The 55121-nt window shown below is 64.9% G+C and carries 57 protein-coding genes and 1 pseudogene (1 of these 58 running past the window's edge); 28 read left to right on the top strand and 30 right to left on the bottom strand.

The genetic code is table 11. The annotated features are described in order from the left end of the window. Positions 1 to 523: the 5' portion of a prephenate/arogenate dehydrogenase family protein gene (locus K0M74_RS18910; protein WP_293975962.1), read on the bottom strand. 386 nt of this gene lie to the left of the window's left edge; 523 of the gene's 909 nt are visible here — the first part of the coding sequence; it begins with the start codon at positions 521 to 523; its stop codon lies off the left edge, out of view. A gap of 2 nt (positions 524 to 525) precedes the next feature. Continuing rightward, complete coding sequence (gene hisC / locus K0M74_RS18905; protein ID WP_293975960.1) at positions 526 to 1641, bottom strand: histidinol-phosphate transaminase; 1116 nt, start codon at positions 1639 to 1641, stop codon at positions 526 to 528. Between the two features lie 79 nt (positions 1642 to 1720). On the opposite strand from hisC, the gene K0M74_RS18900 reads away from it, so the two are divergent. Then, complete coding sequence (locus K0M74_RS18900; RefSeq protein WP_293975958.1) at positions 1721 to 2842, top strand: homoserine O-acetyltransferase; 1122 nt, start codon at positions 1721 to 1723, stop codon at positions 2840 to 2842. 2 nt (positions 2843 to 2844) lie between these two features. Continuing rightward, positions 2845 to 3429: a methionine biosynthesis protein MetW gene (metW, locus tag K0M74_RS18895; protein ID WP_293975956.1), complete on the top strand. Its 585-nt coding sequence runs from the start codon at positions 2845 to 2847 to the stop codon at positions 3427 to 3429. Positions 3430 to 3560: 131 nt separating this feature from the next. Here the strand turns inward: metW and K0M74_RS18890 are convergent, their stop codons facing one another. Beyond that, positions 3561 to 4196 carry a TetR/AcrR family transcriptional regulator gene (locus K0M74_RS18890; protein ID WP_293975954.1) on the bottom strand — a complete coding sequence of 212 codons (636 nt, stop codon included), beginning with the start codon at positions 4194 to 4196 and terminating at the stop codon, positions 3561 to 3563. A 205-nt stretch (positions 4197 to 4401) separates the two neighbouring features. On the opposite strand from K0M74_RS18890, the gene K0M74_RS18885 reads away from it, so the two are divergent. Then, positions 4402 to 6750 carry a TonB-dependent receptor gene (locus tag K0M74_RS18885; RefSeq protein WP_293975952.1) on the top strand — a complete coding sequence of 783 codons (2349 nt, stop codon included), beginning with the start codon at positions 4402 to 4404 and terminating at the stop codon, positions 6748 to 6750. A gap of 55 nt (positions 6751 to 6805) precedes the next feature. Here the strand turns inward: K0M74_RS18885 and K0M74_RS18880 are convergent. The 5 genes and pseudogenes from K0M74_RS18880 to hemC all read right to left on the bottom strand — a co-directional run bounded on the left by K0M74_RS18880 (position 6806) and on the right by hemC (position 11826). After that, positions 6806 to 8013: pseudogene (locus tag K0M74_RS18880) on the bottom strand (CaiB/BaiF CoA-transferase family protein). Continuing rightward, complete coding sequence (locus K0M74_RS18875) at positions 8003 to 9208, bottom strand: acyl-CoA dehydrogenase (protein ID WP_293975950.1); 1206 nt, start codon at positions 9206 to 9208, stop codon at positions 8003 to 8005. Before K0M74_RS18875 ends, K0M74_RS18880 begins: the two are co-directional and overlap by 11 nt. A gap of 47 nt (positions 9209 to 9255) precedes the next feature. Beyond that, the gene (locus K0M74_RS18870; RefSeq protein ID WP_293975948.1) at positions 9256 to 10173 is read right to left on the bottom strand and encodes a mitofilin family membrane protein; all 918 of its coding nucleotides are present in this window, start codon (positions 10171 to 10173) and stop codon (positions 9256 to 9258) included. Between the two features lie 19 nt (positions 10174 to 10192). Then, positions 10193 to 10882: a uroporphyrinogen-III synthase gene (locus K0M74_RS18865; RefSeq protein ID WP_293975946.1), complete on the bottom strand. Its 690-nt coding sequence runs from the start codon at positions 10880 to 10882 to the stop codon at positions 10193 to 10195. Continuing rightward, entirely contained in the window at positions 10879 to 11826 is a 948-nt protein-coding gene (gene hemC, locus K0M74_RS18860) for a hydroxymethylbilane synthase (protein ID WP_293975944.1), read from the bottom strand. Before hemC ends, K0M74_RS18865 begins: the two co-directional genes overlap by 4 nt. Positions 11827 to 11888: 62 nt before the next feature. Between hemC and tsaD the strand changes: the two genes are divergently transcribed. The 3 genes from tsaD to K0M74_RS18845 all read left to right on the top strand — a co-directional run bounded on the left by tsaD (position 11889) and on the right by K0M74_RS18845 (position 15539). Further along, entirely contained in the window at positions 11889 to 12923 is a 1035-nt protein-coding gene (tsaD, locus tag K0M74_RS18855) for a tRNA (adenosine(37)-N6)-threonylcarbamoyltransferase complex transferase subunit TsaD (protein ID WP_293975942.1), read from the top strand. Continuing rightward, positions 12920 to 13927 (top strand): NAD(P)H-dependent glycerol-3-phosphate dehydrogenase, encoded by a 1008-nt coding sequence (locus K0M74_RS18850; RefSeq protein ID WP_293975940.1) that lies wholly within the window; start codon positions 12920 to 12922, stop codon positions 13925 to 13927. The genes tsaD and K0M74_RS18850 overlap by 4 nt, the downstream gene beginning before the upstream one ends. A gap of 76 nt (positions 13928 to 14003) precedes the next feature. After that, positions 14004 to 15539 carry a lipopolysaccharide biosynthesis protein gene (locus K0M74_RS18845; RefSeq protein ID WP_293975938.1) on the top strand — a complete coding sequence of 512 codons (1536 nt, stop codon included), beginning with the start codon at positions 14004 to 14006 and terminating at the stop codon, positions 15537 to 15539. A 13-nt stretch (positions 15540 to 15552) separates the two neighbouring features. Here K0M74_RS18845 and K0M74_RS18840 read toward each other — a convergent pair whose 3' ends face one another. Both K0M74_RS18840 and K0M74_RS18835 read right to left on the bottom strand, forming a co-directional pair. Further along, on the bottom strand, positions 15553 to 15810 hold the full coding sequence (locus K0M74_RS18840; protein ID WP_293975936.1) for a hypothetical protein: 258 nt from the start codon (positions 15808 to 15810) through the stop codon (positions 15553 to 15555). Positions 15811 to 15863: 53 nt separating this feature from the next. Then, a complete protein-coding gene (locus tag K0M74_RS18835) occupies positions 15864 to 16862 on the bottom strand; it encodes an adenosine kinase (RefSeq protein WP_293975934.1) in 999 nt (332 codons plus the stop codon). A gap of 108 nt (positions 16863 to 16970) precedes the next feature. Between K0M74_RS18835 and K0M74_RS18830 the strand changes: the two genes are divergently transcribed. After that, the gene (locus K0M74_RS18830) at positions 16971 to 17651 is read left to right on the top strand and encodes an EI24 domain-containing protein (protein WP_293975932.1); all 681 of its coding nucleotides are present in this window, start codon (positions 16971 to 16973) and stop codon (positions 17649 to 17651) included. After that, positions 17651 to 18031: a hypothetical protein gene (locus K0M74_RS18825; protein WP_293975930.1), complete on the top strand. Its 381-nt coding sequence runs from the start codon at positions 17651 to 17653 to the stop codon at positions 18029 to 18031. The genes K0M74_RS18830 and K0M74_RS18825 overlap by 1 nt, the downstream gene beginning before the upstream one ends. A 7-nt stretch (positions 18032 to 18038) precedes the next feature. Here the strand turns inward: K0M74_RS18825 and queG are convergent, their stop codons facing one another. After that, positions 18039 to 19091 carry a tRNA epoxyqueuosine(34) reductase QueG gene (queG, locus tag K0M74_RS18820; RefSeq protein WP_293975928.1) on the bottom strand — a complete coding sequence of 351 codons (1053 nt, stop codon included), beginning with the start codon at positions 19089 to 19091 and terminating at the stop codon, positions 18039 to 18041. A gap of 67 nt (positions 19092 to 19158) precedes the next feature. On the opposite strand from queG, the gene K0M74_RS18815 reads away from it, so the two are divergent. The 4 genes from K0M74_RS18815 to msrB all read left to right on the top strand — a co-directional run bounded on the left by K0M74_RS18815 (position 19159) and on the right by msrB (position 23296). After that, positions 19159 to 20112 (top strand): ATP-binding cassette domain-containing protein, encoded by a 954-nt coding sequence (locus K0M74_RS18815; protein WP_293975926.1) that lies wholly within the window; start codon positions 19159 to 19161, stop codon positions 20110 to 20112. Continuing rightward, positions 20109 to 21410: an ABC transporter permease gene (locus K0M74_RS18810; protein WP_293975924.1), complete on the top strand. Its 1302-nt coding sequence runs from the start codon at positions 20109 to 20111 to the stop codon at positions 21408 to 21410. The genes K0M74_RS18815 and K0M74_RS18810 overlap by 4 nt, the downstream gene beginning before the upstream one ends. A 70-nt stretch (positions 21411 to 21480) precedes the next feature. Then, a complete protein-coding gene (locus K0M74_RS18805; protein ID WP_293975922.1) occupies positions 21481 to 22737 on the top strand; it encodes a cytochrome P450 in 1257 nt (418 codons plus the stop codon). A 73-nt stretch (positions 22738 to 22810) separates the two neighbouring features. After that, positions 22811 to 23296: a peptide-methionine (R)-S-oxide reductase MsrB gene (gene msrB, locus K0M74_RS18800; RefSeq protein WP_293975920.1), complete on the top strand. Its 486-nt coding sequence runs from the start codon at positions 22811 to 22813 to the stop codon at positions 23294 to 23296. Positions 23297 to 23321: 25 nt separating this feature from the next. Here msrB and K0M74_RS18795 read toward each other — a convergent pair whose 3' ends face one another. The 3 genes from K0M74_RS18795 to K0M74_RS18785 are packed head-to-tail and all read right to left on the bottom strand — an operon-like array spanning position 23322 to position 27188. Further along, positions 23322 to 25199 carry a hypothetical protein gene (locus K0M74_RS18795; protein WP_293975918.1) on the bottom strand — a complete coding sequence of 626 codons (1878 nt, stop codon included), beginning with the start codon at positions 25197 to 25199 and terminating at the stop codon, positions 23322 to 23324. Then, positions 25196 to 25627 (bottom strand): GtrA family protein, encoded by a 432-nt coding sequence (locus K0M74_RS18790; protein WP_293975915.1) that lies wholly within the window; start codon positions 25625 to 25627, stop codon positions 25196 to 25198. Before K0M74_RS18790 ends, K0M74_RS18795 begins: the two co-directional genes overlap by 4 nt. A 25-nt stretch (positions 25628 to 25652) precedes the next feature. Continuing rightward, positions 25653 to 27188 carry an NAD(P)/FAD-dependent oxidoreductase gene (locus K0M74_RS18785; RefSeq protein WP_293975913.1) on the bottom strand — a complete coding sequence of 512 codons (1536 nt, stop codon included), beginning with the start codon at positions 27186 to 27188 and terminating at the stop codon, positions 25653 to 25655. Positions 27189 to 27406: 218 nt separating this feature from the next. Here K0M74_RS18785 and K0M74_RS18780 point away from each other — a divergent pair, with 218 nt between their 5' ends. After that, a complete protein-coding gene (locus K0M74_RS18780) occupies positions 27407 to 28231 on the top strand; it encodes a hypothetical protein (RefSeq protein WP_293975911.1) in 825 nt (274 codons plus the stop codon). 46 nt (positions 28232 to 28277) lie between these two features. On the opposite strand, the gene K0M74_RS18775 is transcribed toward K0M74_RS18780, so the two are convergent. The 9 genes from K0M74_RS18775 to K0M74_RS18735 form a co-directional block, all read right to left on the bottom strand. Further along, positions 28278 to 31064, bottom strand: coding sequence for a collagen binding domain-containing protein (locus K0M74_RS18775; RefSeq protein ID WP_293975909.1), 2787 nt, complete (start codon positions 31062 to 31064; stop codon positions 28278 to 28280). Positions 31065 to 31094: 30 nt separating this feature from the next. Continuing rightward, complete coding sequence (locus K0M74_RS18770) at positions 31095 to 31925, bottom strand: molecular chaperone (protein ID WP_293975907.1); 831 nt, start codon at positions 31923 to 31925, stop codon at positions 31095 to 31097. Between the two features lie 213 nt (positions 31926 to 32138). Beyond that, positions 32139 to 32636 carry a DUF4402 domain-containing protein gene (locus tag K0M74_RS18765; protein ID WP_293975905.1) on the bottom strand — a complete coding sequence of 166 codons (498 nt, stop codon included), beginning with the start codon at positions 32634 to 32636 and terminating at the stop codon, positions 32139 to 32141. 361 nt (positions 32637 to 32997) lie between these two features. Beyond that, the gene (locus tag K0M74_RS18760) at positions 32998 to 33957 is read right to left on the bottom strand and encodes a ParB/RepB/Spo0J family partition protein (RefSeq protein WP_293975903.1); all 960 of its coding nucleotides are present in this window, start codon (positions 33955 to 33957) and stop codon (positions 32998 to 33000) included. Continuing rightward, positions 33958 to 34740, bottom strand: coding sequence for an AAA family ATPase (locus K0M74_RS18755; RefSeq protein ID WP_293975901.1), 783 nt, complete (start codon positions 34738 to 34740; stop codon positions 33958 to 33960). After that, on the bottom strand, positions 34737 to 35402 hold the full coding sequence (gene rsmG, locus K0M74_RS18750) for a 16S rRNA (guanine(527)-N(7))-methyltransferase RsmG (protein WP_293975899.1): 666 nt from the start codon (positions 35400 to 35402) through the stop codon (positions 34737 to 34739). The genes K0M74_RS18755 and rsmG overlap by 4 nt, the downstream gene beginning before the upstream one ends. A 284-nt stretch (positions 35403 to 35686) precedes the next feature. Further along, positions 35687 to 37549, bottom strand: a complete 1863-nt coding sequence (mnmG, locus tag K0M74_RS18745; protein WP_293975897.1) for a tRNA uridine-5-carboxymethylaminomethyl(34) synthesis enzyme MnmG — start codon at positions 37547 to 37549, stop codon at positions 35687 to 35689. Positions 37550 to 37669: 120 nt separating this feature from the next. Next, the gene (gene mnmE, locus K0M74_RS18740) at positions 37670 to 38953 is read right to left on the bottom strand and encodes a tRNA uridine-5-carboxymethylaminomethyl(34) synthesis GTPase MnmE (protein WP_293975895.1); all 1284 of its coding nucleotides are present in this window, start codon (positions 38951 to 38953) and stop codon (positions 37670 to 37672) included. A gap of 44 nt (positions 38954 to 38997) precedes the next feature. Continuing rightward, complete coding sequence (locus K0M74_RS18735; RefSeq protein ID WP_293975893.1) at positions 38998 to 39291, bottom strand: DUF6489 family protein; 294 nt, start codon at positions 39289 to 39291, stop codon at positions 38998 to 39000. Positions 39292 to 39395: 104 nt separating this feature from the next. Between K0M74_RS18735 and K0M74_RS18730 the strand changes: the two genes are divergently transcribed. Further along, on the top strand, positions 39396 to 40094 hold the full coding sequence (locus K0M74_RS18730) for a dienelactone hydrolase family protein (RefSeq protein ID WP_293975891.1): 699 nt from the start codon (positions 39396 to 39398) through the stop codon (positions 40092 to 40094). Then, positions 40091 to 40498, top strand: a complete 408-nt coding sequence (locus tag K0M74_RS18725; protein WP_293975889.1) for a nuclear transport factor 2 family protein — start codon at positions 40091 to 40093, stop codon at positions 40496 to 40498. The genes K0M74_RS18730 and K0M74_RS18725 overlap by 4 nt, the downstream gene beginning before the upstream one ends. 13 nt (positions 40499 to 40511) lie before the next feature. On the opposite strand, the gene K0M74_RS18720 is transcribed toward K0M74_RS18725, so the two are convergent. From K0M74_RS18720 to hemE, 6 genes are all read right to left on the bottom strand, one after another. After that, on the bottom strand, positions 40512 to 40913 hold the full coding sequence (locus K0M74_RS18720; RefSeq protein ID WP_293975887.1) for a DUF1489 family protein: 402 nt from the start codon (positions 40911 to 40913) through the stop codon (positions 40512 to 40514). Between the two features lie 104 nt (positions 40914 to 41017). After that, positions 41018 to 41743, bottom strand: a complete 726-nt coding sequence (locus K0M74_RS18715) for a TerC family protein (RefSeq protein ID WP_293975885.1) — start codon at positions 41741 to 41743, stop codon at positions 41018 to 41020. Next, positions 41740 to 42030, bottom strand: a complete 291-nt coding sequence (locus K0M74_RS18710) for an antibiotic biosynthesis monooxygenase (RefSeq protein ID WP_293975883.1) — start codon at positions 42028 to 42030, stop codon at positions 41740 to 41742. Before K0M74_RS18710 ends, K0M74_RS18715 begins: the two co-directional genes overlap by 4 nt. A 16-nt stretch (positions 42031 to 42046) precedes the next feature. Continuing rightward, positions 42047 to 43300 (bottom strand): transcription termination factor Rho, encoded by a 1254-nt coding sequence (rho, locus tag K0M74_RS18705; protein ID WP_088439868.1) that lies wholly within the window; start codon positions 43298 to 43300, stop codon positions 42047 to 42049. Positions 43301 to 43496: 196 nt separating this feature from the next. Next, positions 43497 to 43946: a CopD family protein gene (locus K0M74_RS18700; protein WP_293975878.1), complete on the bottom strand. Its 450-nt coding sequence runs from the start codon at positions 43944 to 43946 to the stop codon at positions 43497 to 43499. A gap of 1 nt (position 43947) precedes the next feature. Continuing rightward, entirely contained in the window at positions 43948 to 44976 is a 1029-nt protein-coding gene (hemE, locus tag K0M74_RS18695) for a uroporphyrinogen decarboxylase (protein WP_293975876.1), read from the bottom strand. Between the two features lie 349 nt (positions 44977 to 45325). Between hemE and K0M74_RS18690 the strand changes: the two genes are divergently transcribed. The 12 genes from K0M74_RS18690 (at position 45326) to K0M74_RS18635 (ending at position 53609) form a co-directional block, all read left to right on the top strand. Further along, the gene (locus K0M74_RS18690) at positions 45326 to 46138 is read left to right on the top strand and encodes a pyruvate, water dikinase regulatory protein (protein WP_088439865.1); all 813 of its coding nucleotides are present in this window, start codon (positions 45326 to 45328) and stop codon (positions 46136 to 46138) included. Beyond that, positions 46135 to 46731: a Maf family protein gene (locus tag K0M74_RS18685; RefSeq protein WP_293975874.1), complete on the top strand. Its 597-nt coding sequence runs from the start codon at positions 46135 to 46137 to the stop codon at positions 46729 to 46731. Before K0M74_RS18690 ends, K0M74_RS18685 begins: the two co-directional genes overlap by 4 nt. Then, on the top strand, positions 46728 to 47543 hold the full coding sequence (gene aroE / locus K0M74_RS18680) for a shikimate dehydrogenase (RefSeq protein WP_293975872.1): 816 nt from the start codon (positions 46728 to 46730) through the stop codon (positions 47541 to 47543). The genes K0M74_RS18685 and aroE overlap by 4 nt, the downstream gene beginning before the upstream one ends. Further along, complete coding sequence (coaE, locus tag K0M74_RS18675; RefSeq protein ID WP_293975870.1) at positions 47540 to 48163, top strand: dephospho-CoA kinase; 624 nt, start codon at positions 47540 to 47542, stop codon at positions 48161 to 48163. Before aroE ends, coaE begins: the two co-directional genes overlap by 4 nt. A gap of 19 nt (positions 48164 to 48182) precedes the next feature. Beyond that, positions 48183 to 48884 (top strand): DNA polymerase III subunit epsilon, encoded by a 702-nt coding sequence (gene dnaQ / locus K0M74_RS18670; RefSeq protein ID WP_293975868.1) that lies wholly within the window; start codon positions 48183 to 48185, stop codon positions 48882 to 48884. 47 nt (positions 48885 to 48931) lie between these two features. Further along, positions 48932 to 49504 carry a ribosome-associated translation inhibitor RaiA gene (gene raiA, locus K0M74_RS18665; protein ID WP_293975866.1) on the top strand — a complete coding sequence of 191 codons (573 nt, stop codon included), beginning with the start codon at positions 48932 to 48934 and terminating at the stop codon, positions 49502 to 49504. 150 nt (positions 49505 to 49654) lie between these two features. Next, on the top strand, positions 49655 to 50119 hold the full coding sequence (locus K0M74_RS18660; RefSeq protein WP_293975864.1) for a PTS sugar transporter subunit IIA: 465 nt from the start codon (positions 49655 to 49657) through the stop codon (positions 50117 to 50119). A 21-nt stretch (positions 50120 to 50140) separates the two neighbouring features. Then, entirely contained in the window at positions 50141 to 50479 is a 339-nt protein-coding gene (locus tag K0M74_RS18655; protein ID WP_293975862.1) for a DUF1491 family protein, read from the top strand. 235 nt (positions 50480 to 50714) lie between these two features. Then, on the top strand, positions 50715 to 51341 hold the full coding sequence (locus tag K0M74_RS18650; RefSeq protein WP_293975860.1) for a cell wall hydrolase: 627 nt from the start codon (positions 50715 to 50717) through the stop codon (positions 51339 to 51341). Between the two features lie 71 nt (positions 51342 to 51412). Then, positions 51413 to 52024 carry a DUF4136 domain-containing protein gene (locus K0M74_RS18645; RefSeq protein ID WP_293975858.1) on the top strand — a complete coding sequence of 204 codons (612 nt, stop codon included), beginning with the start codon at positions 51413 to 51415 and terminating at the stop codon, positions 52022 to 52024. After that, positions 52021 to 53130 (top strand): M14-type cytosolic carboxypeptidase, encoded by a 1110-nt coding sequence (locus K0M74_RS18640; protein ID WP_293975856.1) that lies wholly within the window; start codon positions 52021 to 52023, stop codon positions 53128 to 53130. The genes K0M74_RS18645 and K0M74_RS18640 overlap by 4 nt, the downstream gene beginning before the upstream one ends. Further along, positions 53127 to 53609: a GNAT family N-acetyltransferase gene (locus K0M74_RS18635; protein ID WP_293975854.1), complete on the top strand. Its 483-nt coding sequence runs from the start codon at positions 53127 to 53129 to the stop codon at positions 53607 to 53609. Before K0M74_RS18640 ends, K0M74_RS18635 begins: the two co-directional genes overlap by 4 nt. A gap of 73 nt (positions 53610 to 53682) precedes the next feature. On the opposite strand, the gene K0M74_RS18630 is transcribed toward K0M74_RS18635, so the two are convergent. Beyond that, positions 53683 to 54144: an Hsp20 family protein gene (locus K0M74_RS18630; protein WP_293975853.1), complete on the bottom strand. Its 462-nt coding sequence runs from the start codon at positions 54142 to 54144 to the stop codon at positions 53683 to 53685. Positions 54145 to 54332: 188 nt separating this feature from the next. Between K0M74_RS18630 and gpmA the strand changes: the two genes are divergently transcribed. After that, a complete protein-coding gene (gene gpmA / locus K0M74_RS18625) occupies positions 54333 to 55019 on the top strand; it encodes a 2,3-diphosphoglycerate-dependent phosphoglycerate mutase (protein ID WP_088439852.1) in 687 nt (228 codons plus the stop codon). Positions 55020 to 55121: the final 102 nt, after the last annotated feature.

The raw sequence follows: 55121 nt of genomic DNA, 5'->3' as shown, positions 1-55121 counted from the left end.
TGACGTCGACCTTGGCGCCCAGTGCCTCCCAGAACGCCGTCAGCGCAGCGACCGCGTCGGCGGGTGACGCGGCATCGGGGGTAACGATGCACCAGCGCCCGTCGAACAGGCTGGCAAAGCCAGCGGCGGGGCCGCTGTTCTCGGTTCCCGCGACCGGATGCGCGGGGATGACGATATGGCCGGGCAACGCATGTCCCAACGCCTCGGCGACGCTGGCCTTCGACGATCCGACGTCGGAGATGATCGTGTCCTTGCCCAGTCCCGGCGCCATCGCCGACGCCGCCGCGGCCATGCCACCCACCGGCACCGCCAGGATGACCAGATCGGCATCGGCGACCGCGCCCGCAGCATCATCGATCACCGCGTCGCACAACCCCAGCGTTTGCGCGATTTCGCGCACGTCGGCGCTGGCGTCATGGCCGGTGACCATCACAGCTGGCAGCCGTTCCTTAACCGCGCGCGCGATCGACGATCCGATCAGGCCAAGCCCGATGATCGCCAGCCGTTCGACGCGCCGCGACACAATCAGCCGTTCAGCGCCGCGCGGATCGCCGCCGCCAGCCCGCGCGTCTCGTCCTCGGTGCCAATCGTCATCCGCAGCGCGCCGGGCAATCCCTGCCCCGGCAGCCAGCGGACGATATAGCCCGCCTCCATCAGCCGGTTGTAGACCGTCTCGGCACTCACATCGCCCTCGAACAGGACAAGCAGGAAATTGCACGCTGACGGCACCACACGCACGCCATGATTTCCGAGGCTTTCGAGTTCGTCAGCCAGCCAGCTCCGCCACCTGGCATTATGCTCGCGGCTGGAATTGACGAATTCCTCGTCGCCGATAGCCGCGATCGCCGCCGCCTGCCCCGCGCGTGTGACGTTGAAAGGCAGGCGAATACGGTGCAGCGCCGAAATTACGTCGGCAGAGGCATAGCCCCAGCCGATGCGCTCGGCGGCAAGCCCGTGGATCTTCGAAAAGGTGCGGGTGATAAAGACGTTCGGCTGCGTCTTCGCGAGTTCGAGCCCGCCGTCGTCCTCGACGTCGGTCAGATATTCGGAATAGGCCTGATCGATCACGAACAGCACATCCTTCGGCAGCCCGGCATAGAGCCGTGCAACCTCGTCCTTCGACGCCAGCGTCCCGGTCGGGTTGTTCGGATTGGCGAGATAGACGACGCGGGTCCGCTCGGTTACTGCGGCGAGCAACGCATCGACGTCGGTCGCATAGTCGCGGTCATCGGCCTCGACCGGGACCGCGCCAACGCGCCGCGCCGCGATCTCGTACACCGCAAAGCCATAGCGCACATACAAAATCTCGTCGCCGACGCCGGCATAGGTGCCCGCCGCCAAGTGCAGCAGCTCGTCCGACCCGTTGCCGCAGATGATCCGCGCCGGATCGAGCCCGAACTTCGCCGCGATCGCCGCGCGCAGCTCGACCGACCCGGGATCGGGATAGCGCGACAAGGCGTCGGGTGCCGCCTGCGCCGCAGCGAATGCAGCGCGGGCTTTCTCACCCGTCCCCAGCGGATTCTCGTTCGCGCTGAGTTTAATCAGCGGACGCCCGTCGGCCCCCGCCGACTTGCCGGGAACATAGGGAGCGATACCGCAGATCCACGGCTTCGGGGTGAGCATTTGCGTCGTGTCGGTCATGCCGCGCCGTTTAACGGCTAGGACGCCCAAGTCCAGCACGTTGACAGGCTTCGCGCGCCCGCTTAGCCCCGCGCAAACCATGGCCAGCCTGCTCCACCAGATCCAGCATCACAGCGTGACGATCGCATCATCGCTGCCGCTCGACAGCGGGCAAAGCCTGCCGTCGGTGACGATCGCCTATCAAAGCTATGGCGCGCTCAACGCCGACAAGTCGAACGCGGTGCTGATCTGCCATGCGCTGACCGGCGACCAATATGTCGCGAGCGACCATCCCGCGACGGGCAAGCCCGGCTGGTGGGCGCGGATGGTCGGCCCCGGCAAGCCGATCGATACAGATCGCTTTCATGTTATCTGCGCCAATGTGCTGGGCAGTTGCATGGGGTCAAGCGGCCCCGCAACCCCCGACGCCGCCACCGGCGCACCCCTCGGCATGGCGTTTCCGGTGATCACCATCGCCGACATGGTGCGCGCGCAGGCGATGCTGCTCGACCAGCTCGGCATCGAACGACTTCATGCCGTCGTCGGCGGTTCGATGGGCGGGATGCAGGCGCTCGCCTGGGCTGCAGCCTACCCCGAACGGATCGCGTCAGCGGTTGTCATCGCCAGCGCGGCGCGCCATTCGGCGCAGAACATCGCGTTTCATGAGGTTGGACGGCAGGCGATCATGGCCGACCCCGACTGGCAGGACGGCCAATATTATGCCAGCGCGCGCGCGCCGACCAAAGGACTCGCCGTCGCGCGCATGGCGGCGCACATCACCTATTTGTCGGAAGAAGGGCTGACCGAGAAATTCGGCCGCCGCCTGCAGGCGCGCGACATCAAGAGCTTCGGCTTCGACGCCGATTTCCAGGTCGAATCCTATCTCCGCCATCAGGGGCTCGCCTTTACCGACCGCTTCGATGCCAACGCCTATCTCTATATTACCCGCGCGATGGACTATTTCGACCTCGCCGATCCGCACGACGGCCGCCTGTCGGGCGCCTTCAGCGCAGCAAAGGACGTGCGCTTCACGCTTGTGAGCTTCGACACCGACTGGCTCTACCCGACGGCCGAATCGCGCCGCATCGTCCAGGCTCTGCAAAGCGTCGGCGCGTCGGCCAGCTTCGTCGAACTGTCGGCGCCCTTCGGCCATGATTCCTTCCTGCTCGACGTTCCTGCGCTCGACCGCATCGTCGCAGGCGCGCTCGGCGGGGGTTTCTGACGATGGCGCTGCGCCCCGACCTCGCGATCATCGCCGCCGCAGTGCCGACTGGCAGCCGCGTGCTCGATGTCGGCTGCGGCGATGGCGAGTTGATGGCGGCGCTCAGGGATCAGGGCGTCGATTCGCGCGGGCTCGAAATCGACCCGGTGAATGTCACCGCGGCGATCGCGCGAGGCCAGTCGGTGGTGCAGGGCGACGCCAACCGCGACCTTGCCGATTATCCGGGCGACGCGTTCGACTATGCGATCCTGTCGCAGACGCTGCAAACGACCGAGCGGCCCGACCGGGTGGTCGACGAACTGCTCCGCATCGCGCCGCGCGCCTTCGTCAGTTTCCCCAATTTCGCCCATTGGCGCGTCCGGCTCGACCTGCTCTGGGGCGGGCGGATGCCGGTGACGCGGTTGCTGCCCGTCGCTTGGTACGAAACCCCCAATATCCACCATGTTACGGTCAGCGATTTTCGTGACCTGCTACGCGCCAAGGGGATCGGGGTCGAGGCGGCCTGGTATCTGTCGGGAGACAAACCGACGAGCCCCGCCGCGGCAACCTGGCGCGCCGAACATGCGATTTTCTTGATTTCGCGATAGTCGGTCGCCTCCGCGAAGGGCCTTTCAAAGTCACGCGCCTCTGAACGCGGCCGCTATCGGCGTAGCTCAAGGTTGCCAGCGGCCGTGTCGTGAGGGACGTGACTCCCGGCCCCCTTCGCGGCGGCGGCGAGTTAGTTCCGCTTTAGCAACCCGTGCGCGACAAAATCATTCGCGATCCGCGCAATCTCCGAGATGTCGGCGTCTTCGTCCCACAAGCCATAGCGCATACCCAAGAACACGTTCATGCCGCCAATCGCCCAGGCGTGAATCTCGCTGACGTCGGCGCGAATCTCGCCGCGCGCGGCGCCTGCCTCCAGCCGCTGCCGCACGCGCGCCACCGTCGTTTCATAATGCCGGCGATAGCTCGCATAGTCGACGAACTCGGCCTCATCGATGATCCGGTAGATTTCCTTATGCTCGCGCACAAAGCCGAGGAACGATTCAAGTCCGATGCGTTCGGCGCTGATCTCGTCGGGCGCCGCCTGGACCAGCGGCGTGACATGGTCGCGCAACTGCTCGCTCATGTAGCGGACGAGCGCCTGGAAGATCTCCTCCTTCGAATCGAAATAGGTGTAAAAGCTGCCCAGCGCAGTCCCGGCACGCCGCGTGATGCCGCTGATCGACGCTTCGTGAAAACCGCGCTCGCCGAACTCGACCGCCGCCGCGTCGAGCAGCTTGCGCAAAGTGCGGCGCCCGCGTTCGGTGCGCGGCGTCTTGTCGCGCGCTTCGCCCGCGGTGTCCGGTGCTCCGTCTTGCGGCTGATCCATAACTCTTTCCCGTCTCCCCTCCACACGCCCCTCGCTGAATCGTGGCTTTTTCGCACCACTGGCAAGCAAAAAACGTCGAAGTCATATTCCAAGTTGAAACTTGGTTCATGTTTCATTATTGGGTGCGTCGCGGCTTGGCAAGCACCGAGCCCAAGAAAAACGAAAAGGGCGGCAAGCGGCCGCTTCTTACATGGGAGAGTCCAACATGCGTCCTTTCGCTCGCTCGCTGCGCCGCGCCGTTCTTGCTTCGAGCGCGCTGTCCATGCTCGCCTTTGTCCCCGCCGCCTTTGCGCAAGATGAAGGCGCCAACGCCAATACCAGCGATGACGAAATCATCGTCACCGCGCGCCGCCGCGACGAGCGCCTGATCGACGTTCCCGTGGCGATCACCGCCTATTCGGGCGAAGCGCTCGCCAAGGCCGGCGCGATCGACATTACCGACATCGGCCAGACCACCCCGAACACAACGCTCGAAGTATCGCGCGGCACCAATTCGACGCTCAGCGCTTTCATCCGCGGCGTCGGGCAGCAGGACCCGGTTTCGGGTTTTGAACAGGGGGTCGGCCTGTATCTCGACGACGTCTATCTCAACCGCCCGCAGGCCGCGGTGCTCGATATCTACGACGTCGAACGCATCGAAATCCTGCGCGGACCGCAGGGTACGCTCTATGGCCGCAACACCATCGGCGGCGCGGTCAAATATGTGACGAAGCAGTTGCCGGAGGAGTTTTCGCTCAAGATCAAGGGCACGCTCGGAACCTATGACCAGGCCGATCTGGTTGTCACCGCCAGCGCCCCAATCGGCGACCTGCTGCGCGTCGGCGGTTCGATCGCGCGGCTGTCGCGCGGCGGGTTCGGCGACAATCTCACCACCGGCCTGGAAAATTACAACAAGGACGTCTGGGCCGGCCGCGGCACCGTCGAGCTCGGCGGCTATGGCCAGCCGGTGCTGATCCGCATTTCGGGCGACTACACCAAGGACAAGAGCGCGCCGCGCGGCGGCCACCGCCTGATTCCGTCGCTCGCCACCGGCGCGCCGGTGCTCGACAATGTGTTCGACAGCCGCGGCGGGCTTATCGATCCGACGCAGGAGATCGAATCCTACGGACTTGCGATGAATGTCACCGCCGAACTGACCGACACCCTGACGCTGCGGTCGATCAGCGCCTGGCGCAAGGACACGTCGGCGACTCCGATCGACTTCGACGCGCTGCCCGCGGTCGACGTCGACGTTCCCGGCTTCTACTTCAACGAACAGATCAGCCAGGAATTCCAGCTGCTCTATGAGGGCGACCGCCTGAAAGGCCTGCTCGGCTTCTATTATCTCGACGCGACCGCCGACACCCTGTTCGACGTCCGCATCTTCAATACCTTCGCCGGGCTGACCGCCTTTACCGAAGCCGATGTCGACACCACGACCTTTGCGGTATTCGGCGATGCGACCTTCGACTTTACCGAGCAGCTCAGCCTTTCGGTCGGTGGCCGCTATACGTGGGACACGCGCGAAGCATCGATCCTGCGCCAGAATTATCTCGGTGGCGGATCGCCCGTCTTCGGCGGCGCCGGGGTTCCTTTCGGCGCCCCGGGGACCGATTTCAATGGCAAGCGCAGCTTCAACAAATTTACCCCACGTGCCTCGCTGTCGTTCAAGCCGACCCCCGACCACACGCTCTACGCCAGCTATTCGCAGGGCTTCAAAGGCGGCGGCTTCGATCCACGCGGCGTCGGCGTCAATGCCCCCGACACCGACGGCAACGGCACCCGCAGCGACGACGAAATCGCCGCGTTTCTCAGCTTCCGTCCCGAACAGGTCGAAAGCTATGAGGTGGGTTATAAGGGCAGCCTGATGGACGGCGCGGTCAATGTCGCGATCGCCGGTTTCTATGCCGATTACACCGACGTCCAGATCCCGGGCTCGGTCGCCTGTACCGTTAGCGGCCTGCCCAGTTTCTGTGGCGTCGTGTCGAACGCCGGCAAGGCAACCTTCAAGGGCGTCGAATTCGAAGGCCGTGTTCGACTTGGCGAAGATCTGGCGGCGGCGGGCGATCGGCTTACGCTGTCGACCGCGCTCGGTTACATCGACGCCGACTATAAGGAATATGTGTCGAACATCGGCGGCGTGCCGACCGACGTCGCCGATTTCCGCCAAGTGCAGAATACGCCGAAATGGACCGCTAGCGGCACGCTCGCTTACGCGACCCCGATCGGCGACGGTGACCTCAGCTTCGGGACGACGCTGTCATACCGGAGCAAGACCTATCAGTTCGAAATCCCGAACCCCTATATCGACCAAAAGGGCTTCGCGCTGCTCGACGCCAGCATCGTCTATACCGCACCCGACGATCGCTGGAGCGTCGGGCTGTTCGGCAAGAATCTGACCGACAAGGAATATAAGACCTCGGGCTATACCTTCATCAACGTCAACCCGACCACCGGCGTGCCGGTGATCGGCGGCAACGGCCTGCCGACCTCGGCGCTCGGCACCGAAGGCACGTTGACCGCTTTCTACGGCAACCCGCGCCAGGTTTTTGTCACCGGCACGGTGAAATTCTGAGCTACTGAATATCGGAAAAAAGGGGAACGGGGCGTCGGCAACGGCGCCCCTTTTTTCAGTCCGCGAGCGGCGGCGCCCCGCCAGCTGCGACCATTCGTTCGCCATCAATGACGATCGGGCTCGCAAGCCCATCGACATCCGTCCCCTCGGGCCGAAAACGCATCCCCCGCGCGATCACCTGCGGGTCGGCAAACACCGCTGCGATGTCGTTGATCGGCCCCGCGGGGACACCCTCCGCCTCCAGCGCCAGCGCCAGCGGCTGCGCGTCCCAACCCGCGACTTTAGTTGCCAGCAGCGGAATCAGCGTGGTGCGATTGGCCAGCCGCGCCGCGTTGGTGGCAAAGCGCGCATCATCGGCCCAGCCCCGCTCGCCCAAAATCATACATAATTTACGAAACTGACCGTCATTGCCGACCGCGATCACCAGCTGGCCGTCGGCAGTCGCGAACGCCTGATAGGGGACGACATTGGCGTGGCCATTGCCCATCCGCCCCGGCGACACGCCGCTCGCGAGGTAATTGGCGGCCTGGTTGGCCAGCACCCCGACCTGACAATCGAGCAGCGCCATGTCGATATGCGCGCCTTGTCCGGTGGCGTCACGCCGCCGCAACGCCGCGAGAATGGCGACGGTCGAATACATGCCGGTAAAGATGTCGGCATAGGCAATCCCCGCCTTTTGCGGCGGCCCGTCGGGTTCGCCCGTCAGCGCCATCGCGCCGCCCATCGCCTGAATGATGAAATCATAGCCCGCGCGGTGGGCATAGGGGCCGGTCTGCCCGAAGCCGGTTATCGAACACATGATCAGCCGGGGAAAATCGGCGAGCAACGTCGCGGGGTCGAGGCCATATTTGGCGAGCCCGCCGACCTTGTAATTTTCGATCACCACATCGGCATCGGTGATCAGGGTTCGGACCTCGGCCTGCCCCGTGGTGGTCGCAATATCGATCGCCACCCCCGACTTGCCGCGATTGGTGCTGTGATAATAGGCCGCGCCCAGATTCTCGCCGTCTTCACCCATGATGAACGGCGGTCCCCATCTGCGCGTGTCGTCGCCGACCCCCGGCCGCGGGACCATGATAACCACGGCGCCCCGGTACCCGAGCAAATTCCCCCCCCACCGCCCCCCCCGCCCCCCGGCCCCTCCACCTTGATCCCCCCGGCGCCGAGGTCCGCGAGCAATTGCCCGCACCACGGCCCCGCGAGCACCCGTGCCAGTTCGACGACGCGGATGCCTGCGAGGGGTTTCGCCGCGCTATCCGCCAAAAGCGGAAATGCCGGTGATCGCGCGGCCCAGGATCAGCGCATGGACGTCGTGCGTGCCCTCATAGGTGTTCACGGTTTCGAGGTTCACCGCGTGGCGGATGACATGATAATCGGCCGAAATGCCGTTGCCGCCGTGCATATCGCGCGCGACGCGCGCGATATCGAGCGCCTTGCCGCAATTGTTGCGCTTGAGCAGGCTGATCGCGTCGGGAATCAGCCGCCCTTCGTCGATCAAGCGGCCGACGCGCAGCGCCGTCTGCAAGCCCAGCGCGATTTCGGTGAGCATGTTAGCGAGCTTGAGCTGGACGATCTGGTTCGCCGCTAACGGCCGCCCGAACTGCTTGCGCTCGCCGGTGTAGTTGCGCGCTGCCTCGTAACAAAACTCCGCCGCGCCCATCGCGCCCCAACCGATGCCGTAGCGCGCGCGGTTGAGGCAACCGAACGGGCCTTTCAGCCCCGACACATGCGGCAGCAACGCGTCCTCACCCACCTCGACCGAATCCATCACGATCTCGCCGGTGACCGATGCGCGCAGGCTCACCTTGCCCTCGATCTTCGGCGCCGACAGGCCTTTCATGCCCTTTTCGAGTACAAAGCCGCGGATCGCGCCGTCATGCGCCTCCGACTTCGCCCACACGACGAACACGTCGGCGATCGGCGAATTGGTAATCCACATCTTGGCGCCCTTGAGGCGGTAACCGCCGGCGATCTTTTCGGCGCGCGTCCGCATCCCGCCTGGGTCGCTGCCCGCGTCGGGTTCGGTCAGCCCGAAACAGCCGACCAGTTCGCCCGAGGTCAGCCCGGGCAGATACTTCCGCTTCTGTTCCTCGCTGCCATAGGCATTGATCGGGTGGATCACGAGCGAGCTTTGCACCGAACAGGCTGAGCGATAGCCCGAATCGACGCGCTCGACTTCGCGCGCGATCAGCCCGTAGCTGACATAGTTCAGTCCGGCGCCGCCATATTCGGGATCGATCGTCGCACCGAGCAGGCCAAGGGCGCCCATTTCGGACATGATCTCGCGGTCGAACCGCTCATCGAGAAACGCCGAGGTGACGCGCGGCAGCAGGGCATCGGTCGCATAGGAACGCGCCGTGTCGCGCACCATCCGCTCCTCTTCGCCGAGCTCAGCGTCGAGCTGAAGGGGATCGAGCGGGTCGAGCGCTTCGATGCGCTGCGGGTCGGCGAGGGCCATGCAAAGGGGCTTTCTCTTAATGGCGAGCAGCCCTTTCGGGACGCGCGCTAGGGGGTCGGTGCCGCGGTGCTGCGGGCGAATGCGGCAGCCGGGCTGTCGCGCGGCTCCAATATCGCGGCGGTCTCGATCAGGTCAAGCGCACGCCGCGCCTCATGATAGCGCCGCGCATCGATCAGCCAGTCGTTCGCCATCGCGGCGCCGGGCATCGCCTCGACCTCGGCAATCGCCTTGTCGGCCTGACCCGCGCCAAGATAGCGGCGCGCGCGCTCGAGCCGTGCCGAGGCGCGCGGCGACTGCGTTCCCGCAGCGCGCACCACGAACAACTCGTTCAGCTCGCGGCGAAAACCCGTCCACAGGCTGCCATTATCGTCGTCGCCCCGGCCGACGAGCTGCGGTGCCAGCGTGTCGAGTTCGGTGCGCAATTGTTCGAGCGTCACCGGTTCGCGCGACGTTTCGATGATCGTTTTCACCGCGTTGGGCTGGTCGTCGCCAAAGCGCAGCCGCAGCTGGGCGTCGAGATAGCCGAGCGACAGCCCGCGATCGAGCGCGCGGCGCACTGCAAAGGCGACAAGCAGCCCTTCGGCGCGCGACGCATTACCCGACGCCGATTCGGCCTCAAGCGTGATCCGCGACAGTCGTTGTTCGAGTTCGGCAACGCGCGCCGCCAGCGCATTGGCGCCATCGACCGGCGCGACGATCAACGGCTGTCCTGCCGCGGCGCCTTTTGGCGCGGCGCCCGCGGGCAGTGCCGGGTCGGTGAGATCGCCGACCGCCTGCGTGTCGATCGCTTTCGCCGCAGGTGCGGTGGCATCGCCGGTCAACCAGCGATTCACCGCCCAGCCGCCGCCAATAACACCGACCAGCAGCAGGAGCAGGGCAGCGATGGCGAGCAGGCGAAACGATGGTCCCCTCGCCGGGACCGCCTCGGCCATGGGCGAGGGGGTGTCGATGCTGTCGATTGCCATATGTCTCTTTCGAACGACCCTATTTTTCCCCCTTGTGGCACAAAGCATACGCCAGTGCCAACATTGACGCGTCGGTCGGCGCCGCTGCCGCGGCCAATTCGCCCCAGCCTTTTCCCGCCCCGGCCGCGACCGCGGGGCTGATCGCAACCAACGCCAGATGCGCGCGCTGTGGGCCTACAAGGTCGGCAATCCGCTGCGCCGCGCGCGCCGAATGTGCGAGCAGAACCGCCGGTGCGGCGATGAATTTCTGCCAATCCGGTGACGGCGCAACCGGATCGACCGCATAGCAAGTCAGCGGCTCCAGCGCCGCTCCGCGCGGGTCGAAGTCTGACCGATCGCGACCGCAAAGCCATAATATCCGGGCAATATTTTCCGACGTCATGGCATCAAGAAGACTCTGGGCATTCGCCTTGCCGGTTCGCACAACGGTCAATCCGACCTCCTGTGCGGCATCGGCGGTCGCCCCGCCCACCGCAAAAACCGGAAGCACAGCAAGGCGTGCGAGCTGCGGCCCGGCTAGTCGGACTGTCTGCGCGCTAGTGAGCAGCATCGCGTCGAAATCTTGCGGCGCCGGCGCCGTCCACGGCAGTGCCCGCGCGGCAAACAGCGGCATCGCATGGGCATCAAATCCCAGGGTCATCGCGCGCGCGATCGTGGCGCTGTTGCCCGGCTCGGGACGGGTGACGATCAGCGGCAGGCCGCTGCTCATGCCGCGAACAGCCGCCGCACCGTCTCGGGGGCGTCATCGAGCAACCGCCGCGCCAGCGCCGCCGCCGCATCGTCATGGTCGATCAGCGCGTGACCCGCGGCATGATCGGCGCCGTCTTCGGAGAAAATCTCGGCGTCGAGTTGCAACATGCCGTCATCGCGCCAGTGCGCGTGCGCTGCGACCGGCGAGCGGCAATCACCGCCCAACGCCGCCAGAAAGGCGCGCTCAGTCGCCACCGCGCGGTGGGTCGGCGCATGATCGATCGCCAGCAACAGCGTGAGCGTGTCGCCATCGTCGGCGCGGCACTCAATGCCGATCGCGCCCTGCGATGCCGCAGGCAGCAGCACCGCGGCGTCCTGCGGCGTGCCGACCGCATGCATCCCCAGCCGGTCGAGCCCCGCCGCCGCCAGCAAGGTCGCATCGGCCTCGCCCGCCGCCAGCTTCGCCAGCCGCGTCGCGACATTGCCGCGCAGCAGCACCGGCGCCACGTCGGGACGGATTCGCTGGATCTGCGCGGCGCGGCGCGGGCTGCTCGTCCCCAGTCGCGCGCCGTAGGGCAGGTCGGCGACGCTCGTCGCCTCCATCCCCTCGCGCACCACCAGCCGGTCGCGCGGATCGGCGCGTTCGAGCATCGCGCCGAGAGCAAACCGCGCATCGCGCAGCGTCTCCACATCCTTCAGCGAATGGACCGCGATATCGATCACCCCGGCGTCGAGCGCGGCGTCAAGCTCGCGCGTCCACAACTCCTTGCCCCCAACCTCGGCGAGCGCGCGGTCCTGAATGCGGTCGCCGGTAGCCGTCATCGGCACGATCTCAAGCGCCTCGGACACTATGCCATGCGTCGCCATCAGCGCCGCGACCGTCATATGCGCCTGCGCCATCGCCAGCGGCGATGCGCGGGTACCGATCCGCAGCGGCCGTTCGATTGTTGGTAAGTCAGTCATCGCGACGCTGCTAGCGCGGCTTGCCCTGCCGATAAAGGGGCGGGTAAGGGATGCGAACGATTATGACTCTCATCCTTGGCCTTGAATCAAGCTGCGACGAAACTGCTGCGGCGCTCGTAGACAGCGACCGGCGCATCCTCGCGCACCGTGTCGCGGGGCAGGAGGCCGAGCACAGCCCCTTCGGCGGCGTCGTTCCGGAGATCGCGGCGCGCGCGCATGTCGACCGGCTGGCACCGATCATTGCTGGCGTCCTCGCCGATGCGGGCGTCTCGCTCGCCGACGTCGACGCGATTGCCGCGACCGCCGGTCCCGGCCTGATCGGCGGGGTGATGGTCGGGCTCGTCACCGGCAAGGCACTTGCCCATGCCGCGGACAAACCGTTGATTGCGGTGAACCATCTCGAAGGCCATGCGCTGTCGCCCCGCCTCGTGGAACCCGGCCTCGCCTTCCCCTATCTGCTGCTGCTCGTCTCGGGCGGTCATTGCCAGTTGCTGCTGGTCAAGGGCGTCGGCGATTATCGCCGCCTTGCCACCACGATCGACGATGCGGCGGGCGAAGCGTTCGACAAGACCGCCAAGCTGCTCGGGCTCGGCTATCCCGGCGGCCCCGCGGTCGAGCGGATCGCGCAGAATGGCAATCCGCACGCCGTGCCGCTGCCGCGTCCGCTGGTCGGCAGCCCCGAGCCGCATTTCTCCTTCGCCGGGCTCAAAAGCGCCGTAGCGCGTGCCGCCGCCACCGGAACGCACAGCATCCCCGATCTCGCCGCCTCGTTCCAGCAAGCGGTCGTCGACTGCCTCGTCGATCGCAGCCATATAGCGCTGTCGGCTTGTCCCGATGCAACGGCGTTCGTCGTGGCGGGCGGAGTGGCCGCCAACGGCGCGATCCGCGCCGCGCTGACCGATCTGGCGGCACGCTTCGACCGGCCCTTCGTCGCGCCGCCCCTGTGGCTGTGTACCGACAATGGCGCAATGATCGCGTGGGCCGGCGCCGAGCGCTTCGCCGCGGGGCTTTTCGACGATCTGTCGGTCGCTGCGCGCCCGCGCTGGCCGCTCGATCCCGCTGCGGAAACCGTGCGCGGTGCCGGAGTGAAAGCATGACACGTGAAAGCATGACGTCATATCACAACTTCGGCGTGGTCGGTGGCGGCGCCTGGGGCACCGCGCTGGCGCAGTTGCTCGCCGCCGACGGCGCGCCCATCCGCCTGTGGGCGCGCGAACAGGATGTTGTCGCCGCGATCAACGCCGAGCATCGCAATCCGGTGTTTCTACCCGGCGCGGCGCTCTCGGGTTCGTTGACCGCAACCAGCGCACTCACCGACATGGCAAATTGCGACGCGCTTCTCGTCGTTGTGCCGGTACCGTTCCTGCGCGCCGTGCTTGCCGAACTCCCCGCGGGCGACGCGCCGTTGATCTTCTGCAGTAAGGGGATGGAGGCGGGCAGCTTCGCTTTCCCGATCGACATGGCGCGCGAACTGGCGCCGCAGCGACCGCACGCAGTGCTGTCGGGACCGACCTTCGCGCATGAGGTTGCCGCGGGGCTGCCGACCGCAATCACCCTCGCCGCGGCCGATCGCGACCTTGCCGCCGCCATCGCAGGCGCGATCGCGCGCCCGCATTTTCGCCCCTATGTCTCGACCGACGTCATCGGCGCCGAGATTGGCGGCGCGATCAAGAATATCCTCGCCATCGCTTGCGGCATCGTCGACGGCGCCGGCCTTGGGCTCAACGCCCGCGCCGCGCTGATCAGCCGCGGCTTTGCCGAAATGACGCGTTTCGGACTGGCGCGCGGCGCGCAAGCGGAAACGCTCGCGGGCCTCGCCGGGCTCGGCGACCTCGTGCTGACCTGCACCTCATCCAATTCGCGCAACTTCACGCTCGGCCAGGGGCTGGGGCGCGGCGAAGATGCCGAGACGCTGATGGCCGACCGCCGCACCGTCGCCGAAGGGGCGTTCAGCGCCCCGGTGATCGCCGCCGCGGCGCGCGCCGACGGCATCGACATGCCGATCTGCGATACCGTAGCGCGGCTGGTCGCGGGCGAAACGCGCGTTGCTGATGCCATTCAGGCCCTGCTCAGCCGCCCGCTGCGATCCGAAGGTCGGTGAGCTTTAGCAGAGAATTGCCTGCACCCCCGCATCGCGCTAGACTGCGCGCCGGGGACCAGCAGAAGGGGCGGCGGGCTTGAGCCAGACGGACAGCGCAGCCGCGCCCGCATCGGCACCAGGCCCCTCGGGCGATGCCGACACCGCCGCGCTCGCCAAGGGCGGGCGGACCAATTTCCTCGGCTTCATCCTGCGCCTCGTGGCGCGCCTGCCCTTTCTCTATGTCGCGGGCCGCTGGTACGGTCCCGAAGCGGTCGGGCGCTTCGCCTTTGCCGTGCTCGTCATCGAACTCGTTGCGCAGCTCGCGACGCTCGGGCTCAAACGCGGCCTCGCCGAACAGTTGAGTTTAAACGGCGCCGATCATCGCACGGTCGTGTGGGACGGGATGTTCGTCGCCTTCCTCGCCTCGGCGGCGGGATCGGCGCTGCTCTTCGCCTTACCGCAGCTCATGTATCCCGCTGGCGACATCGGCGGCGCCGATCGCTGGATGGCGCTGCTCGTCTTTGCCATTGCCGGAACCGATATCGCGCTCGCCGCCTGTGCTTACCGCTTCGACATCGGCGCGACGGTGCGCGCGCGCGCGATCGTCGAACCCTGGGTGATCAGCGCCGCGGCGGCGGGTTTCTGGTTCGTGTCGGTACGCGACGGGCTGATGCTGTCCTACGCCGCCGCCATGCTCGGCGCTTTCCTGACCGCGCTGATTCCGATGCTGCACCATTATGGCGGGCCGCGCGGCTGGCAACCGCACCCCGCGCACCTGATCGCAGTTGCGCGGCGCAACGCCCCGCTCGCTGCCGCCGACGCGATCGAATGGGGCACGCGCCGGCTCGACCTGTTCATCCTCGGCCAGTTTACCTCGCCGACGATCTACGGCATTTATTATATGGCGCAGCAGGTCGCCTCGCTGCCGCAAAAGCTGAAAACCAGCTTCGAGCCAATCCTCGGCCCGGTCATCACCCGCAACCTCGCCGAAAAGCGGCTTGCCGCCGTGGCGGCACAAGTCAGCCAGGTCGGCTTCTGGATCATCGCCGCGCAGGCCGGGGTCGCGCTTGCGCTGGGCATTCCGGGGGAGGCCGTCATGGGCCTCGTTGGCCCCGAATTCGTCAGCGGAACTGCGGCGCTCGCCTTCCTGCTCGCCGCCGAAGTCGTCGCCGCGACCGCCGTCGTCAGCGAAGCGGCGCTGGTCTATGTCGCGCGCCACCGTAATCTTTTGATCAGCATGGCGACGCTGGCGTTGCAGGCGATATTGAGCGTCACGCTGATCCTGATCGCCAAATCGATGGGGCTACCGCCGATCACCTACGCCGCCGCGGTCGCGGTCGCGCTGATGCTCGCGCTCGGCTTTGCCTCGGTGGTGAAAGCGCGGCTGCTCGCGCATGTGCTGCAAGCCCCGGTGAACAGCCTGCGCTGGGCACTGGTGTGGGCAACCGCGGGCGCCGCGATCCTAGGCTGGGGCGCAACGCAGTTGCCCGAATGGGCCGAACTGCTGATCGGCGTGCCGGTCATCCTCGGCATCTATTCCTGGCTGATCTGGACCCGCGGTTTCGGCCCCGCCGATCGCGCGCTGTTCAAGAAACATCCGGAGACGGCGACCGGTGAACCGACCGCCGTCTAAAGTCGGGCGCAGCTTATTTCACCGCATCCTGCGCGGCATCGCCAACATTCTGTGCCGCATCGCCAACCTTTTGCGCCGCTTCGGTCATCGCGCCCGTTTCGGCGTTGTCGTTGGCGAGGAACTGGAATGCGACGAAGCCCGCGACCGCGAGCACGACCAGCAGGATCAGGCCCATGCCCAAGCCGCCGCCGCGTCGCGGTTCGCGATCGATGATCGTCGTGGTGTGCGTCGACCCGTCGGGCGCGCGCGTTTCGTGAATTTCGTCGGCCATATCGTCCTCCTGTGCCATTTGGCGGATAGGACGCTTCGGACCGGCGAAGGTTCCTAAACCAGCCGTTCGGCGACTTTGGCGCGCAGGTCAGTCTGCGCCCGCGGGCCGACTTGGGCGATGATTTCGCGCGCGCACACCGCGCCCATTGTCAGGCAGTCGGCGATCGGGCGACCTTCGGCCAGACCCGACAGGAAACCGGCGGCAAAAAGGTCGCCCGCCCCCGTCGTGTCGACGACATCGTCGATCGGTTCCGCCGCGACTGCGGTGCGCTCGCTGTCTGTCACCGCGACCGCGCCATGCGCGCCGCGCGTCGCGACCAGCAAGGGGACATCGGCAGCCACCTTGGCGAGCGCGGTTTCGAAATCATCGACCTCCGCCAGCACGAGCAGTTCGGCTTCATTGGCGAAAAGGATGTCGATTTCGCGCGCCGCGGTCATGCGGCGGAAATCCTCGCGATGCCCCGCAACGACGAATGTGTCGGACAGGGTAAAGGCGACGCGCCGACCCGCCGCCTTGGCGAGCCCGATCGCTTCCGCCATCGCGGCGCGCGAGGTATCGGCGTTCCACAAATAACCTTCGAGATAGAGGATGTCCGCGTCGGCGATCAGCGCCGCGTCAAGCGATTCGCGGCCCAAATTCTGCGACGCGCCCAGGAAAGTGTTCATCGTCCGCTGGCCGTCGGGGGTGACGAGGATCAGGCAGCGCGCGGTCGGCGCGCCATCGGCCTGGGCCGGGGTGTCGAACGCGACCCCCAGCGCGGTGAGGTCGTGCGTGAACACATGCCCCAGCTGATCGTCGGCGACCTGGCCGATAAAGCCGCAGCGGCGCCCCAGCGCCGCCATGCCGGCCAAGGTGTTCGCCGCGCTGCCGCCCGACATTTCAATCGCCGGACCCATCGCCGCATAGAGCCGCTCGGCCTCGTCGGCGTCGATCAGCCGCATCGACCCCTTGACCAGATTTTCACGCTCGATCAGCGCGTCGTCGGCGCGGGCAAGGACGTCGACAATGGCATTGCCAATGGCAACAACGTCGAAACGGGCGGTGGAGGCCATAAAATATCCTGTGATGGGCGGGAAAAAGTTGCCGCGCTTTAGGGATGGCGGCGCGGCAAGGCAAGCGCGGCGCTTGACGCGCGCCCCGCCCCCTCGCATCCCCCGAACATGACCCATGCCGTCCGCGCCTTTCTGCTCGCGCTCCGCGATGTGCCGAACCCCCGCGTGCTGCGCATCCTGCTGCAAAGTCTGGCGCTCACCCTCCTCCTGCTGGTCATCATGGGCGCCGCGATCTATTTCGCCGCCCGCTGGGCGCTCGATCATTGGCAATGGCTCGGCGCGAGCGAGCGCGACATGGCGGGAATATTGGTCGTCCTTGCGATCATCGCGGGCAGCTGGCTGTTGTTCCGCGCCGTCGCGATCGTCGTCGTGGGGCTGTTCGCGGATGCGATCGTCGCCGATGTCGAAGGACGCCATTATCCCGCCGCCGCCGCCCGCGCCGTCGATGTCGGCTGGCGGCAGAATATCCGTCTCGCGCTTGCGTCGGTGGTGCGGCTGATCGGCGGCAATCTGCTCGCGCTGCCGATCTACATCCTGCTGCTCGTCACCGGCATCGGAACCCCGATCTTCGCTTTGTTCGTCAACGGCCTGCTGCTCGGCCGCGATCTCGAGGCGATGGTGCTGGCGCGCCACCCCGACCGCCCGCGGCTCGACCGGCCCGCGCGCTGGTCGCTCGGGCTGCTGTCCGCCGCAAGCTTTGTGGTGCCCGTCGCCAATCTGTTGGCGCCGATCGTCAGCGCCGCTATGGCGGTCCACATGCTCCATTTGCGGAGCGGGGACCGGAAGTAATGATCAACAACAATCGCTTGGCGATATTCACCGGCCTCGCCCTGCTGCTCGGCGGCTGTGCGGGTAACGCGATTCCGCGCGCTAACCCGCCCAAGGCGCCCCCGGCGGCAGGTCCGATCACCTCACCGCGGCCGACGCAGAACAACAGCCTGATCGGCCGCTCGGCAAATTCGGCGCTCAGCCTGTTCGGCAAGCCGCGCCTTGACGTCGCTGAAGGCGCAGCGCGCAAATTGCAGTTTGCTGGCGCCGCCTGCATCCTCGACATCTATTATTACGCGCCAAAACAAGGCGCCGATCCGCTCGCGACCCATGTCGACGCGCGCACCCCCGACGGCCGCAACGCCAATGTGCCGAGCTGTATCGAGGCGCTGCGCCGCTAGGTTGACGTCACGACGCCAATTCGTCCAGCGCCCACCTTGCCGCCTCCGCCACCATCGGCGTTTCATCCTCTGTCAGCCGCTCCAGCACCGGCCGAAACCCGGCATCGCCGCTGTTTCCCGCCGCAATCGCAGCGTTGCGGACCATTCGCCCACGCCCGATGCGCTTGATCGGCGACCCTGCGAACACCTGTCGGAACCCGGCATCGTCGAGCGCGAGCAGGTCGCCGAGCGACGGCGCGACCAGCTCGGCGCGCGGCAGGAAGGCCCGGTGCGCGTGCGCGGTCTCGGCGAATTTGTTCCATGGACAGACGGCGAGACAGTCGTCGCAGCCGTAGACGCGATTGCCGATCCCGCGGCGCAGCTCATGCGGAATCGGCCCGTCATGCTCGATCGTCAGGTAGGAAATACAGCGCCGCGCATCGACTTGGTACGGCGCCGGAAACGCTTGTGTCGGGCAGGCGTCCTGACATGCGGTACAGCTGCCGCAACGATCCCGCCCCGGATTGCTCGGGACCAGCTCCAGCGTCGTGTAGATTGCGCCGAGGAACAGCCAGCTGCCATGCTCACGGCTGACCAGATTGCTGTGCTTGCCCTGCCAGCCAAGCCCCGCCGCCGCCGATAGCGGCTTTTCCATCACCGGCGCGGTATCGACGAACACTTTGACTTCGGCGCCGGGAGCCTCGGCGACCAGCCAGCGCGCGACCGCCTTCAGCGCCCGTTTGACGACGTCATGATAGTCCCCGCCCTGCGCATAGACCGAAATCCGCCCGCGGTCGGGGTGCTCAGCAAGCGCCAACGGGTCATGCGCCGGCGTATAGCTCATTCCCAGCGCGATCACCGACCGCACCTCGGGCCACAGCCCCTGTGGCGATCCGCGCTGTGCGGCGCGGCTTTCCATCCAGATCATGTCGCCGTGGCGGCCCTCGGCAAGCCACTGATTCAGCCGCTCCGCGGTTTGCGGCGCGGCGCCCGCGTCGGCGATCCCGAACGCAACAAAGCCATGCACGCGCGCCACCGCCTCCAGGCGGTCTTCCAACACAGGCAAGGCTTCGGCAACCATTGCCGCTCTATACGCGAGCCGCCTGTCCGTGCCATAGCTTGCGGATGATCAGATCAGGGACGGCAGCTTGAACGATTTCAGCGTCGAGGCCAAAGGCCTCACCAAATATTTCGGCGATTTCAAGGCGGTCGACGATGTCAGCCTGACGGTGCCGACCGGCAGCATCTATGGCGTGCTCGGCCCCAATGGCGCGGGCAAGACGACCAGCCTGCGTATGACGCTTGGGATCATCGACCCCGACGAGGGTACCAGCCGCGTCTTTGGCGAACGGCCGCAGGCGGTGCGCCACCGTATTGGCTACCTCCCCGAGGAACGTGGGCTCTATCCCGGAATGAAAGCGCGCGAAGCCATCGCCTTCATGGGCGCGCTGCGCGGGCTCGACTGGTCCGAAGGCCGCCGCCGCGCCGCGACTTTCATGACCGAGCTCGGGCTCGAACGCGTCATCGACGAAAAGATCCGCAAGATGTCGAAGGGCATGGCGCAGATGATCCAGCTGATCGGGTCGATCGTCCACGGCCCCGACCTCATCGTCCTCGACGAGCCTTTCTCGGGGCTTGACCCGGTCAATCAGGAACGACTCGAAATGCTCGTCCGCCGCGAACGCGATCGCGGCGCGACGATCCTGTTTTCGACCCACGTCATGGCGCATGCCGAGCGCCTCTGCGACCGGCTCGCGATCATCGCCCGCTCGCAGCGCCGCTTCGAAGGCACCGTTGACGACGCACGCGCGCTGCTGCCAATGCAGGTGCGCTACACCCCGCGCGGCGACGCCGATGCGGCGGCGATCGCGGCGCTGCTCCCCGCCGGTGCCGAGCCGCGCGGCGACAGCTGGTTCTTCCCGATCGAAGATGTCGACGTCGAACCACTGCTGGCGCGAATCACGGGCAGCGGGCTGGGTGTTGCGGGGCTGTCGATCACCCGTCCCGCGCTCCACGACGCCTTTGTTCATATCGTCCGGCAGGTCGATGCGAGTTTCGATGCCGATGCGAGTACCGACGCGGTCGAGGAGGCGCTAGCATGACCCCCTTTCTCAAAAATATGCTCGTCATCGCGCGCCGCGACTTTCTGGCGATCGTCGCCACCCCGACCTTCCTGCTGTTCCTGCTTGCGCCGCTGTTCATGGTCGGCATGGGGCTCGCGGGGGGCATGGGCGCCTCGCAGCTCGCAGACAGCGCGCGCGGCGCGGGGCGCATTGTCGCGGTGGTCGGCGCAGACGATGTCGAAGCGCTGCGCGCCGCCGATACACGGCTGCGCGCCAGCGTCGCGCGCCGCGTTCCCGAACTTGAGGTCCGCATCGCCGGCCCCGCCACCACCGACCCGATCGCCATCGCGCGCGAGAAGGGCAGCGACACCTACGCCGTGCTCAGCGGCCCGCTCGCCACCCCGCGCATCATCGAGCGCGAGGCCGACAGCAACGCGGGTCACTATCTCGCGCTGCTCGCCGACGATGTGCTGCGATTGAAGGCCGCGGGGCCCCTGCCTGCCGTGGCACCCAAATTCGAAGCCTTGTCGAGCGGCGGCACCAGCATCGCGCTCCAGCAATCTTTGGGCTTCGGCGCGGTCTTCATCATCTTCCTGCTCACCCTCCTCCTTGCCGGCCAGACGGTCAGTTCGCTCGCCGAAGAAAAGGGTAACAAGGTCATCGAAATCCTCGCCGCCGCGGTGCCGCTCGAAAGCGTCTTCCTCGGTAAGCTGCTCGGTTTTCTGGGCGTCGCGGTGCTGTTCATCGCCTTCTGGCTGGCGATGGCGCTTGTCGGCGGACTGATCGCCGCGCTGCGAATTGATCCGGCCGCGCTCGCGTCGGTGCAAAGCGCCAGCAAGGCGACCGCGGCCCTCGCCGCGGCGCCTGCCACCGGCTGGCCATTTTTCCTCGGCATCGGTTTTGTCTATTTCATCCTGTCCTTCCTTCTCCTCGGCGCGGTATTCCTCGGCGTCGGCGCGCAGGCGGCGACGGTGCGAGAAATCCAGATGCTCAGCCTGCCGATCACCATCTTTCAGGTCGGCATGTTCAGCCTGTCGACCGCCGCCGCGAGCGCTCCGGGCAGCAGCCTGTCAACGATCGCGCAGATTTTCCCTCTGTCGTCACCCCTCGCGATGGCGGCGCGCGCCGCGACCGACGACAGCAAGGCGGTGCATCTGCTGGCGCTCGGCTGGCAGGCAGTCTGGGTCGCGCTCGTGATCTTCCTCTCGGTGCGCCTCTTCCGCGCCGGGGTGCTCAGCGGCGGCGGCAGCTGGAAATTCTGGCGGCGCAGCGGACGGGCGGCAGCGCTCGCCGCTACCGCTGCCGCAGCAACTGAGCAGGCCGCCGACCGTCATTGACAAAGCTGTAAATAGTGGCATTCTGCAACTGAATCGGCCGCACGAGACGGCCCTTCAGAGGAGCTGCCCCATGGCCACCCAAATTCGCACCGCCCCCGAAATCGCCAACCCGCTCGACGTCAGCCGCGCCGAATTATGGAGCGAGGACCGCTGGCAGGAACCCATGCGCCAGCTGCGTGCCGAATCGCCCATCTATCGCTGCGAGGATTCGAAATTCGGACCCTATTGGTCGGTGACCACCTACAAACCGATCCAGCATATCGAGGCGCTGCCCAAGATTTTCTCCTCGTCGTGGGAATATGGCGGGATCACCGTCGCCGGCGATGGCGTCGAACATCTGAAAGAAGGCGAGATCCCGCTGCCGATGTTCATCGCGATGGATCCGCCGCAGCACACCGCGCAGCGCCGTACCGTCGCCCCCGCTTTCGGCCCGTCCGAAATCGAGCGCATGCGCGCCGACACCGTCGCGCGCACCGCGGCGCTGATCGACACCCTGCCGGTCGGCCAGCCCTTCGACTGGGTCGAAAAGCTGTCGATCGAACTCACGACCGACATGCTCGCCATCCTGTTCGATTTTCCCTGGGAGGAACGCCACCGGCTGACCGCCTGGTCCGACGCGCTCGGCGACATCGAATCGTTCGACACCACCGAACAGCGTCAGGCGCGCACCGCAAAGGCGTTTGAAATGGGCGCCGCGTTTAAGGAACTGTGGGACCGCAAGGCGCTGAACCCCGGCGAGCACGACCTCATCTCGATCATGCTGCAATCCGACGCGATGAAGCATATGAGCGAGCATGAATTCATGGGCAATCTCATCCTGCTCATCGTCGGCGGCAACGACACGACGCGCAATTCGATGTCGGCCTATGCCTATGGCCTCCACTGTTTCCCCGAAGAACGCGCCAAGCTCGAGGCGAACCACGACCCCGAACTCGCGGTCAACGCGATGCACGAAATCATCCGTTGGCAGACCCCGCTCGCGCACATGCGCCGCACCGCGATGGAAGATACCGAGCTTTTCGGCCACCAGATCAAAAAGCGCGACAAGATCGCGCTCTGGTATGCCTCGGCGAACCGCGACGAGAGCGTTTTCCCCGACGGTGACCGGATCATCGTCGACCGTGAGAACGCGCGCCGCCACCTCGCTTTCGGCTATGGCATCCACCGCTGCGTCGGGGCGCGCGTCGCCGAATTGCAGCTCACCACTTTGATCTCCGAAATGCAGAAGCGCCGCCTGCGCGTCAATGTGCTCGCCGAGCCCGAGCGCGTCCACGCCAGCTTTGTCCATGGCTATCGCCACATGCAGGTCGAGCTGGAGAAATATTGACGCCGCTTGAAACCTGGCGCCGCCGAACCACGTATCTAGCGTGAAGACCCGACCACCGGGTCAGGAGTCCGCCATGATCGACCGCCGTTACCTGCTCGCTGGCCTCGCCCTTGGCGGCGGCGTCATCGCCGCGCCGATGCTGATGGCCAAATCGGCGCGCCCTCAGGCCGCACCCGGCTGGCGCCTGTCCGACGCCGAATGGAAAAAGCGTCTGACCGCGCAGCAATATTATGTGCTGCGCGAAGCCGGCACCGAACGCCCGTTCAGTCATCCGCTCGACAAGGAAAAACGCGCCGGAACCTTCGTCTGCGCCGGCTGCGCGCTGCCGCTCTATTCGAGCACGACCAAATATGACAGCAAGACCGGCTGGCCCAGCTTCTGGGCGCCGCTCAAGGGTGGTATCGCGACATCGACCGACTATGACCTTGGCTATGCACGCACCGAGGTGCATTGCAAACGCTGCGGTGGCCATCTTGGTCATGTTTTCAACGACGGGCCGAAACCGACCGGCAAGCGCTATTGCATGAACGGCGCCGCACTGACCTTCCGCCCTGCCTGATGCCACCCCAATTGACGCCGAGACATCACTTTGCGGTGGGCTTGACCCGCCAAACCGATAGCCCGGCACGCGACGCAATCGGCACTGCTTCAAGCCACGTCGGCGGCTTGCCGGCGTAAAGCTGCGCCGCCAGCGCATCTTTACGCGCGTGGCGATATTTGGTCAGATCGTTGGCGGTCCGGCAAAAGACAATCAGTGTCGCGCCGTGTTGGCGAACCAGCGTCTCGGCCTTCGCCGGATCACCCGCAAAGATGCGGATGCTGTCCGCCATCGCATCCTTGTTGCGGTGGTGCGGCGTCGCGACCAGGCTATGCCGAGTCCAGAAGATCACCGGCGCGCCAAGGTCGATCGGAGTCAGGACCGTGGTCGCTGGCAGACTATCGAGCGCCGCAATCGCGGCAGGGTCGAGGCACGTCGTTTGATAGCGGCTTTCCGTCGCCTTTTTCGCCGCAGCGCGTGCTTCCTCGGCTTGCAGCGACGGCACAATGGCCGTGAGCACCGCCGCAACCGCGGTGCTGCCGATCAATGGCAGGGTCAGCGCCGCAGCGGCCGAACCGACAATACGCGGGACAACCGATGAAATCGTTCGCGCCCACGTCCACAAGCGCAGCCCAAGCCACGCGCAGCCAGGCAGCGCAAACAGATGCGCGGTGGCCGCGCTGCGCAGGACAAGCAGCGACAGCGCCGCGGCGCCCAGCAGCGCGACAATCACCGTCGCCCAATTGCGGCGATTGGCCATTTCGCGGCACCCCCGCCACGCCAGCACCGATCCGGCGAGCCCGATCAGCGACGGCACCAGGACGTGGATCGCATCGTGCGGCTTCGACATCCATAACGGCTGGCCTTCGAGCACATGCCGATACCAAAATTCGACCACAATCGGGTCAAGCGATGCAAAAGGCCCCTTGGCGCAGGCAGGTTCGGTCCACACCAGCGCCCCCGCCGCCGCCAAACCGGCAGCTCCTAACAGACCAAACCGTGCCCAGGGCGCCGCCGGGTTCGCCCGCGCTGCGGCAAAAGTCAGCGCCGCCGCCGCAGCGAACGCCGCCATATAGGGCGCCGAAAGCGAATCGCACCAGGTTCCGACCAGCCCGATCGGGCCGCGCGTAGCAAACTGAACGAGAAGAGCGCCGCCCGCCAGCGCGCCCATAAAGCCGCACAGACGATCACGATCGGCAGTGCGACCGTGCAACGCCCAGCGCAGCGCCGCAAGCGCGGCAAACAGCGCCACGATCGGCAAACCTTCGATCGATACTGCCAGCAGCGCCGCGGCAAACAGTCCGCCCCACAGTCCCGCACGCCAACTCGCAGGACGCAGCGCCTGTGCCATGATCAGCATCGCCAGCAGAATCTGCCAGCCATGATGATCGACCCGCAGCGGGCGGAATTGCATGACGATGAACCCCGCCATGATCAGGAACAGCGGCGCGATATAGGCGATCCGCCAGTCGGACAGGTTACGATAACCCAGCGCGCAGGCAGCGCACAGCGCCGCGCCCAGCATCGGCGGCCACAAGGTCATCACGATTCGTTCGGCCATGTTCTGCCCGAACAGCGGCTCCAGAACCAATAGGCCGACCGCAAGCGGCGCATCGACGATCCGCGACCAGTGCATCAGCACCCCGCCCCCCGCCGGATTGACGCGATATTGCTTGAGATCCCACCAGCCTTGCCCAGCCAGCAGGTCGCGCACCTGCGCCATCCGCATCGCATCGTCGGTGTCGGACAGGTCGAGCGCGCCGATCGCCTGCCAGTTCACGATAATCGCGATCAGGCTCATCGCCGCCCACAGGATCAGCGCGATCCGTACCGGGGTAAGCCAGGGGCTGACACCCACTCCGTCCGAGATTGGCGACGGAGGTAACACCGCGCCGCCGACAACAGGCGCTGCGGCTTCGGTCACGTTGCCGTGGCCCGGAAAACGATATGGCGGCGGAGCAGATAGGTGGTCTGGAAACTGACGACGATCGCCGCCAGCTTGGCGAGTCGCGGGTCGAACCCGAACGCGCTGCCGGTGCCGACGATCGCGGTCGTGACGGCAAGACCGACCAGCGCCGACCCGACGAACAACATCTTCTGGCGGTGCCGCTCACCCGTGCCGCGCGCCGCGGCGCCGTCGGCAAAAACAAGCCGGCTCGAAACCAGCCAATGGACGAGGATTCCGGCGCAATAACCGACCGCAGACGCCGGCATCGGCGCCAGCCCCGAATCGAGCAGCAGCAGGAACAGCGCCGCGTCGCTCCCCAGCGCGAGCACGCTGGCGAGCAGATAGTTCAGCCAGCGAATTTCGCCGCGCCGGATCGATCCGATCAATCTGGTGACGGGGAGCATGGCAAAGCGCCTCCGGCCAGCGCCCTCAGGCGGCCTTCGTCACGCGCGACGGCACATCACGGACCGAAGCCAGCGCGGCCTGTTCCCCCTCGGTGCCGCTCTCATGATATTCGGCGTCTTCATTGACGCCCCAGATGTCATAGACCCGCTCGCCCGCGACGATATTGCGCACCGTCAGCATCGCGGTCATCATCGCGTGATCCTGGTTGTTATAGCGGTGCATGCCGTTGCGCCCGACCATGTGCAGCGTCGCATAGCGCGCTTCCAGCTCGGACCGCATCGTCTCGACATGCGCGGCATAATCATCGTCATAGACCGGATAGGCCTTTTCCTGCCGCACCACCGCGCCGCCAACGACGTCCTTGGGATCGCAAAGGCCAAGGATCGCCATTTCCTTCGTCGCGAGCGCGACCAGCTCGTCGTCGCTGGACGCCCACAGGCCGTCACCCTCGAAGCAGAAATATTCGAGCCCGACGCACGCGAGCTCGGGATCTGGCACCATTTCGGGCGACCAGCTGCGGAAATTCTGCACCCGGCCGACCTGCACCTTGCTGTCGTGGATATAGATCCAGTTATCGGGGAACAGATCCTCCGACCGGATTTTCAGCGCGACGGTCAAAAAGTCGCGATATTTCAGCTTCGGTGCGGCATTCAGCGCGCAGGCGGGCAGCGGATGGATACGCGCCGCCAGCTCGCGCATCGGCGCCGAGCTGATCACATGCGCCGCGTCGATGACAACGTCGCCGTCCGGACCGTTAGCGGTCAGCCGCCAGCGGCCGCTCACCTGATCCTGCGTCAGCTGTTTGAAGCTATGCGCCATCAGCACATGGTTGCCGCCCGCAACGACCTTGTCGCGCGCCGCGTCCCACATCATGCCCGGGCCCAGCCGGGGATAGCGAAATGTTTCGAGCAGGGTCTTGGTCGCCATGCCGTCATTCGGACGCTTGTTGAGCCCCAGGCTGCGCTTGAACCCGTCGATCACCGCGCCACCGAGCGAAAGCCCCTTTATGCGCTGCGCCGCCCAGTCGGCCGACATTTCGTCGCACGGCATGCCCCACACCTTCTCGGTGTAGGTTTTGAAGAAGATCGAATAGAGCTTCTGCCCGAACTGGTTGATCGTCCAATCCTCGAAACTGCGAACCTGTTTGTTCGGCAACAGCTTCGCCTTGGCATAGCTCACCATGCACAAAGTCGAGCGGACAACGCCCAGGTTCCACAGCGCCTCGAACGCGCGCAGCGGATAGCTATAAAATTTGCCCTCATAATAGATGCGACTCATCCGCGGGCGCTCGATGAAGTCGTCGGGGAGAATCTCGTTCCACAGGTCGACGACTTCGCGGCTCTTAGAAAAGAAGCGATGGCCGCCGATGTCGAAGCGAAAGCCCTCATGCTCGACCGTGCGGCTGATGCCGCCGACATAAACCGAGTCCTTCTCGATCACTGTCACGCGGTACCCCTGCTGCGTCAACTGATACGCCGCAGTCAGCCCGGCCGGTCCGGCGCCGATGATGGCAACATCGACGCTGGTCGGGCGGTTTTCCGATTTCGTAGCAACGGACATTGATTGGCTTCCCCACAGGCAATTCATGCTCCCGCCCGCTGTGGCCAATCATGGATAAGAAGTGGTTAATTTTGCGAGGTCTTATTCGGTGCCGCCGTCGTGCGAATGGCCAATCCAACGGCCCGGGCAACAACCTGTTGCTGACATCGCGGCGATATGCTGGTTGAGGACAGAGCGGGAAATGGAGACCGAGAACATTGGACGCTACGCGAACGCTGATGTCCCTTGCAGCCTTGTGCCTCGTCAGCTGCTCCGCTGCCGAACCGCCCAAGGTCGAGCGGCGAGAGATCCTGCCCCAGCGAGATCGGGTTGCCTTCTTCGAACGACCGTGCACCCTCGCGGCAGCGATGCAGTCCGATAAGCCAAGCCCGCTCGTGGTTTTGCTCGATAACGATCCATGGGCGTCTGTAATGGGATCCGATTCGCCAACCTTCGCACTCTATGAGGATGGAACGGTCATCCAGAAGAGTACGAACGGCTTCATCACCACGCGATTGGCCAACCCGGAAATGAACCAGCTGCTCGATCGGCTGGATCTGCCTTCGCTCTCGCGGTCCTATGGACGTTTCGATGCCGCGGACGCGACCGACCAGCCTGAGCAGAATTTGCTGATCTATCGAACCTCGAGTCCCGTGTTCGTGTCGGTATACGGCTCGCTCAAGGACAAGGTCGTGCGGGCGAAGATACCGCTCGAAGTCATCGACGCCTACCACATGCTGGCGCAATTCAAACATCCAAAAAGCCGGGCATGGCTCCCGGAAAACATCGAGGTGATGATCTGGCCGTATGAATATGCCCCCGAACCGTCATTGAAATGGCCCCAGGAATGGCCAGGGCTGAGCGACGCCGAGACTGTCAGGCGAGGCGGGGACTCGTTCAGCATTTTCATGCCATCGGCGAAACTTGCCGATCTACGCGCATTCTTCAAACGCCGGAATGAACGGGGCGCTTTTGAAATAGACGGTCAAAAATGGTCGGCTTCGATCCGTTTTCCTTTTCCGCACGAGAAGCTCTGGATGGCCCCCCAGCCTGAATTGGAATGAGCAAGGGCATAACGCTGTTACCCATGCCCAATCCACCGATATACTGCTATAATCCTCCATCCCCTAAACCCGGCGGCCCGCGCGCGCTATTGCCGTCGCCTGTCACCGCGTCATCCTGCAGCGCGACATCGCGCAGCAGCGGCTTCAGCGCCAGCGTCCCCAGCCGTACCCGCGGGGTTGCCTTGCCCGGCACCGCGGCAATCGCGAAATCGCCGTCCAGCCGCAGTGCCGCCGCCGAAGCTTTGCCCAGCCGCACCGTGTAGCGCCCGTAAGCGACCCCTTCGAACAGGAAATAGCCATCGAACTCGGTCAGCGTCGTGGCGCGCACGCGCCCTTCGGCGTCGATCAGCTCGAGGCTCAGCCCCTCGATCGGGTTGCCGCCGTCGCGGCGCAGGGTTCCTTCGATTTCGCCCGCCGCAACCATCGGCAGGGCGACCCGCGTCGCAACGCCGGGTCGCGGCGTGACCACCACGCCCGGCAGTGCGGGCTGAACATAGGGATCGGGCAGGCTACCGGCGTCGATGCCGATCAGCACCGGGCGGAAGGGTTCGAGACCGTCGATCGTCCCCTGACCATCCTTGCCGGTCGCTTGTTCGATATTGGCATGGCCCGCGGTCAGCGGCACCCCCGCCAGCGCCGCTTCGCTCGGCTGGCGGACGCCATCGCCATTATCGTCCATCCACACGTCGGCGATCACCTGGCCGCGGCTTGCGAGCTTTTCGCTCGACACGCGCCAGCCCCCGTTCGGCTTTGCTCCCAGGCTGAAGGCGAGCGACAGCGACGCCGCGAGCGATCCATCGCTCGCCACTTCGCCAAAGCCGCTCAGCTGCATGCGATTGAAACGGCGTGTATATCCGGCGCCAACGCGCGCGCGTTCGAGCCCGCGATCATAGCCGAGCTCGGCGCGCCATTCGGCGTCGCCCCCAGATCGTCCGGCGCCCGCCCATTCGCCGACCAGCGCCACGCGCGTATCGCTGCTGTCGCCCGACAGCGCAAAGCGCGCCTCACCACGCAGGCGGACGCGCCCGATCCGGGCATTGGCGAGCAGGCTGGCGGTCAGATTGTCGGGCGGGTCTGGGCCGATCGGCGCCTTGGTGCGGCTCCAGTCGAGCTGGCCGGTAAAGGTCAGCGCCCGGAAACTCGCCGACGCGCGTGCGCTGGCCTCGATATTATCGATCCCCGACCGTCGTTCGATATGGCGAACATCGAAGTGGAGCGGCAGCACGGTCTGTCCCAGTTTGACCGATTGATCGACCGAGATCGAATAGAGACCATTGATATTGCTTATAAAACGGTCCGAAACAAAATCGTTCCAGCCGCGCATCGCATCGGCGCGGACATAGGTTTCGCCGGACGCCGCGAGCCAACTCGCGCGCACCGCACCACCGCCATCGTCGGCTTGGGAGGCGCCGACTTCGAGCAAGGTCGGCCCGATCGAGCGGCGCAGCGCCACCTCGGCATAATTGCGCCGGACGTCCTCGATCATCAGGCTGTGGGCATGAGCCGCGACCGACGTGCGCGTATCGAGCCCGCGCTCGAGCCCCAGCGTCCCGCGCCAGCCGCGCCGGAACGGCCCACGCCGCCGACCGCCGAACTCGATCAGGTCTGCATTTTCCTGCGCGAACCCCGCCCAATACCAGGTCTGCTGAGGCGGGATCGAATCCATCCCCACCTGCACCTGTTTGATTTCGCGCCGGATTTGGCCCTGCGGACCATAAAGCACGATTTCGAAGCGGTTTGATCCATATTGCAGCGGCACGTCGAGAAATTCATAGCGACCATCGCCATTGGGGCTGGTGAACGCCAGCAATTGACCATTGCGATAGAGTTCGGCGTCCCACCCGGATGGCAGATCGCCGCGGAAGGTCGTTTTGTCGAAACTGTCGGGGCGTTCGATCGGGCGATTGGTCACCACCGCGCCGCGTCCGGGCGCCGACGACGCGACCGCGCCTGTCGCCAGCAGGCTGACATCGCCGACCGCATAATGCGTCGCCTTCAGCGGCCCGAGCAGCCGCCCCTCGGGATCGGTGCGATACAGCCGCATCCGCAGGCTGTCGGGTACCCCTTCATTGTCAGACGACAGCCGCGCGTCGAAACTCTGCCCCAGCACCTCGCCCGCCGCAAAAACCTCGTAGCGCCCCTGGATATAGGAACCGCCGCGCTTGTCCGACACGAACCCGGCCGACGCAACGACATCGACCGACGGCGTCGCCCATGCCTGATACGGCCGCGACGCCTGCGGCAGGCTGGCGAGGTCGAATTTCGCCTGCGGCCTGATCCCCGCCGCGCGCGCGCGCCGTTCGGCGGCGAGCTGGAACGGCAGCTTATCCTTCGATTCGATTCGCAGCACCGCGTTCGACAGGTCGGCGACGATCGGCACCCCCAGCCAGGCGTTCAAACTATCGAGATCGACGCACCAGCCCGCGGGCGTGTCGCGGATCATCTGTGCGGAGAGCCGGAAACTCTGGCTGCCCGCGCGCACTTCGCCCGCACTACGGTCGATCATCAGGCTGCGCCGCTCGTCGAACACCCAGCCGGTTGCGCGGCGCAACTTCTTGTCGACACGCACCGCCAGGTCGAGCGCGAGCACGACATCGGCCAGGTCGACGCAAATCCCTTGCGGCGTCTGGTACCCGCGCACCCCGTCGCCGAGCCGATATTGCCCCGACCGCATGTCGAACAGCCAGCTGTCGTCTTCGTTCGGCGCCCAGTTGTCGGCCGCCAGCGAAACCGGCGCTTTATCAACGGCCTGAGCGCCAGCGGGAACCAATCCCACCAGCGCCAGTCCGGCAAGGATCGCCGGTTTCCATCGGGTCAGCGCCGCGCGGATCACGGCTTTGGCTTTCGCCCCGTCCTTAAACCGTCACTTCACCACCCGCTCGGCCTCGTCGATCGTGCCGCCACCGATTTCGCGGTCCTCGGTATAGCGGATGCGCACCGGGCCTTTCAGCTTGGCGGCGAGTTCGGGTGGGACGCGCAGCGAAACCTCGCGCGCGCCAACCTCAGGATAGACCGCGATGCCGCGCGCGCGCAGCAACGGCTCGCTCGCCCCCGGCCGCGTGACCTCGATATCGCCATAGACCGAGCGGTTGCCCGTCCGCGTCAGCCCGAAATTGAACGCCGGGCCGTCGGGCGTCTCGGCGACCCATGCGTCGCCGATCACCGCCTCGGCGCCGAGATCGCCAACGCGGACGATCACCGGGATGGTGATGCCGTAAATCGGGATCAGCGCAATCGACACGCCCGTCGCCGCGGGCTTGGCGGCATCGGCGGCCACCGCGGCGGCCGCATCGGGGACGGCGCGAAACAACATATGCGCGCGATATTCGCCTGGCGGCGTGCCTTCGGGAATCCGCACCCCGACGCGGATCACCTGCGGCTGATTGGGCGGCAGGGTGACGCGGCGCGGGCTGAACGCGATCATGCCGAGCGCGGTGCGCTCGGCCGGGGTGGCGTCCTCCTCGGTGATCTCGTCGAGCCCGCCGACCGCGGTCATCCGCTTGATCTCGAGGCTGATACGATAGGTCGCGGGCTCGGCGCCGATATTGTTCAGCACCACCTCGGTCCCGCGCGAACCGTCGAGCACGACGCGCGTCGGCGCGACGAGCAGGTCGCCCGCTGCCTGAACCGGCTCCGTCACGACGCCGAGCAAAACGACAGAAAGCAGGCCGAAGCCTTTGAAAAAGCGTAGCATGGATACGATCCCCACAATCGTTTGTCCGGAAAGGCCCACACCCTTCCGATGGTCGCATCCTGCCTGCGCCAACATGGTTGATATTTTGCTAACCATGGCCGTCACTTGCATGTCCATCACTTGGACGCCGCGCATAGAAAAGGGGTCGCCAGACCTGCGCCGGGCGACCCCTTGATTGGCTGGCGGGCTATTCAGCCCGCCATATCCCCCAACTTATTGGTAGTCGGCAGTCACGTTGAACGTGCCGGTATAATCGCCCGCCGCCTGGTTGGCGCCGACGCTCAGCGTGCCGCCGACCTGAAAGCTGCCGCCCGTCGCGCCGAGCGTGATGTTCGCCGCCGAGTAGGTCAGCGACGAGGTCATCGTGCCGCCGAGCGAGCCGGCGAGCGAAACACTGGAATCGCCACCGACGAGGACCACGGCGCCCTCGGTGCCTTCAACGTCGAAGCTGGCGGCGGTCGCCGTACCAAGACAGCTCAGGGTTGCACCGCAAGTACGGACACCGGCAGTCGAAACCGCGACCGTCGAGGCCGACGCACCGCTGATGATCGTCGCATATTGCAGGGCGCTGGTGTTGGTCAGCGTGATCTGACGAAGGATCTTGGCCGTGGCCGTACCCGTTGCCGAAGCCGCATGCGCCGCCGGGGCGTTCAGCGCGAGAGCAGCAATCGCGGCGCCGACGATGGCGCGCTTCATTCCAAATTTGCGCATATGTTTGGTCCCTTAATTCGAAAACTGATTGTCGAAACGCGAATGGATTTCCCACCCCATTCGATGACTTGTTTAACGGACGACAGGTTCAGCTTTTGCCAGCAAGCTTGGTTAACGGCGCAGTAGGAATTGGCCCGCCTTACCCGTGGTAAGCGAGTTAAATCAGGGTTTTAGCCTGATGTTGAGACGGTCGTGGGGACCGCTTGTCTGTCTTTAACGGCCCGGACTGGCACAAATTAAGTGCGCGGCGCCAGCTCGAATCGGTGAAAGGAGGATTTCGCGCAGAGGCCGCAGAGAATCTGAAATCATCTCTCTGCGTCCTCTGCGACCTCTGTGCGAATCAAATAGCAACTGAAGCGGATCAGATCGCCTCGCCGCTCAGCCGCTGACAAATCATATCAAGCTGATCGAGCGACGCGAACTTCAACGTCAGATTGCCCTTGCCGCCCCCCGCATATTGAATCGCCACGCCAATCCCGAGCAGCTCGGACAAGTGGCGCTCGACCGCGACGATGTCGGGGTCGCGCCCGGCACCATCCATGCTGTTATATTCCAGCGGCGCCTTGCGCCCGCCGCCCTTACCCTCGCGCACCAGCGCTTCGACCGCGCGCACCGACAGGCCTTCCTTGACCACGCGCCGCGCAATCGCTTCGGCATCTTCGGCGCCGATCAGCGCCCGCGCATGCCCCATCGCCAGCGATCCGTCGCCGACCAGCGCCTGCACCGTGTCGGGCAGGTCGAGCAGCCGCATCAGATTCGCGACATGGCTGCGCGATTTGCCGACCAGCTTGGCCAGCGCTTCCTGATTATGCCCGAAATCGTCGATCAGGCGGCGATAGGCGCCCGCTTCTTCGATGGCGTTGAGGTCCTGGCGCTGGATATTTTCGACCAGTGCGATTTCATAGGTCGCGGCATCGTCGAGTTCGCGCACCAGCGCCGGAATCTGGTGAAGCCCGGCGCGCTGCGCCGCGCGCCAGCGCCGCTCGCCCGCCACCAGCTGGTAGCCGTCACCGTCGGGAGCGCGGCGCACGATGATCGGCTGCAACAGCCCGCGCAGCCCGATCGAATCGGCAAGCTCCGAAATGGCGTTGTCGTCGAAATGACGCCGCGGCTGGCCGGGCAGTGGGCGGATCGACCCCAGCGGTACATGCTGCACCGCGTCGCCCGACACCGTCGGCACCGCCTTTGCGGCACTTCCAGCCGTCGCCAGCACCGGTGCTTCGGCCGCCACATCGCCGAATAGTGCGTTCAGCCCGCGCCCCAGCCCCGACGGGCGCTTGCGCGCTGGTGAAGATCCCGTTTCGTCTTGTTTATCAACCATTTATGCAGCCTTGCGGACGTTGGGCAGGCGATCGATCAGCTCGCGCGCCAATGCGATATACGCCGCGGACCCGGCGCAGCGATGATCATATATCAGCGCCGGTAGGCCATGGCTCGGCGCTTCGGACAGGCGGACGTTGCGCGGGATGACGGTGTCGAAAACCACCGGGCCAAGCACCTCGCGCACATCGTCCGACACCTGATCGGTCAACCGGTTGCGGCGATCGAACATCGTCAGCGCCACGCCCAGGATCGACAATTTCTGGTTGAAACGCTCGCGCACCCGCTCGACCGTCGTGAGCAGCTGGCTCAATCCTTCGAGCGCAAAAAATTCGCATTGCAGCGGCACGATCAGCGATTCGGCGGCGATCAAAGCATTGAGCGTCAGCATCCCCAGCGACGGCGGGCAATCGATCAGGCAGATATCCCACTGCGCCGCGTCCGGTCCCGACAGCGCCTGTTGCATCCGGTGCAACCGGTCCTGAAATTCGATCAGCTCGATCTCGGCCCCCGACAGGTCAACCGTCGCAGGCACGATGTCGAGCCGCGGCACCGCGGTCGGGATCGCGCATTCGCGCAAGGTCGCATCGCCGCGTAGCAGCTCGTAACTCGAATATTCGCGCTGTGCCTGCTTGATTCCCAGCCCGGTCGAGGCATTGCCCTGCGGATCGAGGTCGATGATCAGCGTCCGCCAGCCGGTCGCCGCGAGTGCGGTCGCCAGGTTGATCGCGGTCGTCGTCTTGCCAACCCCGCCCTTCTGGTTCGCCACGCAAATGCGGATCATGCTTTTCCTCGCTTCTTATCCGTGATTTGCCCGGTTCCGACCAGAATCTGGCTGTCGGCGTCGGTAAGGCTTTGTTCCACGTGAAACAGATTCTGCCATGCCTGCGGCAACAACGCCAGTTCCTTAACCGCATTTCGCCCCTTTGGCAGCAGCCAGCGCGTCGATTCGGTGGAAAAACGGGCGGACAAGTCGATCAGCTTATCGAGCGGCGCAAAAGCGCGCGCGCTGATCGTCGCTGCGGCGCGCGTTTCGATGCGTTCGAGTGGCGCCTCGATGATCTCGACATGCGCCAGCGCCAGTTCGCTGACCACCGCGCGCAGGAAATCGCACCGCCGCTTGCGCGATTCAACCAGCATCATCGGCCGCTCGCGCAGCAGCGCGACGACGATCCCCGGCAAACCCGGCCCGCTCCCCAGGTCGAGCCACAGCCCGTCGCGATCGCGATCGAGCGCCAGCAGCTGCGCGCTGTCGGCGATATGCCGCACCCACAAGATCGGAATCGTCGACGCGGCGATCAGATTTTGCTGCGTACTCTCGGCCACCAGCATCGCCGCAAATCGCTCCAGCCGCGCCCATTGATCGGCTGACGGAGCAAAGGTTTCCTCGATCCAGTCGCGCGCCGCCGGCTCACTGCCCAGTGTCGTGTCACCGTTGTCCATCATCCACATTCCATTCCGTCATTCCCTCGCAAGCAGGAATCCCCGTTCCCTTTTTCGGCGCCTTTGCGAGATCCCATAAAAATTCACGCAAAGGCGCAGGGGCGCCAAGAAATAGCCCGTATTCGGGCCAAGATGAATTTCCCACACCATGACACAAAAATACTGGGACGAACGGCGACTACACCCATCGGAATTAAGCTTCGCGCGATACCCGAAACCGTCCGCCGCAGACGAAACCGCCGTCTTTGTGTCTTTGTGTGAGGTTCCAATATCCTGCCGCTACGGTCTCACGCCGCCCGCCGCCGACTATGCACCATGATCGCGGTCAACGCCGCCGGGGTCACCCCATCGATCCGCGCTGCCTGACCCAGAGTCTCAGGCCGCGCCTTGCCCAGCCGCTCGACCATCTCGCGCGACAGCCCGCCGATCGCCGCATAGTCGAGCGCCGGATCAAGACTGATCGCCTCGTTGGCCGCCAGCGACCGCAGTTCGGCATCTTGCCGCGCAATATAGGGTGCATAATGCGCATCCTCGACCAACTCGGCCAGGATCGTCGGATCGATCGCATCGAGTTCGGGTGCGAGTTGCGCCAAGGTCGCAATCGACACATCGCGAAACCGAAGCAGCTCGATCCGGGTCCGCGCGATGCCGTCGCCCGGGATGCCCATGCCGATCGTACCATAGTCGGTGCTTGTCACCGCCACGGCAAGCAAGGCTTGGACTTTTGCGCGCGCCGCCTGCCGCGCCGCGAACAGCGTCGCGGTTGCTGGTCGCACCAAACCGAGATCGATCCCCTTTGGCGTCAACCGCGTCGCGGCATTGTCGGCGCGAAGCCGCAGCCGATATTCGGCACGCGCGGTGAGCATGCGATAGGGTTCGGTCACCCCCTGCAATACGAGGTCGTCGACCATCACCCCAATGTAGGATTCGGAACGGTCGAGGATCAGCGGTGCCTGCTCCAGCACCGCCAGCGCCGCGTTGGCGCCCGCGACCAGCCCCTGCGCCGCCGCCTCTTCATAACCCGTCGTGCCGTTAATCTGTCCCGCACAATAGAGACCGGGCATCGCGCGCACCTGCAAAGTGCGGTCGAGCGCCCGCGGGTCGATATGGTCATATTCGACCGCATAGCCCGGCACGACCATCTCGACCGCTTCCAGCCCTTCCATCGTCCGCAGCATGCTCAATTGAACATCGGCAGGTAGCGAGGTCGAAATGCCGTTCGGATAGACGAGATGGTCGTCCAGTCCTTCGGGCTCAAGAAACACCTGATGCCCGTCGCGGTCGGCGAAGCGGTGGATCTTGTCCTCGATCGACGGGCAATAACGCGGCCCCGCCGCCCCGATCGCGCCGGTGAACAGCGGCGAACGATGAAGATTGTCGGCGATGATCCGGTGCGATTCGGCGTTGGTGCGCGTGATCGCGCAAAAAATTTGCGGCACCGAACGCGCGTTGTTCCACGTGGAACAGGTCCAGGTCCCGCCGTCCGACGGCTGTTCTTCCAACCGCGCCCAGTCGATCGTTCGACCGTCGAGCCGCGGCGGCGTCCCGGTCTTGAGCCGCGCCATCGGCAAATTGGCAGCGCGCAACTGCTCGGCGAGCCGATGCGCGCCATCCTCACCGATACGCCCGCCAATCATCCGCTCCTCGCCGCGAAACATCCGCCCGCCCAGGAAAGTACCAGTGGCGAGCACGACCGCGGGCGCGTTCAGTGACGTGCCGTCGCCAAGTTCAAGCCCTTCGACAACCGCTCCATCATCGGACAGACTCAGCGCCGCCGCTTCGCCCGCAATCACCGTGATGCCATCCTCGGCCGCGAGCAGTTGCTGGATCGCATCGCGATAGCGCTTCCGGTCGGCCTGGATCCGCGGCCCCTGCACCGCCGCGCCCTTCGACGCATTGAGCATCCGGTAATGGATCGCCGAGCTGTCGGCCGCGCGCGCCATCCAGCCATCAAGTGCATCGACCTCGCGCATCAGATGCCCTTTTCCGAGCCCCCCGATCGCCGGATTGCACGACATCGTCCCGATCAGAGCCGGATCAAAACTGACGAGCGCCACCCGCGCGCCAAGCCGCGCCGCCGCGGCGGCTGCCTCGGTTCCAGCGTGGCCCCCGCCGACGACGATGACATCATATATTCTACTGCTATGCATGATTGGGTCGGCGCATAGCCGAAAGCCCATGTGAAATCCACCGCGCGAAGCGCGCTAATAAAGCTCACACAGAAAATGGGCGTACCAGTTTCGCTCTGAAGCGCTGTTCCACGTGGAACATCACTTTCCGATGCAGAAACGTCCAAACAGCGTGTCGAGCATGTCTTCCACCCCTGCGCGCCCGGTGATTCGGTCGAGCGCACCGCTCGCGAGCCGCAGCCGCTCGGCGAGCAGGATCAGGTCGGACGCTTCGCGCGACCCCGCAGCAATCCGCAGCCAATCGCGCGCCTCGCCTAGCGCGGCGCGCTGCCGCTGCCGGAGCGCCGCCTCGCCATCGCGCGGCAACAGCGTTCGCGCCCTCTCTACGATCATGCGATGCAGCGCCTCCATTCCCTCCCCCGTCGCCGCCGACAGAATCAGGTCGCAAAGTCCCGCCTCGGCCTCCGCCGCCGCATCGCCGCGCCACCGATCGGCCTGCGCCGCGATCAGGATCGCGCGCGGGTGGTTCGGGACAGCCTTCGGCGCCCCCAGCCAGAGCAGAATATCCGCCGCCTCGACAGCCGCCTTCGCGCGATCGATCCCGATCATCTCGATGTCGTCGGCACTTTCGGAACGCAGCCCCGCCGTATCCGAAAAGCGCATCGCGATCCCGTCGAGCGCCAACGGCGTCTCGATCACATCGCGCGTCGTCCCCGCCACGGGCGATACGATCGCCAGCTCACGCCGAGCTAACGCATTGATAAGTGTAGATTTCCCGGCATTCGGCGGCCCGGCGATCACCACCGACAACCCCTCGGAGATCACCTCCGCCGCGGGCCGCGCCAGCCACCCGGCCAGTTCTTTACTCAAATCCGTCATTCCAGCGATCAACTTTAGAGTGACAGTTTCGCCAACTTCGACGTCATCCTCATCGGCGAAATTCAGTTCCGCCTCGGCTGCCGCCATCAGCGTCAGCAACCGGTCCTGCCACCCCGCGACCGCCCGCGACACATGTCCACTTGCCATGCCCAAAGCCTGCACCCGCTGACTTTCCGTCTCGGCGGCCAGCAAGTCGGCCAACCCTTCCGCCTCGGCCAGATCGATCCGCCCGCTGAGGAACGCCCGCCGGGTAAATTCTCCCGCTTCGGCGCGCCGCAACCCCGGCAGCGCCGTCAGCGCTGCCTCGACCGCGGCGACGACCGCCCGCCCACCATGCAGGTGCAGTTCGGCCAAATCCTCGCCCGTCGCTGTCGCCGGACCGGGAAACCACAGGATCAGCGCGCGATCGAGGGGCTCCCCGTTCATGGTCTTGATCTCGGCGAGCGTCGCCCGCCTCGCCGGGGGCAAACGCCCTGCCAGCACCTGCAACGCCGCACCCGCCTGCGACCCACTGACGCGAACGACGGCAATCGCCGCCGGCGGCATCCCGCTCGACAGGGCAAAGATCGTGTCGTTTACGCTGTCTTGATTCAGCTCTTGCGCCCCCGCGCCGGCTTGTCGTCGTCCGTGGCAGCCGGTTTGCTAGCGCCGCCCATCAGCCCACCGCCAAACTGACCGAGCAGCGACTGGACCAGCCCCAACCCGCTCTCGCCCATCGGCACCCAGGTCTTGACCATCGCCTGCACCATGTCGGGGGTAATCCCCTTCGCCATCAGCTCCTTGACGCGGTCGAGATAGACATCGTGCAGCGGCTCCAGATCGGGCAGGCCGAACAGCTGCCGCGCTTCCTGGGGGGTGCAATCGATCTCGATATTGAACTTCATCGCCTGTCTCCACCCCGATAAACCGGTAAGCCGCTTGAGCCATGCCCGCAGCCCCGCTAGCTTCGCGCTTTCAACGCCATTTAGCAAGAGTCAGGAACCCCCTCATGTCCGCGACGAACATCACGATCCCCGCGCTTGACGGCACGAATGCCATCCCCGCCTATGTCGCGCGCCCCGATGCCGATTCGTCGCGCGCGATCATCGTCATTCCCGAAATTTTTGGGGTGAACGCGGGGATTCGCGAAAAATGCGACGATTGGGCGGCGCAGGGTTATCTGGCAATCGCTCCAGACCTGTTCTGGCGCTTTGCGCCGGGAGTCGAGCTTGATCCCGATGTCGAGGCGGAGTTGCAGGAAGCCTTCGGCTATTTCGGCCAATATGATGCCGACGACGGGGTCAAGGATATCGAGGCGGCGATCCGCTGGCTCCACGCGCAGGGCGCCACCAAGGTCGGCTGCGTCGGCTTCTGCCTCGGCGGTCGGCTAGCCTATATGGCGGCGGCGCGCACCGACGTGAACGCGTCGGTCGGCTATTATGGCGTGATGATCGACCAGATGCTGAACGAAAGCCATGCGATCGCGCATCCGCTGATGCTGCATATCCCGACGGCCGATCATCTCGTCGGCCCCGAAGCACAGGCGAAGATGCACGAAGGGCTCGATTCGCATCCCAAGGTCACCCTCCACGATTATGAAGGGCTCGATCATGGCTTTGCCGCAACCGGCGGCAATCGCCGCGATGAAGCGGGCGCTCAGCTCGCCGACGGCCGCACCAAAGCCTTTTTCGCCGAGCATCTGGCATGAGCGCCACCGATCTTGCCCATACGGGGGTCGCGGCCTGGCACGCCTATATGGAAGGCGGCGGCGACTCGCAGACGCTCCGCGATATGCTTGCCGAAGATGCGGTGTTCCACTCGCCCGTCGTCCATTCGCCGCAGGCTGGCCGCGACAAGGTCTTCGCCTATCTCCATGCCGCCAGCCATGTGCTCGGCGGCGACGATTTCCGCTACGAGCGCGAGATCATTGACGGCGACCAGGCGATGCTCGAATTCGCGACGACGCTCGACGGCATCCATATCAACGGTGTCGACATCATACGCTGGAACAACGACGGAAAAATCATCGATTTCAAGGTGATGGTGCGCCCGCTCAAGGCCATCAACAAGGTCTGGGAGAAGATGGGAGAAATGCTCGCCGCGCAGGGATAGCGCTCGCGCCGCGCTAGATCAGCATCAGCGCCGCGAGCTCGCGGTAGAGGTGCGGCGGCAGGTCGGCAACGCCGTCATGCTCGGCCATGCCCTTGGGCGCGTCGTCATCGGCCAGATAGCGCCACCCCTGATGCGCGCGCTTTGACAGCGGCGGCAGTATTTCCAGATCTTGCGAACACACGATGTCGACGCGGCCATCCTTGCGATCATCGAAGCGCAAAATCTGCTGCCGCGCGACGATGCGGTGCTTGATGATCCAGTGCAGGTAACCGCCAACCAGCTCGTCCATCCGCTTGGGCCGCATCCGCGTCGGCACGCGCAACTCACCATCGCGCACGCGCGTCGCCACCCGGCGCGCGAACGTCTCGACATGCGCGCAACCGACCGCGACCTTGGTGAGATGGAGTGGGGACATCGAGCCTAAATGGTGCGGGAACGACGAAAAACCAAGCCGGCACGCCGCGATAGTCTCGACGCCGACGGGTATCTGACCAGTCGGCGTCGGGACATTTATGCTGTCTAGCCCAGCAAGGTTCCGAGCCCGACCGACGGATCGACCCAGCCGTCGTAGATCATCTTGACCGCGACATAGACGATAACCGCAAGGCCGAAATACGCGATCCAGCGATACCGCTCGATGTACTTGGCGATAATGTTCGCCGCGACGCCCATCAGGATGACCGCGACGATCAGGCCGACGATCATGATCCCCGGATGCTCGCGCGCCGCACCGGCGACCGCAAGGACGTTGTCGAGGCTCATGCTGACGTCGGCAATAGCGACCGCCCAGGCGGCGGCGGCAAAACTCTTGGCGGGTTTCAGGCCCGAATGCTCGTCACCTGCGACTTCGGGCGATCCGGCCGAATGGGCGCCCTCCCGAAGTTCGCGCCACATTTTCCACGCGACCCAGGCGAGCAACAAGCCGCCAACGAAGATCAGCCCGACGATCTGTAGCAATTGCGTGACGACCAGCGCAAAGGCGATGCGCAGCACCAATGCGGCCAGCACCCCGATGATGATCACCTTGCGGCGCTGGTCGGCGGGCAGGCCTGCCGCGAGCGCGCCGACGACGATCGCATTGTCGCCCGCCAGCACGAGGTCGATCAGCAGCACCTGCATAAAGGCTGCCATTGCCGCAGGTTCGGTAATGTTCGAAAAATCATTGACGATATGGCCCCACATCTCGCTGGGGCCACCCAGTCCCTGTGCAGCCGTGGTGGCAGCGGTCAACAAAAGGTCAATCACACAGGCTCTCCGAAATATTGCACGACAGGCATGGGGTCATAAAAATGATGCAACAGCGTCCGCCACGCGTCATATCGATCCGAGCAGCGAAAACCGTCACGATGGTCTTCCATGCGGTCCCAATGCACGATCAGCAAGTAGGTTTCCACCGCTTCGCACCCGCGCCGCACTTCCATACCCAGAAATCCGGGCGACGCGGCGACAAGCGGGCGCGCTTTGGCCAAAGCGCGTTCAAACGCAGCGCCTTCGCCGGCACGAACCTGCAACAGCGCGTGCTCGACGATCATGCCGCGCGCATCCGGCCTATTGGTTCATCGAATCGAAGAAATCCTCGTTGGTCTTCGAATCCTTGATCTTGTCGAGCAGGAATTCCATCGCATCGATAGTGCCCATCTGCATGAGGATGCGGCGCAGCACCCACATTTTGCTGAGCTTGTCCTTCTCCATGAGCAACTCTTCCTTGCGCGTGCCCGACTTGCCGACGTCGAGCGCCGGGAAGATGCGCTTGTCCGCGACCTTTCGGTCGAGGACGATTTCGGAGTTACCCGTGCCCTTGAATTCTTCAAAGATCACTTCGTCCATGCGGCTGCCGGTATCGATCAGCGCGGTGGCGATGATCGACAGCGACCCGCCTTCCTCGATATTACGCGCGGCGCCGAAAAAGCGCTTGGGGCGCTGCAACGCGTTGGCGTCAACGCCGCCGGTCAGCACCTTACCCGACGATGGCACAACGGTGTTATAGGCACGGCCCAGACGCGTGATCGAATCGAGCAGGATGACGACATCCTTTTTGTGCTCGACGAGGCGCTTGGCCTTTTCGATCACCATTTCGGCGACCTGGACGTGACGCGTTGCGGGTTCGTCAAAGGTCGAGGAGACGACCTCGCCCTTCACGCTGCGCTGCATGTCGGTGACTTCCTCGGGTCGTTCGTCGACCAGCAGGACGATAAGATACACCTCGGGGTGGTTATCGGTGATCGCTTTGGCAATATTCTGCAGCAGCACGGTTTTACCCGTGCGCGGCGGCGCGACAATCAGCGCGCGCTGGCCCTTGCCCTGCGGGCTGATGAGGTCAATCACCCGCGCCGACTTATCCTTGACGGTCGGATCAACGGTGTCGAGCGAAAGCTTCTGGTTCGGATAAAGCGGGGTCAAATTGTCAAAATTAACCCGGTGACGGACGACATCGGGATCGTCGAAATTGACGCTGATCAGCTTGGTCAGCGCAAAATAGCGTTCGCCGTCGCGCGGCGCGCGGATCTCGCCCTCGACGGTGTCGCCGGTGCGCAGGCCATGTTTGCGGACCTGGTTCGGTGAGACATAGATGTCGTCGGGACCGGCGAGATAATTGGCTTCGGACGAACGCAGAAAACCGAACGAGTCCGGCAACACTTCGATCGTACCCGAGCCGATGATTTCCTCATCCTCGGCGACCTCTTTGAGGATCGAAAACATCAGATCCTGCTTGCGCAGCGTCGAAGCGCCTTCGACCCCCAGTTCCTCGGCCATTTCGACCAGCTGGGCGGGCGATTTCGTTTTGAGTTCTTTAAGATGCATGGATGGATTCCAGGTGAATTTCAGGACAAATGGCAGTCGATTTTCATTGCACCGCTGGGGTGCCTATCCGGCCGTGGGACGACCGTTTGCGATAGTTTCGGCACTTGCGAAGCGCCGCCCGACTGGCGGGATTGACACGGCCCCTATAACCGCCGCGGGAGCAAGTCAATCGGACCTGCGCCAGGAACAGCGGATATCAGGGCCGAACGACCGCCAGGATGACGATGATCGCGGCGGCCACACCGGGAACTTCGTTGAGCAGCCGGAGCTGCTTTTCGGTGAGCGGCCGCTGACCCTGTTGCAGCTTCTTGAAATAGCCGATCATCCAGCCGTGGTAGCCCGACAGCGCAAACACCAGGATGAATTTGGCGATGAACCAGGTCTCGCCCCAATAATTGCCGTTGAAGGCGAGCAGTAACCCGAGCACCCAGACGATCGTCAGCGACGGGTTCAGGATGATGCGGCGCAAGCGGTCTTCGCGCTCGATCCACTTTTTATCCTCGTCCGATCCGACGGCACATTGGTGGTGATAGACAAAGAAGCGTGGCATCATGAACAGGCCGGCCATCAGGAAGATGACAAAAATAATATGCGCCGCTTTGACCCAAAGCATCGTCGCCCCCAGAAATCCTGCCCAGTCTGCCATTTTATCCGCCGCGAACCCGTCTGATCAGATGCTCGACATGGGCGATCGGCGTGTCGGGGACGATGCCATGGCCGAGGTTGAAGATATGGGGACGCGCCGGGAAAGCCGCAAGGATACGATCGATCGCGGCGTCCAGAGCCGCGCCGCCCGCCACCAGCGCCAGCGGATCGAGATTGCCCTGCACCGGCAGATGTTGCGGCAGGACGCGGTCGGCCCAGTCGGGATCGACGGTTTCGTCGAGACCGAGCGCATCGACCCCGGTCTCATCGGCATAGGCGCGCAGCTTGCCGCCGGCGCCCTTGGGAAAGCCGATCACCGGCGTGTCGGGATGCATCGCCTTCAGGCGGCGGACAATTTCCGCGTTCGGGGCGATCACCCAGCGTTCGAATTGCGCCGGGCTCAAGCTGCCGGCCCAGCTGTCGAACAACTGCACCGCCTCGACGCCATGTTCGATCTGCCCCGACAGGTAGATTACGGTAATATCGACGATTGCATCGATGATTGCCTGGAACGCCGCGGGGTCGCCATATGCCAGTCGCCGCGCTGCGGCCTGATCCTTCGACCCCTGCCCCGCCACCATATAGGTCGCGACGGTCCAGGGGCTTCCGGCAAAGCCCAAAAAGGTCGTCTCAGCAGGGAGCGAAGCGGCGACGCGAGCCACGGTCGCATAAATGGGGTCAAGCCGTTCCGGCGCCGCTTCGAGTTGCGCCAGTGCGCTATCGACCAGCGGCGGGGCCAGCCGCGGCCCCTCGCCTGCCTCGAACCATAATTTCTGTCCCAGCGCGTGGGGGACGATCAGGATGTCTGAAAACAGGATCGACCCGTCGAACCCGAACCGCCGGATTGGCTGTAGGGTGACTTCCGCCGCCGCTTCAGGATCATAGCAAAGCTCGAGGAAACCGCCCTTGGTTTCCCGCAGCGCGCGATATTCGGGAAGATAGCGCCCGGCCTGACGCATCAGCCACAAGGGCGGGCGTTCCTGCCGCGCCCCGCGCAGCACCGCCAGCAAACTCTTCGGTGACGCCTTCACACGGCCCCTCTTTCTCTCTGCAATAGAATATTAGATAATATTGTGGTGGTTTGTTGGTCGGCGAACAGCGCGGCTTTAGGCGGAGGCGTCGTTTTTGCCAACAGCTTGACTCTCATCATGCCACGCTTTGCTCCAGAGTCGCGACCCGCTATGCCCCTAATCCACAGCCTGTGGATAGATTCCATCCCATGTGGACAAGTGATCGGGCGGAATCGGCAGCGTCGGGGATGAAACCCCCGTCCCCATTTGCTCCCCACGCTTGTCCAAAACTTATCCACAGGCCGCTTTTCGATACCTCGAACCTGATCCGGGATTGCCTTTTTCTGCAGCTTCCCTCCATGGTGCCGCGATGGGCCGGCTTCACCTTCATCTCATATCGGACTCCACGGGCGAGACACTCGAAAATATCGCCAAGGCGGCGATCGCGCAGTTCGACGATGTCGAGGTGGTGCGCCATTTCTGGCCGATGGTGCGATCGGAATCGCATCTCGACCGGATCATGGCCGAAGTGCAGGCGAGTCCGGGGATGATCCTGTTCACGCTGGTCAATGGCGACCTGCGCGTCAGCCTGGAGCGCCGAGCCGGGGCACTCAACCTGCCGCTCGTCCCCGCACTCGACGCGGTGACCGATGCGCTGTCGCGGATGCTGGGCCAGGAAGCGAAAGCGCGCCCGGGGCGTCAGCACCAGCTCGACGCTGCTTACTTCGCGCGGGTCGAGGCGATCCAGTTCACCGTTGCGCACGATGACGGCATCGGCTGGGAAAATTGGGAACAGGCCGACATCGTTCTTGCCGGGGTGTCGCGGACATCGAAGACCCCGACCAGCATTTATCTGGCCAATCGCGGCTTCAAGACCGCGAACATCCCGATTGTCCCTGAATCGCCGCCGCCCGAGGCGCTGTATCGACTGAAACGCCCGATGATTGTTGGGTTGACGACTGGGCTCGACCGACTGGTGCAGGTGCGGCGCAACCGGCTGCTGTCGCTCAACCAGGCCCCCGAAACCGCCTATGTCGATGATGAACGGGTGAAAGCCGAGCTGGCCTATGCCCGGCGCATGTTTGCAGACAATGGTTGGCCGGTGATCGATGTCACGCGCCGCTCGATCGAGGAAACCGCGGCGGCGGTGATCAAGCTGGTCGAGGACCGCGGCGCCGCATGACCCTTCTCTTGGCCTCGCAAAGCAGCGGCCGCGCCGCCATGCTGCGCGCCGCCGGGCTCGAATTCGCGACGACTGCGGCGCATGTCGACGAGGAGGCGCTCACCGCATCGCTGCTCACCGCGGGCCAGACGCCGCGCAATATTGCCGATGCCCTCGCCGAGGCCAAAGCGGTAAAAATTTCATCGCGGCTGCCCGGCGTGACCGTCATCGGCGCCGATTCGACGCTCGCGCTCGACGACGGCACGATGCTTTCGAAACCCGAGACGCCCGAAGAGGCGGCCGATCATCTGCGCCGCATGGCGGGGACGCGGCACCGCCTGTTCAGCGCCGCGGTCGCCGCGCGCGACGGCGCCCCGGTCTGGCGCGCGATCGGCGAGGCGAAGCTGTGGATGCGCCCCTTGTCCGACGCCTTCATCGCCGCCTATGTCGCGCAGCATTGGGACAGTATCCGCTGGACCGTCGGCTGTTATGAGATCGAGGGAGCAGGCGTGCAATTGTTCGAAAAGGTTGAGGGCGATCCCTGGACAATCATCGGCATGCCGATGCTCCCGCTGCTGGCGTGGCTGCGGGCAACCGGATTGGCTACATCATGAGCAGCACCCCTTATGCCGAGGTGATCGGCGACCCGATCGCACAATCGAAATCGCCGCTGATCCATAAATTCTGGCTCGATGCACTCGGTCTTGCGGGCGACTATCGCCGCGCGCACATCAAAGCCGACGCGCTCGCGGCCTTTATCGACCAGCGGCGTACGGATCCCGATTGGCGCGGTTGCAATGTCACCATCCCGCATAAGGTCGCGGTGATGGATCTGGTCGATGACCCCGGCAATATCCGCGGCACGATCGGCGCGATGAACACGATCGTGCGCCAGCGCGATGGGTCGGTGATCGGCACCAACACCGATGCGGCCGGATTCTATGCACCGCTTGCCGAGACCGATCTTTCGGGTGCCCCGGTTATCGTCGTCGGCGCGGGCGGCGCGGCGCGCGCGGTGCTGTTCGCGCTTGCGCGCGCCGGGGTGGGGCATGTGACGATTCTCAATCGCAGCCCGCTGAAGGCAATGGGGCTGCTCGCGACCTTTGGCTTGAAAGGCGAGGTACTCGGTCTCGAGGCCCAGCTGCCGCCGGCCGCACTGCTGGTCAATTCGAGCAGCCTCGGCATGGCCGGCCAGCCACCGCTCGACCTCGATCTGTCTGCGCTGCCCGACGATGCGATCGTTTACGACTTAGTCTATGCTCCGCTCCAGACCGGGCTGCTCAAAGCCGCCGCGGCGCGTGGGCTCGACACCGTCGACGGGCTCGACATGCTGATCGGCCAGGCCGCGCTTGCCTTCGAGCTGTTCTTCGGCGCCGCGCCGCCCGAAGGTCGCGACGAGGAATTGCGCGCGCTGCTGACCGCATGACGCATCGGCCGCGCCCCGGTTCGCGGCTGCGGCGGCCGTTCATTCTCGGTCTCACCGGCTCGATCGGGATGGGCAAGTCGACCGCGGCGGCGATGTTCGAGCGCGAAGGCGTGCCGGTGTTCGACGCCGACGCCGAAGTCCACCGATTGCAAGGCCCGGGCGGCGCGCTCGTCGCGGCGATCGAAGCGCGCTTTCCCGGCACGACCGGTCCCGGCGGCGTCGACCGGCAGAAACTTGGCGGGCTGGTGCTCGGCAACCGCCACGAGCTCGCGGCGCTCGAGGCGATCGTCCATCCGGAGGTGTTTCGGGCGCAGAAGAAATTCCTTGCCCGCCACCGCGCCCGCGATGTCGTTGTGCTCGACATCCCGCTCTTGTTCGAAAAGGGTGGCTGGCGCCGCGTTGGCGCGATCGCGGTCGTGTCGGCGCCAACGTGGATGCAGACCAAGCGGGTGATGCGCCGGCCGGGGATGACCTACGGCCGGCTGAAGGCGATCCGCCGCCTGCAGGTTCCCGACCGCGTCAAGCGTGCGCGCGCTGATTTCGTCATCGACACGGGCGGACCCAAAAGCGAGACGCATCGCCAGATTCGCGCCATCGCCTCTTGTTTCCGCGCCCGATAGGGTCCAGATTGATCGCTCAATGCGAGAGATAATCTTCGATACGGAAACCACGGGATTCGATCCCAAGACCGGGGACAGGCTGGTCGAAATCGGGTGTATCGAACTGGTCGACCGCCGCGAGACCGGCCAGACCTTTCACGCCTATTTCAACCCCGAACGCGACATGCCCGCCGCTGCCGAAGCGGTGCACGGCCTGTCGATCCAGTTTCTGTCGGACAAGCCGTTGTTTGCCGAGCGCATCGACGAGCTGATGGCCTTTCTCGGCGACGCGCCGCTGATCGCGCACAATGCCGTCTTCGACTTTGGTTTCGTCAATGCCGAGCTGGCGCGCGCCGGGCGCCCCGCGCTCGACATGGCGCGGATGTGCTGCACGGTGCAGATGGCGCGCAAGCTCCACCCCGGCGCCAAACACAGCCTCGACGCACTTTGCACCCGCTACGGCATCGACCGCAGCCACCGCGTCAAGCACGGCGCACTGCTCGATGCCGAACTGCTCGCTCATCTTTACATCGAAATGACCGGCGGGCGGCAGATCGGGCTGGGGCTGGCCTCGTCTGCCGCCGGTTCGGCGGCGGCGTCCCCATCCTCCCCCATGGCAGCGCGCGGCCATGACCGTCCGTTTCGCGAACCCAGACCCCATATGGCATCGGCCGCCGATCTGGCGCGCCATGCCGCCTTTGTCGCAGGGCTCAACCAGCCGCTGTGGCTCGATACGGTGTGATGACGCTCCCTTGATGTCATCGCATCGGACATAGCAGGAGAAGAAAAATGGAAATCCGCGTCTCTGGCCACCAGATCGAAACCGGCGAAGCGCTGCAGGCGCATGTGTCGGATCGGATGAACGCGATTGCCGACAAATATTTCTCCCGGGCGATCGGCGCGCACGCGATCTTTGGCAAAGGACCGCACGACAGTTTTCAGTGCGACATCGTTGCGCATGTGATGCAGGGGCTGGTGCTCAAGGGGCATGGCCAGGCGCAGGACGCGCATGTCGCGTTCGAGGGCGCCGCCGAACGTATCGAAAAGCAGCTCAGGCGCTACATGCGGCGCTTGAAAGACCATAACAACGGTGTGGCAGTGCCATCGCCGACGGTCGACGAGATTGAGGATAACGCAGGCTATACGGTGTTCGACGCCGGCAACGATGAAGATGCCGGCGACTCGCCGGCGATCATTGCCGAAACGCGCGTCGATATTCCCAGCAGCAGCGTGTCCGACGCGGTGATGATGCTCGACCTGCGCAACACCAACGCGCTGCTGTTCGTCAACAGCAAGACGGGTGCGCATAATATGGTCTATCGCCGCGACGACGGGACGATCGGCTGGGTCGAACCACGATAAGGCTGGATTTTGTTCGCCAACCGGCATAAGGGCCGCGCCCAACAACGTCCTATGCCGGTATGGCGGGGCGCCGGTCCGACCGATCCGCAATCCATTGCCCAGGAACGGCCGGCCCCGTCGCCCGGCGGCTACACAGATTTGACCAGACCCATGAATCTTTCTTCCCTTCTTTATCCCGCGACCGTGCGCGCGCATGTGCAACTCGATTCGAAAAAGGCGCTGTTTCCCTTTGTGGGCGACCTCGCCAGCCGTTCGCTTGGCCTCGACGCGGGCGAGGTCAGCGAAGCGTTGCTCGAACGCGAAAGGCTTGGCTCGACCGGGTTCGGACGCGGTATCGCACTGCCGCATGCCAAGATGGCGGACCTCACCGGGGTGCGCGGGCTGTTTCTGCAATTGTCACGCCCGATCGATTTCAACTCGGTCGATGGCCTGCCGGTCGATCTGTTGTTCGTGCTGCTGTCACCGCTTGACGCCGGTGCCGATCATCTCAAAGCGCTCGCCGGGGTGTCGCGCATGCTGCGCAACGAAGCGATCGCCGAACGCCTGCGCGGGGCGAAAAACGACGAGGCCCTTTATGCGCTGCTCGCCGATACTGAAACGCGTGACGCGGCGTAACGCCGCAGCGCAAGCTTTCCCGTGACGCGGCTCACCAGCCGTTTTCTCGTCGACCTGTTGCTGCGCCGGACCGAATCGGCGGGCGGCTTTGCGACCGTCCTCGCCAAGGGCGACGAACATTCGGGCATCATCCTGGTCCAATGTACCGAGCGCGGGCAGCCCGGGCCGCTGCTTGAACGGCGTTTTTCCGCGACCGGCCACTATCTCTGGGAGGCTGTCGGCCCTGATGACCCCAAAGATGGTGAATCGCGCGCCAACTATCAGGACCGGCGGCAAAAGGCGGATCCCGATCTGTGGATTGTTGAACTGGACATCGCAGATGCGCCACGACTCGTCGCGGAATGGGCCGCATTAACTTGACTCTGTTGCGGTGCAACATAAGTGGCGCGCATTCGATAACGCGTAGGTCGCTCCGTCGGTTGCATCGCTCTGGCGATGCCCCGGAAAAACGGATTGGACACGCAGTCGGACGATGACCGCAGGCGGTATTGGGCCATAGCCCCCCACCTGTTTTGGAAGTTTCGGTTCATCGGCCGCACTTTTGACGGACACTATGAGTCGTATTTTGAACGTGGCCAGCGTGGCTGCCGTCGGCATGACTGCCGCCACCATGCTGCTTTTGGCGGAACCCGGCTTTGCAAGCGATCTTGCTGCCGACGCTAATCTTCCCGCCCTGATCGCACCCAGCGTCGAGACGCCGGTTGTCGCTGAACAGGCGGATCTGTTGATCAAGGCCGATGCGCCGATCGATGGCATCATCGAAAATACAGACGAAACGCCGAACCCGGATTCGAAACCGGCCCCGGTCAACGCCGAATCGCTCGCCGCGCTGGTCGCCGCGACCCCCCGTCCTGCGGACATGGATCCCGAGCTGCGCTGCCTTGCCGGCACCGTCTATTTCGAGTCGCGCGGCGAATCGCTCGTCGGCCAGCTCGCGGTCGCGCATGTTGTGATCAACCGCGCCCAGTCGGGCCGCTTCCCCAAAAGCCTGTGCGGCGTCGTCCATCAGCGCAGCCAGTTCAGCTTTGTGCGCGGCGGCAAGATGCCGGCGATCCGCGAGGGCGCGCAGTGGAACAACGCGATCGCGATCGCGCAGATCGCCCGCGACGGCAGCTGGAAGAATCATGCGCCGGGCGCGCTGTTCTTTCATGCCCGCTACGTCTCGCCGGGCTGGCGCAAGACGCGCATCGCGCAGATCGACAACCACATCTTCTATCGCTGAGGCGCAAGACGCCGCGCCGCGGCAGCACCGCATTCATTGCCAAGCCATATTTGGTGGCGCATGATGCCCCAATGACGCGTCAAATTTCTGTCGTCCTGCTCTGTGCAGCGGCGCTTTCGTTCGGCGGCTGTGCCACCGCGGTGCCGCCGGTCGAGGTTACTCGTTTCCATAATGCCGTGCCTAACTGGGCGCCGGGGACGCGCTACGCCATCGCAACCGCACCGCTCGACGGCCCGGGCGGGGGTATGCCGTCGATCGAATGGAACAGCTATCGCGCCGCGGTCGATCAGCAATTGCAGCGTCAGGGACTGGTTGCGGCGGGCAGCAATGAGCGTGCGCCGCTGCTGGTCCGCGTCGCCTTTGAGCGGAGTGAACAACCGAGCGCGGGACGCCGATCGCCGGTATCGGTCGGGGTTGGTGGTTCGACCGGCAGCTATGGGTCGGGCGTCGGGCTCGGCATCGGCCTCAATCTCGGTGGCGGTCCCAGGCGGATGGCCGATCACCAGCTTTCGGTCCGCATCGATGATGCCGCGACCGGCCAGGCGTTGTGGGAAGGCCGCGCGCTTGCGGCGATCCCCGTCAAAGCGCCCGCGTCGCAGCCGTCGCTCGCCGCGGCAAAATTGGCCGAAGCCTTATTCAAGGACTTCCCCGGAGAATCCGGACGCACTATCAGCGTCCCATGACCATCACCATCAACGCCGCTTTCGACAGCGGCAACATCGTCGTGGATTCGATCGACGGCACCGCGGCGCGCCTTTCGATCCGCAAGGACCGCGAATCCGACTTTTTTCAATGGTTTCACTTCCGCGTTTCGTGCGCGGTCGGCGACGCGCTTGAGCTGGCGATCACCGGGCTTGATGCCTCAGCCTATCCCGATGGCTGGTCCGGCTATGCGGCGTGCGCGAGTTATGACCGCGACTATTGGTTCCGCCTCGACACCAGCTACGATGCCGGTACGCTGACGATCCGCCACACCGCCGAAAGCCCGATCCTCTACCTCGCCTATTTCGCGCCCTTCTCGATGGAGCGTCACCACGACCTCGTCGCCTCGGTCGCCGAGTGCGAAGGCGTCACCTATCGCTGCCTCGGCACCAGCCTCGAAGGCCAGCCGATCGACTGCCTCGAATTGGGAACCGGCGATACGCAGGTGTGGCTCTATGCGCGCCAGCATCCCGGCGAGAGCATGGCCGAATGGTGGGTCGAGGGCGCGCTCGAAAAGCTCACCGACCCCGCCGATCCGCATGCGCGTTCGCTGCTCAACAAATGCCGCTTCCACATCGTGCCGAACATGAATCCTGACGGGTCGTGCCGGGGCCATTTGCGCACCAATTTCGCCGGGGTGAACCTCAACCGCGAATGGGACAATCCGACCGCCGCGCGTAGCCCCGAAGTCTTGTGTGTCCGCAACGCGATGGACGAGACGGGTGTCGACTGGGCGATGGACGTCCATGGCGACGAGGCGATCCCGGCGGTGTTCATCGCGGGCTTTGAAGGCATTCCGTCGCTGAAGCCCGAGCAGCTGGAAAAGTACAAGGGGTTCCAGACCGCGCTGGCGGCGAACACCCCCGATTTCCAGGTGGAACTCGGCTACAGCGAATCGGCGCCGGGCAAGGCAAATCTGTCGATGTCGACGACCCAGCTCGCCGAACGCTTTGGCGCGGTGTCGATGACGATCGAAATGCCGTTCAAGGACAATGACGACCTGCCCGATCCGGTCGCCGGTTGGTCGCCCGAACGCTCGAAGCTGCTGGCGCACGCGTGCCTCGCAACGCTCGATCAGATGCTGTGACGCCCAGCGCGCGGGAAGGCGGCTGGCGGATCGTCGAAGACGATCTGTCCGGCGCCGCGATCCGCGCGCTGCTCGAACAGCATTTCGCGGGGATGCTCGCCAATTCGCCCGCGGGCAGTTGTCACTTCCTCGACTTCAATGGCCTGAACGCCCCCGATGTGACCTTCTGGTCGATCCATGACGGTGATGCGCTGGCGGGGTGCGGCGCACTCAAAATGCTCGATGCCGGGCATGGCGAGATCAAATCGATGCGCACCGCCGACGCCTTCCTGCGCCGCGGCGTGGCCGCGCGCATGCTCGACCATATTATCGCCGAAGCGCATGGTCGCGGGCTCAAGCGGCTCAGTCTGGAAACCGGATCGGGCCCCGCGTTCGAACCCGCGATTGCGCTCTACCGCCGCTATGGTTTCGACGATTGCGCGCCCTTCGCCGGTTACAAGCCCGACCCGTTCAGCCGCTTCATGACGCGCGCGCTGTAGCAAAGAAAACGGGGTCCGGAAGGGACTCCGGACCCCGCTCACGATGCCCCGCAAGGCATGGATTCGCAGGCGCTTATGCCGCCTGCTTGTCCTCGACCAGCGTCGGGGTCGCACTGCCGCCGATCGCGATCTTATGCGGCTTCATCGCCTCGGGCACTTCGCGCACCAGGTCGATGATCAGCAGCCCGTCGGCCAGGTCGGCCGCGCTGACCCGCACGAAATCGGCGAGCTGGAAGCGGCGTTCGAAAGCGCGCGTCGCGATACCGCTGTACAGCAGCTGACGGCCTTCGCCTTCGGCCGCGGGTGCCTTGCGGCCGCTGACGGTCAGCATATTCTGCTGCGCAACGATCTCGATCTCGTCGCTCTTGAACCCAGCGACCGCGACGGTGATGCGGAAATGATCGTCGGCGATCTTTTCGATGTCGAATGGCGGATAATTTTCCGCGCCCGACCCGCTCGTTTCGAGGAAATCGAACAATCGGTCGAAACCGACGGTCGAACGGCGATAGGGGGTCCAGTCAAAACTGTTACGCATGGTCATTCTTCCTTTCTCAAAAGCGAAGTCAGGGACCGCGGCGGCGCGCCGCGATCGCCACCCGGCCCCGTTTCGGCGACCGGATGCTGCAAATCTGGGTGCGGGTGAAACCATTTCAAGAGGGGCATTGGCGTTCGTAGGAAAGCCACGCTAAGGGGCAGCGAAACCCTCCACCTGAAGGATCCGAAATGCCCCAGCTCATCCTCATCCGTCACGGCCAGTCGCAGTGGAACCTCGAAAACCGCTTCACCGGCTGGTGGGATGTCGACGTCACTGAAAAGGGCGCCGCCGAGGCGTGGGCGGCAGGCGAGTTGATGAAGGCCAAGGGCATCGCCCCCGACACCTGCTTCACTTCGGTCCAGTCGCGCGCGATCAAGACGCTCAATCTGGCGCTCGAGGCGATGGGACGCTTGTGGCTTCCCGTGACCAAAGACTGGCGTTTGAACGAGCGTCATTATGGCGGGCTGACCGGACTCGACAAGGCTGAGACCGCGGCGAAACATGGCGACGATCAGGTCAAGATCTGGCGCCGCAGCTTCGACATCCCGCCGCCGCCGCTCGAAGCCGGATCGCCATGGGATCTGTCGAGCGACCCGCGCTATGCCGGCATCGATATTCCCGCGGCGGAGAGCCTGAAGGATACGATCGAACGCGTGTTACCCTATTATGAAAGCGCGATCGTGCCGCAGCTGACCGCGGGAAAGACGGTACTGATCTCGGCGCATGGCAACAGCCTGCGCGCGCTGGTCAAACATCTGTCGGGGATTTCGGACGCCGACATCACCAGCCTCGAAATCCCGACCGGCCAGCCGATCGTTTACGAACTCAACGACGATTTGAACGCGCGCGAGCGCTATTATCTCAGCGAGCGGTAAAAGCGGCGTGACGCCCTTGCTTCGTCATACCCGCCGTCGCCGGGATGACGGGGGTCAAAGTGTACCCGGCATAGTCAGCTGGTAATATTTCCCGGACTGTCG

Origin of the sequence: Sphingopyxis sp. (assembly GCF_019459305.1) — a bacterium.
Taxonomy (GTDB): domain Bacteria; phylum Pseudomonadota; class Alphaproteobacteria; order Sphingomonadales; family Sphingomonadaceae; genus Sphingopyxis.
The sequence above is the reverse complement of the archived record's forward strand: the minus strand, read 5'-3'. Positions and strand labels throughout refer to the sequence as shown.

What these genes read in the sequence shown, in the direction of transcription:
- hisC (WP_293975960.1), bottom strand. Translation starts at nt 1,641, where the DNA reads ATGACCGACACGACGCAAATGCTCACCCCGAAGCCGTGGATCTGCGGT.
- K0M74_RS18900 (WP_293975958.1), top strand. Translation starts at nt 1,721, where the DNA reads ATGGCCAGCCTGCTCCACCAGATCCAGCATCACAGCGTGACGATCGCA.
- metW (WP_293975956.1), top strand. Translation starts at nt 2,845, where the DNA reads ATGGCGCTGCGCCCCGACCTCGCGATCATCGCCGCCGCAGTGCCGACT.
- K0M74_RS18890 (WP_293975954.1), bottom strand. Translation starts at nt 4,196, where the DNA reads ATGGATCAGCCGCAAGACGGAGCACCGGACACCGCGGGCGAAGCGCGC.
- K0M74_RS18885 (WP_293975952.1), top strand. Translation starts at nt 4,402, where the DNA reads ATGCGTCCTTTCGCTCGCTCGCTGCGCCGCGCCGTTCTTGCTTCGAGC.
- K0M74_RS18875 (WP_293975950.1), bottom strand. Translation starts at nt 9,208, where the DNA reads ATGGCCCTCGCCGACCCGCAGCGCATCGAAGCGCTCGACCCGCTCGAT.
- K0M74_RS18870 (WP_293975948.1), bottom strand. Translation starts at nt 10,173, where the DNA reads ATGGCAATCGACAGCATCGACACCCCCTCGCCCATGGCCGAGGCGGTC.
- K0M74_RS18865 (WP_293975946.1), bottom strand. Translation starts at nt 10,882, where the DNA reads ATGAGCAGCGGCCTGCCGCTGATCGTCACCCGTCCCGAGCCGGGCAAC.
- hemC (WP_293975944.1), bottom strand. Translation starts at nt 11,826, where the DNA reads ATGACTGACTTACCAACAATCGAACGGCCGCTGCGGATCGGTACCCGC.
- tsaD (WP_293975942.1), top strand. Translation starts at nt 11,889, where the DNA reads ATGACTCTCATCCTTGGCCTTGAATCAAGCTGCGACGAAACTGCTGCG.
- K0M74_RS18850 (WP_293975940.1), top strand. Translation starts at nt 12,920, where the DNA reads ATGACACGTGAAAGCATGACGTCATATCACAACTTCGGCGTGGTCGGT.
- K0M74_RS18840 (WP_293975936.1), bottom strand. Translation starts at nt 15,810, where the DNA reads ATGGCCGACGAAATTCACGAAACGCGCGCGCCCGACGGGTCGACGCAC.
- K0M74_RS18835 (WP_293975934.1), bottom strand. Translation starts at nt 16,862, where the DNA reads ATGGCCTCCACCGCCCGTTTCGACGTTGTTGCCATTGGCAATGCCATT.
- K0M74_RS18830 (WP_293975932.1), top strand. Translation starts at nt 16,971, where the DNA reads ATGACCCATGCCGTCCGCGCCTTTCTGCTCGCGCTCCGCGATGTGCCG.
- K0M74_RS18825 (WP_293975930.1), top strand. Translation starts at nt 17,651, where the DNA reads ATGATCAACAACAATCGCTTGGCGATATTCACCGGCCTCGCCCTGCTG.
- queG (WP_293975928.1), bottom strand. Translation starts at nt 19,091, where the DNA reads ATGGTTGCCGAAGCCTTGCCTGTGTTGGAAGACCGCCTGGAGGCGGTG.
- K0M74_RS18810 (WP_293975924.1), top strand. Translation starts at nt 20,109, where the DNA reads ATGACCCCCTTTCTCAAAAATATGCTCGTCATCGCGCGCCGCGACTTT.
- K0M74_RS18805 (WP_293975922.1), top strand. Translation starts at nt 21,481, where the DNA reads ATGGCCACCCAAATTCGCACCGCCCCCGAAATCGCCAACCCGCTCGAC.
- msrB (WP_293975920.1), top strand. Translation starts at nt 22,811, where the DNA reads ATGATCGACCGCCGTTACCTGCTCGCTGGCCTCGCCCTTGGCGGCGGC.
- K0M74_RS18790 (WP_293975915.1), bottom strand. Translation starts at nt 25,627, where the DNA reads ATGCTCCCCGTCACCAGATTGATCGGATCGATCCGGCGCGGCGAAATT.
- K0M74_RS18785 (WP_293975913.1), bottom strand. Translation starts at nt 27,188, where the DNA reads ATGTCCGTTGCTACGAAATCGGAAAACCGCCCGACCAGCGTCGATGTT.
- K0M74_RS18780 (WP_293975911.1), top strand. Translation starts at nt 27,407, where the DNA reads ATGTCCCTTGCAGCCTTGTGCCTCGTCAGCTGCTCCGCTGCCGAACCG.
- K0M74_RS18770 (WP_293975907.1), bottom strand. Translation starts at nt 31,925, where the DNA reads ATGCTACGCTTTTTCAAAGGCTTCGGCCTGCTTTCTGTCGTTTTGCTC.
- K0M74_RS18765 (WP_293975905.1), bottom strand. Translation starts at nt 32,636, where the DNA reads ATGCGCAAATTTGGAATGAAGCGCGCCATCGTCGGCGCCGCGATTGCT.
- K0M74_RS18760 (WP_293975903.1), bottom strand. Translation starts at nt 33,957, where the DNA reads ATGGTTGATAAACAAGACGAAACGGGATCTTCACCAGCGCGCAAGCGC.
- K0M74_RS18755 (WP_293975901.1), bottom strand. Translation starts at nt 34,740, where the DNA reads ATGATCCGCATTTGCGTGGCGAACCAGAAGGGCGGGGTTGGCAAGACG.
- rsmG (WP_293975899.1), bottom strand. Translation starts at nt 35,402, where the DNA reads ATGATGGACAACGGTGACACGACACTGGGCAGTGAGCCGGCGGCGCGC.
- mnmG (WP_293975897.1), bottom strand. Translation starts at nt 37,549, where the DNA reads ATGCATAGCAGTAGAATATATGATGTCATCGTCGTCGGCGGGGGCCAC.
- mnmE (WP_293975895.1), bottom strand. Translation starts at nt 38,953, where the DNA reads ATGCCGCCGGCGGCGATTGCCGTCGTTCGCGTCAGTGGGTCGCAGGCG.
- K0M74_RS18735 (WP_293975893.1), bottom strand. Translation starts at nt 39,291, where the DNA reads ATGAAGTTCAATATCGAGATCGATTGCACCCCCCAGGAAGCGCGGCAG.
- K0M74_RS18730 (WP_293975891.1), top strand. Translation starts at nt 39,396, where the DNA reads ATGTCCGCGACGAACATCACGATCCCCGCGCTTGACGGCACGAATGCC.
- K0M74_RS18725 (WP_293975889.1), top strand. Translation starts at nt 40,091, where the DNA reads ATGAGCGCCACCGATCTTGCCCATACGGGGGTCGCGGCCTGGCACGCC.
- K0M74_RS18720 (WP_293975887.1), bottom strand. Translation starts at nt 40,913, where the DNA reads ATGTCCCCACTCCATCTCACCAAGGTCGCGGTCGGTTGCGCGCATGTC.
- K0M74_RS18710 (WP_293975883.1), bottom strand. Translation starts at nt 42,030, where the DNA reads ATGATCGTCGAGCACGCGCTGTTGCAGGTTCGTGCCGGCGAAGGCGCT.
- rho (WP_088439868.1), bottom strand. Translation starts at nt 43,300, where the DNA reads ATGCATCTTAAAGAACTCAAAACGAAATCGCCCGCCCAGCTGGTCGAA.
- K0M74_RS18700 (WP_293975878.1), bottom strand. Translation starts at nt 43,946, where the DNA reads ATGGCAGACTGGGCAGGATTTCTGGGGGCGACGATGCTTTGGGTCAAA.
- K0M74_RS18690 (WP_088439865.1), top strand. Translation starts at nt 45,326, where the DNA reads ATGGGCCGGCTTCACCTTCATCTCATATCGGACTCCACGGGCGAGACA.
- K0M74_RS18685 (WP_293975874.1), top strand. Translation starts at nt 46,135, where the DNA reads ATGACCCTTCTCTTGGCCTCGCAAAGCAGCGGCCGCGCCGCCATGCTG.
- aroE (WP_293975872.1), top strand. Translation starts at nt 46,728, where the DNA reads ATGAGCAGCACCCCTTATGCCGAGGTGATCGGCGACCCGATCGCACAA.
- coaE (WP_293975870.1), top strand. Translation starts at nt 47,540, where the DNA reads ATGACGCATCGGCCGCGCCCCGGTTCGCGGCTGCGGCGGCCGTTCATT.
- dnaQ (WP_293975868.1), top strand. Translation starts at nt 48,183, where the DNA reads ATGCGAGAGATAATCTTCGATACGGAAACCACGGGATTCGATCCCAAG.
- raiA (WP_293975866.1), top strand. Translation starts at nt 48,932, where the DNA reads ATGGAAATCCGCGTCTCTGGCCACCAGATCGAAACCGGCGAAGCGCTG.
- K0M74_RS18660 (WP_293975864.1), top strand. Translation starts at nt 49,655, where the DNA reads ATGAATCTTTCTTCCCTTCTTTATCCCGCGACCGTGCGCGCGCATGTG.
- K0M74_RS18650 (WP_293975860.1), top strand. Translation starts at nt 50,715, where the DNA reads ATGACTGCCGCCACCATGCTGCTTTTGGCGGAACCCGGCTTTGCAAGC.
- K0M74_RS18645 (WP_293975858.1), top strand. Translation starts at nt 51,413, where the DNA reads ATGACGCGTCAAATTTCTGTCGTCCTGCTCTGTGCAGCGGCGCTTTCG.
- K0M74_RS18640 (WP_293975856.1), top strand. Translation starts at nt 52,021, where the DNA reads ATGACCATCACCATCAACGCCGCTTTCGACAGCGGCAACATCGTCGTG.
- K0M74_RS18630 (WP_293975853.1), bottom strand. Translation starts at nt 54,144, where the DNA reads ATGCGTAACAGTTTTGACTGGACCCCCTATCGCCGTTCGACCGTCGGT.
- gpmA (WP_088439852.1), top strand. Translation starts at nt 54,333, where the DNA reads ATGCCCCAGCTCATCCTCATCCGTCACGGCCAGTCGCAGTGGAACCTC.